Source organism: Vibrio sp. IB15, assembly GCF_016406055.1.
In the GTDB taxonomy this organism is placed as follows: Bacteria; Pseudomonadota; Gammaproteobacteria; order Enterobacterales; family Vibrionaceae; genus Vibrio; species Vibrio chagasii.
Window position 1 is genome coordinate 1 of sequence record NZ_JAEFCE010000007.1, and the last position, 57,671, is coordinate 57,671.

At 44.9% G+C, this 57,671-nt stretch carries 41 protein-coding genes, 1 tRNA gene and 1 riboswitch (1 of these 43 running past the window's edge); of the genes, 32 read left to right on the top strand and 10 right to left on the bottom strand.

Translation table 11 applies throughout. From position 1 onward, the window contains the following. The first annotated feature begins 109 nt into the window (after positions 1-109). Positions 110-186 (top strand) — tRNA-Trp (locus JC606_RS04000). A gap of 746 nt (positions 187-932) precedes the next feature. On the opposite strand, the gene JC606_RS04005 is transcribed toward JC606_RS04000, so the two are convergent. Continuing rightward, positions 933-2,213, bottom strand: a complete 1,281-nt coding sequence (locus JC606_RS04005) for a cation:proton antiporter (protein WP_004740869.1) — start codon at positions 2,211-2,213, stop codon at positions 933-935. 168 nt (positions 2,214-2,381) lie between these two features. On the opposite strand from JC606_RS04005, the gene metH reads away from it, so the two are divergent. Further along, on the top strand, positions 2,382-6,059 hold the full coding sequence (gene metH, locus JC606_RS04010) for a methionine synthase (RefSeq protein ID WP_102424822.1): 3,678 nt from the start codon (positions 2,382-2,384) through the stop codon (positions 6,057-6,059). A gap of 105 nt (positions 6,060-6,164) precedes the next feature. On the opposite strand, the gene lysC is transcribed toward metH, so the two are convergent. Further along, a complete protein-coding gene (gene lysC, locus JC606_RS04015; RefSeq protein ID WP_198778061.1) occupies positions 6,165-7,532 on the bottom strand; it encodes a lysine-sensitive aspartokinase 3 in 1,368 nt (455 codons plus the stop codon). Positions 7,533-7,640: 108 nt separating this feature from the next. Then, positions 7,641-7,818: riboswitch (Lysine riboswitch) on the bottom strand. Positions 7,819-7,994: 176 nt separating this feature from the next. Here lysC and JC606_RS04020 point away from each other — a divergent pair. Continuing rightward, on the top strand, positions 7,995-9,134 hold the full coding sequence (locus JC606_RS04020; protein ID WP_137407233.1) for a pyridoxal-phosphate-dependent aminotransferase family protein: 1,140 nt from the start codon (positions 7,995-7,997) through the stop codon (positions 9,132-9,134). Between the two features lie 91 nt (positions 9,135-9,225). Here the strand turns inward: JC606_RS04020 and JC606_RS04025 are convergent, their stop codons facing one another. From JC606_RS04025 to JC606_RS04040, 4 genes are all read right to left on the bottom strand, one after another. Continuing rightward, positions 9,226-10,989, bottom strand: coding sequence for a PglL family O-oligosaccharyltransferase (locus tag JC606_RS04025; protein ID WP_137407232.1), 1,764 nt, complete (start codon positions 10,987-10,989; stop codon positions 9,226-9,228). Positions 10,990-11,085: 96 nt separating this feature from the next. Continuing rightward, positions 11,086-13,917 (bottom strand): excinuclease ABC subunit UvrA, encoded by a 2,832-nt coding sequence (gene uvrA, locus JC606_RS04030; RefSeq protein ID WP_198778062.1) that lies wholly within the window; start codon positions 13,915-13,917, stop codon positions 11,086-11,088. Positions 13,918-14,066: 149 nt separating this feature from the next. Further along, positions 14,067-14,939, bottom strand: a complete 873-nt coding sequence (gene galU, locus JC606_RS04035; RefSeq protein ID WP_019826989.1) for a UTP--glucose-1-phosphate uridylyltransferase GalU — start codon at positions 14,937-14,939, stop codon at positions 14,067-14,069. 157 nt (positions 14,940-15,096) lie between these two features. Next, positions 15,097-15,744: a LuxR C-terminal-related transcriptional regulator gene (locus JC606_RS04040; RefSeq protein WP_198778063.1), complete on the bottom strand. Its 648-nt coding sequence runs from the start codon at positions 15,742-15,744 to the stop codon at positions 15,097-15,099. 279 nt (positions 15,745-16,023) lie between these two features. Between JC606_RS04040 and JC606_RS04045 the strand changes: the two genes are divergently transcribed. The 26 genes from JC606_RS04045 to tldD all read left to right on the top strand — a co-directional run bounded on the left by JC606_RS04045 (position 16,024) and on the right by tldD (position 46,438). Then, positions 16,024-16,578 (top strand): single-stranded DNA-binding protein, encoded by a 555-nt coding sequence (locus JC606_RS04045; protein ID WP_198778064.1) that lies wholly within the window; start codon positions 16,024-16,026, stop codon positions 16,576-16,578. A gap of 161 nt (positions 16,579-16,739) precedes the next feature. Beyond that, on the top strand, positions 16,740-18,755 hold the full coding sequence (gene csrD / locus JC606_RS04050; protein ID WP_198778065.1) for an RNase E specificity factor CsrD: 2,016 nt from the start codon (positions 16,740-16,742) through the stop codon (positions 18,753-18,755). A 2-nt stretch (positions 18,756-18,757) separates the two neighbouring features. Next, positions 18,758-20,200, top strand: a complete 1,443-nt coding sequence (locus tag JC606_RS04055) for a PilN domain-containing protein (protein ID WP_137407227.1) — start codon at positions 18,758-18,760, stop codon at positions 20,198-20,200. Further along, entirely contained in the window at positions 20,200-20,847 is a 648-nt protein-coding gene (pilO, locus tag JC606_RS04060) for a type 4a pilus biogenesis protein PilO (protein ID WP_004740858.1), read from the top strand. The genes JC606_RS04055 and pilO overlap by 1 nt, the downstream gene beginning before the upstream one ends. After that, positions 20,840-21,172 (top strand): MSHA biogenesis protein MshK, encoded by a 333-nt coding sequence (locus tag JC606_RS04065; RefSeq protein WP_137407226.1) that lies wholly within the window; start codon positions 20,840-20,842, stop codon positions 21,170-21,172. The genes pilO and JC606_RS04065 overlap by 8 nt, the downstream gene beginning before the upstream one ends. Before the next feature lie 15 nt (positions 21,173-21,187). After that, positions 21,188-22,855: a pilus (MSHA type) biogenesis protein MshL gene (gene mshL, locus JC606_RS04070; RefSeq protein WP_198778066.1), complete on the top strand. Its 1,668-nt coding sequence runs from the start codon at positions 21,188-21,190 to the stop codon at positions 22,853-22,855. Between the two features lie 47 nt (positions 22,856-22,902). Next, positions 22,903-23,742 (top strand): ExeA family protein, encoded by an 840-nt coding sequence (locus JC606_RS04075; protein WP_137407224.1) that lies wholly within the window; start codon positions 22,903-22,905, stop codon positions 23,740-23,742. Positions 23,743-23,744: 2 nt separating this feature from the next. Next, a complete protein-coding gene (locus JC606_RS04080; RefSeq protein ID WP_004740854.1) occupies positions 23,745-24,890 on the top strand; it encodes a tetratricopeptide repeat protein in 1,146 nt (381 codons plus the stop codon). Then, positions 24,880-26,604, top strand: a complete 1,725-nt coding sequence (locus JC606_RS04085) for a GspE/PulE family protein (protein WP_198778067.1) — start codon at positions 24,880-24,882, stop codon at positions 26,602-26,604. Before JC606_RS04080 ends, JC606_RS04085 begins: the two co-directional genes overlap by 11 nt. Before the next feature lie 12 nt (positions 26,605-26,616). Continuing rightward, positions 26,617-27,840 carry a type II secretion system F family protein gene (locus JC606_RS04090; protein WP_198778068.1) on the top strand — a complete coding sequence of 408 codons (1,224 nt, stop codon included), beginning with the start codon at positions 26,617-26,619 and terminating at the stop codon, positions 27,838-27,840. A 3-nt stretch (positions 27,841-27,843) separates the two neighbouring features. Continuing rightward, positions 27,844-28,299 carry an MSHA biogenesis protein MshF gene (locus JC606_RS04095; RefSeq protein ID WP_198778069.1) on the top strand — a complete coding sequence of 152 codons (456 nt, stop codon included), beginning with the start codon at positions 27,844-27,846 and terminating at the stop codon, positions 28,297-28,299. 77 nt (positions 28,300-28,376) lie between these two features. After that, positions 28,377-28,952, top strand: coding sequence for a prepilin-type N-terminal cleavage/methylation domain-containing protein (locus JC606_RS04100; RefSeq protein ID WP_198778070.1), 576 nt, complete (start codon positions 28,377-28,379; stop codon positions 28,950-28,952). A 35-nt stretch (positions 28,953-28,987) separates the two neighbouring features. After that, positions 28,988-29,464, top strand: a complete 477-nt coding sequence (locus JC606_RS04105; RefSeq protein ID WP_198778071.1) for a prepilin-type N-terminal cleavage/methylation domain-containing protein — start codon at positions 28,988-28,990, stop codon at positions 29,462-29,464. Positions 29,465-29,611: 147 nt separating this feature from the next. Then, complete coding sequence (locus tag JC606_RS04110) at positions 29,612-30,109, top strand: type II secretion system protein (RefSeq protein WP_198778072.1); 498 nt, start codon at positions 29,612-29,614, stop codon at positions 30,107-30,109. Further along, positions 30,106-30,468 (top strand): type IV pilus modification PilV family protein, encoded by a 363-nt coding sequence (locus JC606_RS04115; protein ID WP_198778073.1) that lies wholly within the window; start codon positions 30,106-30,108, stop codon positions 30,466-30,468. Before JC606_RS04110 ends, JC606_RS04115 begins: the two co-directional genes overlap by 4 nt. Further along, positions 30,468-31,190 (top strand): PilW family protein, encoded by a 723-nt coding sequence (locus JC606_RS04120; protein WP_198778074.1) that lies wholly within the window; start codon positions 30,468-30,470, stop codon positions 31,188-31,190. The genes JC606_RS04115 and JC606_RS04120 overlap by 1 nt, the downstream gene beginning before the upstream one ends. Then, positions 31,180-31,632, top strand: coding sequence for an MSHA biogenesis protein MshP (locus tag JC606_RS04125; RefSeq protein ID WP_198778075.1), 453 nt, complete (start codon positions 31,180-31,182; stop codon positions 31,630-31,632). Before JC606_RS04120 ends, JC606_RS04125 begins: the two co-directional genes overlap by 11 nt. Further along, complete coding sequence (locus JC606_RS04130) at positions 31,625-35,416, top strand: DUF6701 domain-containing protein (protein WP_137407216.1); 3,792 nt, start codon at positions 31,625-31,627, stop codon at positions 35,414-35,416. The genes JC606_RS04125 and JC606_RS04130 overlap by 8 nt, the downstream gene beginning before the upstream one ends. Positions 35,417-35,566: 150 nt before the next feature. Further along, on the top strand, positions 35,567-36,610 hold the full coding sequence (locus tag JC606_RS04135; protein ID WP_004740843.1) for a rod shape-determining protein: 1,044 nt from the start codon (positions 35,567-35,569) through the stop codon (positions 36,608-36,610). A gap of 94 nt (positions 36,611-36,704) precedes the next feature. Next, the gene (gene mreC / locus JC606_RS04140; RefSeq protein WP_004740842.1) at positions 36,705-37,592 is read left to right on the top strand and encodes a rod shape-determining protein MreC; all 888 of its coding nucleotides are present in this window, start codon (positions 36,705-36,707) and stop codon (positions 37,590-37,592) included. Beyond that, positions 37,582-38,070: a rod shape-determining protein MreD gene (mreD, locus tag JC606_RS04145; RefSeq protein ID WP_032498535.1), complete on the top strand. Its 489-nt coding sequence runs from the start codon at positions 37,582-37,584 to the stop codon at positions 38,068-38,070. Before mreC ends, mreD begins: the two co-directional genes overlap by 11 nt. Before the next feature lie 7 nt (positions 38,071-38,077). After that, the gene (locus JC606_RS04150) at positions 38,078-38,722 is read left to right on the top strand and encodes a Maf family protein (RefSeq protein WP_137407215.1); all 645 of its coding nucleotides are present in this window, start codon (positions 38,078-38,080) and stop codon (positions 38,720-38,722) included. Positions 38,723-38,742: 20 nt separating this feature from the next. Continuing rightward, a complete protein-coding gene (rng, locus tag JC606_RS04155; RefSeq protein WP_004740839.1) occupies positions 38,743-40,212 on the top strand; it encodes a ribonuclease G in 1,470 nt (489 codons plus the stop codon). A 10-nt stretch (positions 40,213-40,222) separates the two neighbouring features. Then, complete coding sequence (locus tag JC606_RS04160; protein WP_198778076.1) at positions 40,223-44,095, top strand: YhdP family protein; 3,873 nt, start codon at positions 40,223-40,225, stop codon at positions 44,093-44,095. 65 nt (positions 44,096-44,160) lie between these two features. Next, positions 44,161-44,973 (top strand): carbon-nitrogen hydrolase family protein, encoded by an 813-nt coding sequence (locus JC606_RS04165; RefSeq protein WP_137407236.1) that lies wholly within the window; start codon positions 44,161-44,163, stop codon positions 44,971-44,973. Between the two features lie 19 nt (positions 44,974-44,992). Next, on the top strand, positions 44,993-46,438 hold the full coding sequence (gene tldD, locus JC606_RS04170; protein ID WP_017630734.1) for a metalloprotease TldD: 1,446 nt from the start codon (positions 44,993-44,995) through the stop codon (positions 46,436-46,438). A gap of 106 nt (positions 46,439-46,544) precedes the next feature. On the opposite strand, the gene JC606_RS04175 is transcribed toward tldD, so the two are convergent. Further along, the gene (locus JC606_RS04175) at positions 46,545-47,924 is read right to left on the bottom strand and encodes a PhoH family protein (RefSeq protein WP_102424041.1); all 1,380 of its coding nucleotides are present in this window, start codon (positions 47,922-47,924) and stop codon (positions 46,545-46,547) included. Positions 47,925-48,388: 464 nt separating this feature from the next. Here JC606_RS04175 and rapA point away from each other — a divergent pair, with 464 nt between their 5' ends. Further along, positions 48,389-51,298, top strand: coding sequence for an RNA polymerase-associated protein RapA (rapA, locus tag JC606_RS04180; RefSeq protein WP_198778077.1), 2,910 nt, complete (start codon positions 48,389-48,391; stop codon positions 51,296-51,298). A gap of 88 nt (positions 51,299-51,386) precedes the next feature. Here rapA and JC606_RS04185 read toward each other — a convergent pair whose 3' ends face one another. Continuing rightward, a complete protein-coding gene (locus JC606_RS04185; protein ID WP_105059031.1) occupies positions 51,387-52,658 on the bottom strand; it encodes an NRAMP family divalent metal transporter in 1,272 nt (423 codons plus the stop codon). 158 nt (positions 52,659-52,816) lie between these two features. Between JC606_RS04185 and JC606_RS04190 the strand changes: the two genes are divergently transcribed. Both JC606_RS04190 and JC606_RS04195 read left to right on the top strand, forming a co-directional pair. Continuing rightward, positions 52,817-53,551: a pseudouridine synthase gene (locus tag JC606_RS04190; protein ID WP_198778078.1), complete on the top strand. Its 735-nt coding sequence runs from the start codon at positions 52,817-52,819 to the stop codon at positions 53,549-53,551. 36 nt (positions 53,552-53,587) lie between these two features. Continuing rightward, positions 53,588-54,550 (top strand): D-2-hydroxyacid dehydrogenase, encoded by a 963-nt coding sequence (locus tag JC606_RS04195; protein WP_137407211.1) that lies wholly within the window; start codon positions 53,588-53,590, stop codon positions 54,548-54,550. A gap of 83 nt (positions 54,551-54,633) precedes the next feature. Here the strand turns inward: JC606_RS04195 and JC606_RS04200 are convergent, their stop codons facing one another. Both JC606_RS04200 and JC606_RS04205 read right to left on the bottom strand, forming a co-directional pair. Continuing rightward, entirely contained in the window at positions 54,634-55,071 is a 438-nt protein-coding gene (locus JC606_RS04200; protein ID WP_004740830.1) for a universal stress protein, read from the bottom strand. Positions 55,072-55,175: 104 nt separating this feature from the next. Then, on the bottom strand, positions 55,176-57,671 hold the 3' portion of the coding sequence (locus JC606_RS04205; RefSeq protein WP_198778079.1) for a TRAP transporter permease. 84 nt of this gene lie beyond the right edge of the window; 2,496 of the gene's 2,580 nt are visible here — the last part of the coding sequence; its start codon lies beyond the right edge, outside the window — the gene reads right to left on this strand; its stop codon occupies positions 55,176-55,178.

Below are 57,671 nucleotides of genomic sequence, written 5' to 3' on the forward strand. Positions count from 1 at the left end.
CCGGCCTGTCACGCCGGGGGTCGCGGGTTCGAGTCCCGTCCACTCCGCCACTTATTCGATAACCTCGCCTAGTGCGAGGTTTTTTCGAATCTAAAGTACAAAAAGTTTTAGGGGTGTAGCTCCAATTGGCAGAGCAGCGGATTCCAAATCCGCGTGTTGGGAGTTCGAATCTCTCCACCCCTGCCACATTAAAAGGCTCTAGCAGAAATGCTAGAGCCTTTTTGCTTTCTGAATCTAATAATACTCTATTGGCAGAGCCGCGGATTCCCCTACTTACCAAAACTGTGCGTGTTGGGAGTTTATGCCTCAACCCTTGCCATATACTAAGCCTCAGCAGAAATGCTGAGGTTTTTTTTCGCGAAGCAAAGTTGGAATAACTACGCGTTCCCCTAGCTCGCCAGCTCAGTCTAATCTCTCCATTCCTGCCATATTTAAGTCTTTAGAGTGCGCGTCCCAGCAAAATGCTAGAGCCTTTATTATTCCTGTCATCTTTAGAAGTAACGCTAGAAGTACCAAGTGATCTCTATCTAGCCAATACTCATTTTGCTCTATAGTTCCGCTAGTTAATAACTAACGCTATTCTAGCGAGACATTGATTCCCGTTCTTTGTGTTTCCAGGTGAAAGGTGAAGTCTTTCGATTGAAGCTAATATAACTTGAGAGTGGGTTATTGGGGAGGCTAGTGAGTGTGCAAAACAATGAGGTATCTGTAGGACTTAACCTCCTGAAAGAGTTCCGGCCAAATTTAGTACTCCCCCCAAATTAAGGCTTTCGATTACTCCAATAATAGTGGTATCAAATATCTATATAAGCTTCTATGTTCTACACATACCTTTCAGCGATAGCTTCAGTGTGGGAATTGGTGAGTTTGACTTTCATTAGGTATAAAAAAGGCCACCTAAAGTAGGCGGCCTTGGTTAATCTATCTAGGTGTCAATCTAGCTCTTTCTCTGCTTGTTTTGCTTTCTCTATCATAGGAGTAATTGTCGAGCCTTGAACCAGAATCGAGAACACCACTACGGCATAGGTCATGACAAGGATTATCTCTTTAACATCTATCGCTTTGTCTTCAATTACCCAGATACCGGAAGGGATTGATAGAGCCATGGCTAGTGCTAAGCCTCCACGTAAGCCGCCCCAAGTTAGAATCTTAATCGACCATGGGTTGTAAGTTCTAAAGCGCTTAAATCCAATGTACGACAAGAAAACACTCAGGTAGCGTGCACTCAATACTAGAGGAACTGCGAATGCCATTAAGATCCAGTCTTCTTGGTGGAATTTGAACAGCAGCATCGACATACCAATCAATAAGAACAATACGCCATTTAAGAACTCATCTATTAGTTCCCAGAAGTGGTCAAGGTGGTCTTCACTCTCTTTAGAGAAGCCGATAAAGCGAGTCCAGTTACCAATCATGATACCTGATACCACCATAGCTAATGGACCTGATACGTGGAGAACTTCAGCAAAAGCATAACCTGCAGTAGGGACACCAATGGTGAGTAGCAATTCCATTGAGTGGTCATCAGTATTACTGATTAGGTAGTGGAATATAAGACCTAATGCAAAACCATAAACGATACCGCCAATAGCCTCTTGGACAAATAGCATGGTCACGCTGCCAACTGTCGGTGCTTCTGTGCCAAACGCAATGGTGAATAGAGTGACGAAGATTACCAAGCCAAAACCATCGTTAAATAGCGATTCACCTTCAATCTGAGTTGAGATTCGTTTCGGTGCATCGAGTTTCTTTACTATGGCTAAAACAGCGATTGGGTCGGTAGGGGAGATAAGAGAACCGAATAGTAAGCAGTAAATGAGATCGAATTGGATGCCGATGAACTGACAGAAACCATAAAGAACAAAACCAATAAAGAAGGTCGAGAAAAGAGTAGCGCCGAGTGCGAGCACTGTGATTTCCCACTTTTGGTCTTTTAGGTTTGGTAGTTTTATCCCTAAACCGCCTGCGAATAGTAAGAAGCCTAATATCCCTTTAAGTAGGAAGTCTTCAAAGTTGATACTGGCAACCGTTTCAGAAGCAATGTCGGCCAACTGAAACCAGTTGTTTTGGCCCGCAATGATAATTAAAAGAGACAGCATCATTGAGCCTGCTGTGATGGCGATGGTTGTTTGCATTTTACCAATTTTGCTATTAACAAAGGCAATGAGCATGGCTGCAGCAGACAAGAAGCATAAGGTGTAATAGACCGACATTGGGGTACCAACATGTAACAAAGTATGAATATGAATTTTCGTTGTCTCATGCTCAAATAGCAAACACTTTTTGTCAGGACTCGGTAATCAATTTCCTCTTTTAGACGTCTAGACTCCTTTTTAATGTGTGATAGGATGGAAGCATAATTAAAGGAATGAGGTTGTACCGTGGGAAGTAATGTAAGGCAAAAGATTGATGCTCTGTTGAAGCAACGAATTTTACTGATTGATGGTGGCATGGGTACCATGATTCAGGACTATAAATTGGAAGAGCAAGACTATCGTGGTGAACGCTTTGCGGATTGGCATAGTGACTTAAAGGGTAACAATGACCTTTTGGTACTTACACAACCTAAGCTTATCAAAGATATTCATTCGCAATATTTGGAAGCTGGGGCAGACATCCTTGAAACCAATACTTTTAACGCTACAACCATTGCTATGGCCGACTACGATATGGAAAGCCTTAGTGAAGAAATTAACTTTGCAGCAGCCAAGTTAGCACGAGAAGCCGCTGACGAATGGACTGCAAAGACTCCTGAAAAACCTCGTTTCGTTGCCGGCGTCTTAGGCCCAACAAACCGTACTTGTTCTATCTCTCCAGATGTTAATGATCCGGGTTATCGTAATGTGAGTTTTGATGAGTTAGTCGAGGCCTACTCTGAATCGACTCGCGCGCTGATCAAAGGTGGCTCAGACCTTATTCTTATCGAAACCATCTTCGATACACTCAATGCTAAAGCGTGTGCTTTTGCAGTGGAATCTGTTTTCGAAGAAGTAGGCATCACTTTACCGGTCATGATCTCTGGCACCATTACTGATGCATCAGGTCGTACGCTTTCAGGGCAGACGACGGAAGCTTTCTATAACGCCCTTCGTCATGTTAAGCCTATCTCGTTTGGTTTGAACTGTGCATTAGGCCCTGATGAGCTGCGTGAGTATGTTGGCGAGATGTCTCGTATCTCAGAGAGTTATGTTTCTGCTCACCCTAACGCAGGCTTACCTAACGCATTTGGCGAGTATGACCTTTCACCTGAAGACATGGCAGAGCACGTTAAAGAATGGGCTGAAAGTGGCTTCTTGAACTTGATTGGTGGCTGTTGTGGTACTACGCCAGAACATATTCGTCAAATGGCAGAAGCGGTTGAAGGTGTAACTCCTCGCCAATTGCCGGACCTACCTGTGTCGTGTCGTTTATCCGGTTTAGAACCTCTGACCATTGCAAAAGAGTCTCTGTTTGTAAACGTGGGTGAGCGAACGAACGTGACCGGTTCTGCGCGCTTCAAACGCTTGATCAAAGAAGAGCTTTACGATGAGGCATTGAGTGTTGCTCGTGAGCAAGTTGAAAATGGTGCCCAGATCATCGATATCAATATGGATGAAGGAATGCTAGACGCTGAAGCGTGTATGGTTAAATTCCTTAATCTATGTGCCTCTGAGCCAGAGATTTCAAAAGTCCCAGTAATGGTCGATTCATCAAAATGGGAGGTTATTGAAGCCGGCCTGAAATGTATTCAGGGTAAAGGTATCGTTAACTCAATTTCTCTTAAAGAAGGTAAAGAGAAGTTCGTCGAGCAAGCGAAGTTGGTTCGCCGCTATGGTGCAGCCGTAATCGTGATGGCGTTCGATGAAGTCGGTCAGGCAGATACACGTGAACGTAAAGTCGAGATCTGTACCAATGCTTACAACATTCTTGTTGATGAGGTTGGCTTCCCACCTGAAGACATTATTTTTGACCCAAACATCTTCGCGGTTGCGACTGGTATTGAAGAGCATAACAACTATGCGGTTGATTTCATTGAAGCGGTAGGCGATATCAAGCGCGACCTACCTCATGCGATGATCTCGGGTGGTGTATCGAACGTGTCATTCTCATTCCGAGGTAATAACTACGTTCGTGAGGCAATCCACGCTGTATTCTTATACCACTGTTTTAAAAATGGTATGGATATGGGCATCGTAAACGCTGGTCAGCTGGAAATTTACGATAACGTGCCAGAAGATCTGCGTGATGCTGTTGAAGATGTTGTACTAAACCGTCGTGAAGACTCTACGGAACGCTTGCTGGATATGGCAACCGAGTATCTAGAGCGAGCGGTTGGTAAAGTTGAAGATAAATCAGCACTCGAGTGGCGCACTTGGCCTGTAGAGAAGCGTTTAGAGCACTCTTTGGTCAAAGGTATTACTGACTTCATCGTTGAAGATACTGAAGAAGCACGTGTCAACTCAGCTCGACCAATTGAGGTAATTGAAGGTCCGTTAATGGACGGCATGAACGTGGTCGGCGACTTGTTTGGTGCAGGCAAGATGTTCCTCCCTCAAGTTGTTAAATCGGCCCGTGTAATGAAGCAAGCTGTAGCCCACTTGGAGCCGTTTATTAATGCATCCAAAGAAGTTGGTGCGAGTAACGGTAAGATCCTTCTCGCGACAGTTAAGGGCGATGTTCATGATATTGGTAAGAACATTGTTGGCGTCGTTCTTCAATGTAATAACTATGACATCATCGACCTAGGCGTGATGGTTTCATGTGAAAAAATTCTCAAAGTCGCGAAAGAAGAAAACGTCGATATTATTGGGCTTTCTGGCCTGATTACTCCATCCCTTGATGAAATGGTGCATGTTGCCAAAGAAATGGAACGACAAGGCTTTAAGTTACCACTATTGATTGGTGGTGCTACGACATCCAAGGCGCATACTGCTGTTAAAATTGAACAGAATTACTCAGAACCAGTGGTCTACGTTAATAACGCTTCTCGTGCAGTTGGTGTATGTACCTCACTACTTTCTGAAGAGCTAAAACCTGCCTTCGTTGAGAAGTTGGACTTAGATTACGAGCGCGTTCGCGATCAGCATAATCGTAAGAAGCCTCGCACTAAGCCAGTGACACTCGAGCAAGCTCGCGCAAATAAAGTGGCGATTGATTGGGACGCATATACTCCGCCAGCACCAGCTAAACCGGGTGTGCATGTATTCAATGATTTTGATGTGGCAACACTGCGCAACTACATCGACTGGACACCATTCTTCATGACATGGTCATTAGTCGGTAAGTACCCAGCTATTCTTGACCATGAAGAAGTGGGCGAAGAGGCAAAACGTTTATTCAAAGATGCGAACGAGTTACTGGATCGTGTAGAGAAAGAGAAGCTACTTGAAGCCCGTGGTATGTGTGCGATGTTCCCTGCTAACAGTGTTGGTGATGACATTGAGGTGTATACCGATGAGTCTCGTACCGAGGTTCTCAAAGTTCTACATAACCTTCGCCAACAGACTGAGAAGCCTAAAGGCTTTAACTACTGTTTGTCAGATTACATTGCTCCAAAAGAAAGCGGTAAAGCGGACTGGATTGGTGGTTTTGCTGTGACAGGCGGTATTGGTGAGCGTGAGCTAGCGGATGAATACAAGGCCAATGGTGATGACTACAATGCCATCATGATTCAGGCTGTGGCTGATCGACTGGCTGAAGCGTTTGCTGAATACCTACACCAAGAGGTACGAAAGGACATTTGGGGTTACGCTCCAGATGAAGACTTATCTAACGATGATCTGATTCGAGAGAAATACCAAGGTATTCGTCCTGCTCCTGGTTATCCTGCTTGCCCTGAGCATACAGAGAAGGGCACGTTGTGGGAGTTGATGGATGTTGAGAGGACCATCGATATGTCACTGACGTCCAGCTATGCGATGTGGCCTGGTGCTTCAGTTTCTGGGATGTACTTCTCTCACCCTGATTCTCGATACTTTGCGATTGCTCAGATTCAACAGGATCAAGTAGACAGCTATGCTGACCGTAAGGGTTGGGATATGTTGGAAGCTGAGAAGTGGCTAGGTCCAAATATTAACTAGCTATTAAATCCGCGAGTTACTTGTAAAAATAGAAAGGGTTGCTTAATTGCAACCCTTTTTGTATCTGTACTTTGAGCGTTGAACTCTTATTAATTCACTATCGCCTTATTCGAATAGCTCTTGATGCAGCTTTTGAATCGCCTGTTTAGAGACTGACTCATTGAGCAGGAAGCATAAGTTATGAGGGCTTGCCCCGTAACAAATCATGCGCAGGTTGAAATCTTCAAGGGTGCTGAATACTTGCTTAGCGTAGCCTTTACTTTCACTCATGTTATTACCAATCAATGCCACCAAACATAGGTCATGTTCTACATCGACTGAACACAGTTCTTCTAGCTCAAGACGTGCTGCTTCTGGTAATTCAGGAGCACCACCAGATGTATCAGTTTGATCTAGGGTGAGTGAAACACTGATCTCAGAGGTAGTGATAAGATCAACGGAGATCTTATGTTTAGCAAGGATCTCGAATACTTTCGCAAGGAAACCGTAAGCATGGAACATATTAGCGCTACGTAGTGTAACCATGGTTTGGTTGCAGCGAAGGGCCAGGGCTCTGAACAGTGGGGAGCTTTCCACCTCTTGACGGATCCAAGTTCCACCTAATTCTGGTGCTTTTGAAGAGCCGACAAACACCGGAATTTGGTGACGTAATGCTGGAACTAGCGTTGATGGGTGCAGGATCTTCGCTCCAAAGTTTGCCATCTCAGATGCTTCACTGAAGCTGATTTCTGGGATTGGAGAAGCTTTAGGTGCAATACGAGGGTCGGTGGTGTAGATGCCTGGAACATCCGTCCAAATTTCTAAGCCAATCGCTTGTACTGACTCTGCAATAAGCGCTGCCGAGTAATCACTACCACCACGACCTAAGGTTGTTGTGTTGCCGTCATTGTCTGCACCAATAAAGCCTTGTGTGACTACAACTTGTTGTTGGCACAATGGAATCAGTTTCTCTTTCGCTAGCACTGAAATTTCTTCAAGCTGAGGTTCTGCTTTTCCGAAGTCATCATTGGTGCGCATCACTTCTCTGATATCGAAGCGAACCGCAGGTGCACCTCGTTCTCGAAGGATTTGAGCAAGAAGGTGTGTCGACATCAACTCACCACACGCAACTAAGTGGTCGGTTAACTTAGTGCTTGTTTGAAATGATGCAGCCTCGGCAGCGCTCGCAATGTCGTCAAGAATGGAGTGAACTTCTTTTTCGACGCTAGTTGGGTCAGCAAGTTGGTCAAGAATTGCATTATGAATGTCCGTCAACTGGGTCATCACTTCCTGACGGCGAGTTTTGTCTTGCACACCGTTTGCCAGTTCGACAAGTAAATTGGTTACACCTGAACACGCAGAACTTACGACTAACTTGGTATTTGAGTTGTTTTCAATAATGGCAGCACAACGGCTCATTGCTTCAAAGTTGGCAACACTTGTACCACCAAACTTAGCGACATTAAAAGAACCAGCTACATTAGATGCACTCACGATATATCTCCCACGACTTCCTAAAATAAAATTACGGTTGGGTAATCCAACGTCCAATGTTTTTCGAAGAGAGTTTTAGAGCAAAAAGAGAGGAATTATGTGAATAGTAACCTCAGAAGCTCTTCACCATATAGAAATGGTGACAGTTGCCGGGATTCAGCCCGCTCAACCGATAATAAAGGTCCTGCATCCTTTTATTATCTCGGCACTGCTCCCCATAAATGCTTTGTATCGGAAATGCGGTTCCACAAAACATCTGCCTGGGCAGTGCTCCTCTTCTGCTAGATAGCCATTTCATTGAACGTGTTTGCGCTCACAATGTCAATTGGTAACTTGAGATAATTTAAAAATAAGTTTAACAATTATGTGACAGTGGTTTGACCTCAAGACCTAAGGCTAATTGCTGACATGTTCGATTTGCTTTAGGGTGGAATATCAACACCATTAACGTAAGGGATTTTCATGTCTAACTTAACAAATACTTCTACTATCGATAGTTTTTATCCACCACATCGAACGTTAATGGGGCCTGGGCCTTCTGATATCTCACCTCAAGTACTGCAAGCTTTGAGTCGTCCAACCATAGGTCATTTAGACCCGCTGTTTATTGCAATGATGGATGAGGTTAAACAGCTTCTTAAGTATGCATTTCAGACAGATAATGAGTTTACGATTGCTGTATCAGCGCCGGGCAGCGCCGGTATGGAAACTTGTTTTGTTAACTTGATTGAACCCGGTGAAAAGGTCATCGTCTGTCGAAATGGCGTGTTTGGTGAGCGTATGCGAGAAAACGTGGTGCGTTGCGGTGGCGAAGCAATTCTCGTTGACGACGAATGGGGTAAGCCGGTATCTGTCGAAAAGGTACAGCAAGCATTGACAGAAAACCCAGACGCAGTCGCGGTTGCGTTTGTACATGCTGAGACCTCTACTGGTGCATTATCGGATGCTCAAGCTATCTCTGCGGTGGCTGGCCAGTTCGATGCATTGACTATTGTTGATGCGGTAACCTCATTGGGTGGTGTACCACTGTTAGTGGACGAATGGCAGCTCGATGCGGTTTATTCTGGTAGTCAGAAGTGCTTGTCTTGTGTTCCTGGTTTATCACCTGTGACTTTCTCTCAGCGTGCTGTTGATAAAATGAAAGCACGTCAGGCTCCTGTACAAAGCTGGTTCTTGGATCAGAGCCTAGTATTAGGTTACTGGAGCGGTGAAGGTAAGCGTAGTTATCACCACACTGCACCAGTCAATAGCCTTTACGCGCTGCATGAGTCTCTCGTGCTACTGAAAAATGAAGGCTTAGATAATGCTTGGTCTCGTCATCACGCCATGCATCAAGAATTAAAAGAAGGTGTAGAAGCATTAGGGCTGAAGTTCGTTGTTGATGAAGAGAGCCGTTTACCACAGCTTAATGCGCTTTACTTCCCAGAAGGAATTGATGAAGCGAAAGTCAGATCGCAGCTTTTAGAAGAGTATAATCTTGAGATTGGTGCCGGGCTTGGTTCTTTGGCCGGTAAGGCATGGCGTATTGGCTTGATGGGCTACGGCGCTCGTAAAGAGAATGTGACGTTGTGCCTTAAAGCACTGCAAGACGTACTTAAATAACCGAATTAGACTAGTTTCAAAGAAAAGCGCACGAGGATCGTGCGCTTTTTTTGTTTGCTTTAAAGGTAATACTACGAGTTAAAATTGGCTACTACTCTGCCGATGAGACGTTGTTTTCAGCTTGAGATATTTTCTTGTATTGAACCTGTGAAAAGTCTCTGTCTGGAAATAGAAACTTTGCTTCACTACGGATTTGCTCCGCTTTGCTCTCTTCCCCTAAACCTTGGTAAGCAAGGATCAGGTTACTGTAGAACGCTGGTCTTGGTTTACTCTTTATGATCTCTAGTGACCAATCAACGTAAGGCTGAATAAGGCTAGGGTCACCCTTATAAAGACCAATGTTCAGGTAGGTGCTGTATATGTCCCAATCGTAGCGATCTTTCCAAACCACAGGGTTAGTGACTTGTTTGAGAATGTCTGGGTTTTTAGGTTTAGATCGCTCAAATTTGGTCAGTACATAGTTAGTATGCAGTGCACTCAACATGTAAACACTCACCAGAATTGGTAACACCAAGCTGGTCACTCTAAATAAGGTTTTACTGATGATGCTGAACGGCTGCTGATAATGACGTGAAGCGCGCTGGTCGACCCAATAAATCAATATGATACAGGTTATCCAGTGTATCGCTGAGTGATAGAACGGGTACTCTAATTGAGAGTGTAAAAGTATCGGTATGAATAGCGCCAGTAAAGCCAAGCGTGTTCCTTTGGCTGAGCTTGAGATCCGCGACAATACTAATACTGCGGCAATCAATATTCCTATGATAGGTACAATACCGCCCTCAACTCCCCAGAATAGAAACTCATTGTGGGGGTGATCCATTGCTGGAAGCCCCGGGTGATAGTTTGAATTGAGTTGATGCTGGCGAGCGGTATACAGGGTGTACTCTGATTCAAATTTTCCGTAGCCGTAACCAGTAAATGGTTTCTCTACCAACATGTCTAATGTTTGCGGGAAGGTGTAAGCACGAGGGCTCTCTAGGTTCGCTTTTTTACTCGCTATGCTATCTGTAGTGCTAAGGCTGATTACTGAAAATGCAACTACGACACCGACAACAACGGATGCACACCATCCATAGAAGCGTTTCTTGGTCGAGAATCTGTATAAGTAAGGCAGAATACACAAGAACCCAATGAGTGCTGCTAACCAACCTGTGCGTGATGCGATTATGATCAGCAGTGGTACCGTTAACGTTGGTGTTAGGTAGAGTAAAAATGATTCACTAATCTTGTGGTTGTACTTGGCTGGCTGCCTCGCTAATAGGTAAGCAGAAAGGACAAAACCCGTCGCTAAAAAACTAGCCATCACATTAGGCTGCTGGAAGATCCCATAAGGACGATTGGCTTCAGTGTTGTAACCAAATAGGTTACCAGGCTCCAGCAAAAAATATTGCACATAGCCAAACAGTGCCTGTATGACGACAGCAAGTACGATGAACCACAGCATGCGCTGTTTATGTTTATTACTGAATTTGAACTGCTGAAGTACTACAAATAAAGCAAAGCCAGCCCATAACCCAAGTAATCGACTGGATGCTCCTTGCGGTGAAGCATTGCTGTATAGAATAGGCAATGTGAGTATCACACAGCTGATCAGTAAGCCTACGGTTAACTTGGAATACTTAAGTTCTCGATTGGTTGCTAGCTGGTAAAATCCAATCGCTAGAGTGAAGCTTAGAGCCAGCCAAGTCGTCGGATTAAAGGATAGAGCAAGGCCCGAACCACCTGGGTTAGGCATGAAAAAATGCATGGCGAGTAAGAACACAACAGCTAATGAAGCAAGGAATGCTTTGTTGAGAGGTAGCTGAGTGATCTGATGCTCTAGCTGGGTTCCGCTAGTGTGTATTGTTGCCATAAATCCCTAACCTTATAAAAACGGAGCTTGTTCCTTTTGAAACAAGCTCCGTTACTTTAACATTTTTCTGTCCACCCACAGGACGCTATTTTACACCTAGTTCAAATTTAACATAGGCTTAAGGAAGCGTGCTGTATGTGAACCTTCGACTAGTGCCACATCTTCTGGTGTGCCTTCTGCAACGATTTCACCACCACCTTGACCACCCTCAGGGCCGAGATCGAGTATCCAGTCTGCGGTTTTAACGACATCCAAGTTGTGTTCAATCACCACAACGGTATTACCGTGATCACGTAGGCGATGTAATACGGTTAATAGCTGTTGGATATCGTGGAAGTGAAGGCCTGTTGTTGGCTCATCGAGAATGTATAACGTTTTCCCTGTATCTCGTTTAGACAGCTCACGCGCTAATTTAACACGTTGAGCCTCACCACCAGATAGGGTAGTTGCGGCTTGCCCCAAACGAATATAAGAAAGGCCGACATCCATGAGAGTTTGCAGTTTGCGAGCGATCACTGGAACCGGATTAAAGAACTCACGTGCGTCTTCTACGGTCATTTCCAGTACTTCGTCGATGGTTTTACCCTTGTAGCGAACTTCTAGTGTTTCACGATTGTAGCGTTTGCCCTTACACACATCACACGGCACATAAACGTCCGGTAAGAAGTGCATTTCGACCTTGATAACACCGTCGCCCTGGCAGGCTTCACAACGTCCGCCACGCACGTTAAAGCTGAAGCGTCCCGGTTTGTAACCGCGCGAACGAGACTCCTGTGTCCCCGCAAATAATTCACGAATAGGTGTAAAGATCCCTGTATAGGTTGCAGGATTTGATCTTGGCGTTCGACCGATAGGGCTTTGGTCAATATCGATGACCTTGTCGAAATGCTCTAAGCCTTTGATTTTTTTATGTGGTGCAGGTACTGCTGTCGTTGCACCGTTGAGTTGGGTGTGAGCAATTTTAAAGAAGGTGTCATTAATCAGTGTCGACTTACCTGACCCTGATACACCTGTAATACAACTGAATAGGCCAACAGGGATAGTTGCTGTGACATTTTTCAGGTTATTACCGGTAGCCCCAATGATCTCGACGACTTTCTTTTTGTCGATCGGCGTTCGTTGTTTTGGTACTTCAATCTCTTTTACGCCACTTAAGTACTGACCAGTCAATGAGTTTGGATTGTCGATGATATCTTGCATAGTGCCTTCAGCGACGACGTGACCACCGTGAACACCAGCGCCTGGGCCGATATCGATCACATGGTCCGCACAGCGAATAGCGTCTTCATCATGCTCAACGACAAGCACTGTGTTGCCTAAATCTCTCAGGTGAACCAAGGTTTGCAGCAGTCGTTCATTATCACGCTGGTGGAGGCCAATCGATGGTTCATCCAAGACATACATAACTCCCACTAAGCCTGCACCTATCTGACTTGCGAGACGAATTCGTTGCGCTTCACCACCAGATAGGGTTTCAGCACTGCGTGACAGGTTGAGGTAGTTCAAACCGACATTAACCAAGAAGTGCAGGCGATCATTGATCTCTTTCATCACCTTATCGGCGATTTGTCCGCGCTGACCGTCTAACTTCAATTCTTGGAAAAATTGCAGTGCATCAGCAATGCTCAGTTCAACGATTTCAGGCAGTGTTGTATCGCCAATGAAGACATTACGAGCTTCTAATCTCAAGCGTGTACCATCACAGCTAGAGCATGATTTCGTTGAGATGTATTTAGCAAGGTCTTCACGGACTGCGTTTGATTCTGTATCACGGTAACGGCGCTCTAGCGTATTCAAAATGCCTTCAAATGGGTGACGTTTGACTCGAATATCACCACGATCATTGATGTATTTGAATTCAACTTCAGTACGACCTGAACCTTTAAGAATAATCTCTTGAGTCTTCTTTGGGAGAGAATTAAAGGGTGCAAACAGATCGAAACCATAGTGCTCAGAGAGCGATGTTAGCATCTGGAAATAGTAGTAGTTCTTTTGATCCCAGCCCTTAATTGCTCCGTCTGCGATGCTTAAACTTTCATCCAAGATCACTCTGCTTGGGTCAAAGTACTGTTGAACTCCAAGGCCATCACACGTGCCACATGCACCTGCTGGGTTGTTGAATGAAAATAGGCGAGGTTCAAGCTCTTGCATGCTGTAACCACACTTAGGGCAAGCGAAGTTAGCAGAGAATACGATCTCTTCTTGGTCTGTTTCATCCATCCTACCGACAACAGCAATACCACCGGAGAGCTCTAATGTGGTCTCGAAAGATTCGGCTAAGCGTTGTTGAAGATCAGGGCGTACCTTAAATCGGTCAACCACTACTTCTATCGTGTGTTTCTTGTGCAGTTCTAGTGCTGGTGGATCGGATAGGTCGCATGTCTCACCATCAATACGCGCGCGGATAAAGCCCTGAGCCGCTAAGTTTTCCAGTGTTTTTACATGCTCACCTTTACGCTCTTTAACGATTGGTGCTAACAGCATCATCTTTGATCCAACAGGTAGTTCAAGTACCTTATCCACCATTTGGCTGATGGTTTGTGCGGCAAGTGGTGTGTTGTGTTCTGGACAGCGAGGTTCCCCGACTCGTGCGTAAAGAAGCCTCAGGTAATCATAAACTTCTGTAATAGTACCGACCGTTGAGCGAGGGTTGTGAGACGTCGATTTCTGTTCTATCGAGATAGCGGGAGATAAGCCTTCGATATGGTCGACATCTGGCTTTTCCATAAGGGATAGAAATTGGCGAGCGTAGGCAGACAGAGATTCAACATAACGGCGTTGTCCTTCTGCGTAGAGGGTATCAAACGCAAGCGATGACTTACCTGAACCAGAGAGACCTGTGATAACAATCAGCTTATCACGAGGGATGGTAAGGTTTACGTCTTTGAGGTTATGCGTACGAGCGCCTCTAATTTCTATTTTATCCATCTCAACAGACCATGTAATTTTTAGTGGCTAAAGTATTACATAGAGTGAGATTTGTGCAAAGTTTTACTGGATAAAAAAACAGTAATTAAAAAGGGCGACTCAAAGAGCCGCCCTTTACATTGTGTGAATTGTTACTTACCAGTCAGCAGTTATGCTTCTTTCTGTGTTGAGTGTTTGCCTAACTCAACTTGCTGCTGGTCTTTCTTGTATAGGTTTTCAAAGCAGTAGTTTGTTGCTTCGATGTAGCCTTCTACGCTACCGCAGTCAAAACGCTGGCCTTTAAATTTGTATGCCAATACACAACCTGCTTTTGCTTGTTTAAGCAGTGCATCGGTGATTTGGATCTCACCACCTTTACCAGGCTCTGTTTGCTCGATCAGTTCGAAGATATCTGGAGTCAGGATGTAACGGCCAATGATCGCTAGGTTGCTTGGTGCTGTGCCTTGCTCTGGCTTTTCCACCATGTCATCAACACGGAACAGGTCGTCTTTGATCATTTCACCTGAGATAACACCGTACTTATGTGTCTCTTCTTCAGGAACTTCTTGAACAGCTACGATAGAACAGCGGAACTGTTTGTATAGCGCAACCATTTGTGCCAACACGCCTTGTTGTTCATTTACACATAGGTCATCGGCAAGTACCACTGCGAATGGTTCGTCACCCACAAGCTCACGACCAGTCAGGATTGCGTGACCTAAGCCTTTCATTTCGCGTTGACGAATATAGGTAAAGTTTGCAGCTTCAATCGTTTCACGGATATTAACCAGCAGGTCTTCTTTATTTGTGCCACTGATTTGATGTTCAAGCTCGTAGTTCTTGTCGAAGTGATCCATGATTGAGTGCTTACCACGACCCGTTACGATACACATTCCGTCCATACCGGCTTCGATTGCTTCTTCAACGCCGTATTCAATCAGTGGTTTGTTTACTACTGGCATCATTTCTTTCGGCATTGATTTGGTTGCTGGTAAGAAGCGTGTACCGTAGCCTGCTGCCGGGAAAAGGCACTTTTTGATCATCGTAAGACCCTTTATCTATAATAATTATCGATTCAACCAGAGTGGTTGATATTTCTGAGGGCAACTCTAGCACAAATTATGTCGAAAATTCAGCAACAATCCGTATGACTAACCAGAGCTTCCCTCAAAATTATCGTCACTTTAAGAAGTAGATCAATTATGCAAGCAAGTTCTGGTTGGCCCATGCGATCGCTTGGACTCTATTTTTTACCGCCAGCTTGCGGAATATCTGATAGAGGTGAGACTTCACCGTGAACTCGCTGATAAAAAGATCATCGGCTATTTGTGTGTTCGATGAGCCTGATTGGAGGCAACGAATGACCTGAATCTCGCGAATAGTGAGATCAACATTGGTAGGCGTTGTGTTGGTATTGACCATATTACGGTAGTAAAACAGCAGTTGGTTGGTGACCTTTCTTGGCAGCCAGTTATCGCCATCGATTACCTCTTGTAAACCATGAGCAATCTTGTCTTTTTTATCGGTGTTATAAAACAGTCCTTTTAATACACCATAAGTCAAAAGCTCTGAGGTCGGCAGTTGCTGTGGGACATTAAACAAAATGATCTCATGATTTTTCCACATCACGGTCAAGTTAGGGCAGGTTGCTAATAGCTCTGGCACTTGCTTATAGTCGACAAGAAGAATGCGATTACTCTGCTTTCTGTCTACTAACATTAAGTCGCCTGGCGTCATCTTGTACAAGATAATAGACAGGTGTTTTTCTATTTCTTTTACGTGTAAGTAAGTATCACTTGGGTCGATGCACATAAAGTGTAAAGTGCGAGCGTATCGAGACTTTCTCATTGAAACTCCATGTCTAAATTTAATGAGGTTTCACGTTGTCATGCAGACTTTTGCTTCTCTAGCACCATCGTTGTTACTTGCGTTGAATATCAACTCTTAAAGTAAATGAGTGGTTTATCAGTGGAGAAAAAAGCAACATCGCTCTGAATATCATGATTTGTTACGTTTTTATTCTTTGTCGTGAAGTGAGAATAGGAATGCGATTTATCACAGCAGAAAAGCATGCTATTCTTGTGCGCTAAAAATTTTCTGAGACTATGAATTTAGACGGAGCAAATCATGGCTAGCCGTGGAGTTAACAAAGTTATATTAGTGGGTAACCTAGGTAATGACCCAGAAATTCGTTACATGCCAAATGGCGGCGCAGTAGCGAACATTACCATTGCAACGTCAGAGTCATGGCGTGATAAAGCAACTGGCGAACAGCGTGAAAAAACAGAATGGCACCGTGTTGCTCTGTTTGGCAAGCTAGCTGAAGTTGCTGGTGAGTACCTACGTAAAGGTTCTCAAGTTTACATTGAAGGTCAACTGCAAACTCGTAAATGGCAAGATCAAAGCGGTCAAGATCGCTACACAACTGAAGTTGTGGTTCAAGGCTTTAACGGCGTAATGCAAATGCTAGGAGGTCGTGCTCAAGGTGGCGCACCAGCTCAAGGCGGCATGGGTGGCCAGCAACAGCAAGGCGGTTGGGGTCAACCTCAGCAGCCGCAACAGCAGCAGCAATACAGTGCCCCAGCTCAACAGCAGCCGAAAGCACCTCAACAATCTCCTCAGCAGGCTCAACCTCAATATAATGAGCCTCCGATGGATTTTGATGATGACATCCCATTTTAAGCCCTGTTTTTAATATATTATAAAGACAGTATTAATTTGGAAAGAGCCGCGATTATCGCGGCTTTTTGCTACCTAGAATTCTTAACGCTTTATTAACAACCTCAATTTATAGTATAAGTAGTAATACGGTATAATGTGAGTTGAAAAGGATTTCTTTATTCATGAGATATACCCCCACACTAAAATTGAGCACCCGTTTGGTCGCATTTGTCACCGTGATAGTGATCAGTGCGATGTTCATTCTTTTTATTGGTGGCACCCTATCATTTAAGCGTATCGGACAAGAGTATTTAGACCACTATTTGGAGGGTATTGTCGACGTCGTAGATAAGGAAATGGAAGATCCTGACGCCGCATATTCAATGCAACGTTGGATGCCTAAGATGTTGCAAGCAAGCAACATTGTTGAGATGAAGCTGACAAATAAGACCGGCATTGTCTATCGTTTCAAAGACACCTCACCACAGATTGATCCTAGCCGCTTGTATCTAAAAAGTTATGTATTAGAGCGAAATACCGGTTACCAAATTGAATTTAAGGCTTTGCCTCCTTACATTGGATATAGCTACTCATTAGAGGCGATGTGGTCGATCACTTTAGCGGTCGCTTTGATCATTTTCTGTTTAGCTCGTGGCGTTCGATGGTTAAAGGAGCAATTGATGGGGTCTGAAATGCTGGAAGAGCGTGGAAGGATGATTCTTGCTGGTCAGGTTGAAGCTCATGCAAAAGGTGATGAGCGAGAGTGGCCTTTTACCGCGAGTGAAGCTCTCGATGTTCTTATTGAAGAGTTAAAAGACGCTCGGCAAGAGCGTAGTCGCTTTGATACCTTTATTCGTACCCATGCCTTCTTAGATAAACTCACAGGCACTGCCAACAGAGTATTGTTTGACAACAAGCTCGAATCGGCATTGCATGAAAGTGGCGCTCGTGGTGGTGTGTTATTGATACGTATCGATGAGTGGGAACAGGTACGTGATGATAATGATAAACAAGTTACAGATAATTTTATTATTGAGGTTGGTGAAATTTTATCGAATATCGTTCAGAGGTATCCAGATGTAATTTTTTCTCGCTATTACGAAGCCGATTTTGCTGTATTTATTCCGCATCAAGGTGCTAAAGATATTGCAACACTGGCAGCCCAGTGTTTAAGACAACTTGATAAGCTAACACCACCAGAGCCTTTAGAGTCAGATAATTGGTGCCATATCGGTGTGACCATGTACACCGAAGGTGAACGTCACAGCCAAATCATGAGTGAAACAGAAACGGCATTAAAAAGTGCGCAATTGGAGCGTATTAATAACTGGAGCCGCTTCCCGAAACAAAACAAAAATGATCTTGATAGAGGTAGCGTTCGCTGGAGGACGCTGCTTGATACAGCGTTGATTCCTGATAATTTAGTAATCTTTGCCCAGCGGTGTTATCTTATGTCAGAGGTGGGTCAAGTTAATGAATTGCATAGAGAAATATTTACTAGAATTCAGGACCCAGAGAGAGGCTTATTGAAATCCTCTCGATTCATGCCTGCGGTAGAGCAAGTGGGTTATCAAGCTCAAATGGATCAATCGGTTTTGAAGGTGGTGTTGAAATCATTAAAAGAATCAACTCAACCTAATTATTATTCAATTAACCTCAATGTCACGCCATTTGCGAGTAAGCAACATTTTAAATGGTTTAGGAGTGAATTGCTGCAGCTCTCTGCACAGCATCGTTCGCAACTCGCTTTTGAGTTCTCTGAGGGGGATCTCATTGCCCATCTTGATTATATGAGGCCAGTGGCGAAGATGCTGCGCGGACTGGGGTGCAAAATCATTGTTGGTCAAGCTGGGCGAACTATTGTCAGCACTCATTACATCAAGGACCTGAAGGTTGACTATATAAAGCTTCATCGAAGTTTGATTAAGAGAATCGATCAACGGCATGAGAATCAGCTGTTTGTCCGTAGTTTAGTCGGGGCATGTGGTGACGCCCCAACTCAAGTAATTGCGGTGGGAGTTGAGACAAAACAAGAAAAGAACACTTTGATAGAAATAGGTATAAACGGCTATCAGGGAAGGTATTTCGACAAAGAACAACAAATTATCCCTTTGCCTAATAAAGACTCAAAGTCAGTGAAAACTGAATCGTTAGTAAAAATTGGTCGAAGAAATCGATGGCGTAAGAGTAGTAGCTAAGTATGAATTTTAAAGCGATTGTAGACAAATTGAAGCCAAGCAAAAGCGATGGCAACACTCAAGTTGTCATGCTGGGCAACGATGCTGTCTATATTTCATCGACAGGGCAAGAATCCCAAGTAATCAGTATTCCTTTCGTTAATGGTGACTGGGAAAGTGCGCTGAAAAAGTCGTTAAATAGTGGGGAGTTTACCAGCAATACTCTTCAACTTATTGTTAGTACCAACTATTACCAAACCCATCAGCTTGATAAGCCGGACATCCCAGAAAACGAATGGTCGGTAGCCCTACCATTTCTACTCAAAGACCTTGTTGCGGAGAGAGTTACGGAGATCACCGCGAGTGCGGTTGCTCTACCAACTTCGAATAAGCTACAAGTGTATGTATTGCCGAAAAAGCTATTGGACAAGCTGGTTAATATTACGAGCTCGGCGCAAATTGAGCTCAAAGGTGTAGTGCCAGAAGATGAAATCTGGGGTTATAGTGCTAGTGAACTGTCGAATTTTATCCTTTTACAACGCAGTACTAATTCGCACTTCAAGCTGGGTGCGTTTGTTGAACATACCGTTTGTTTCCAAAGAACCATTCGTAGTGTTGTGCCCCCCTTAACTGGAGTGGCGTCCAGTGCTCTGCAATTAGATGGCCTTGCCTTGGAGCTTCAACGCTCTATTGATTATTTGTCTTCTCAAATTAAAGGCACGCAGCTTCATCAATTAAAGCTCTGTTGTGATGAAGAGGATGAAGCGGAATTACAAAGTGCGTTAAATAATACACTGAGTTCGACGGTCTCTTTGCTCGTTGAAGGAGAGCGTGGAAACTCTGAGAGTTTTTTGGTTCAACTTGCGGCTAAAAAAGAGACGTTTAACGTCAATCTTTACCCTGAGCATTTAAAGCCTAAAAAAGAGTATTTTACTTTAGCGAATGTCGCTGCGAGTTGGGGAGTGGTTGGTGCATTGTTGCTTGGCAGTTACTTTGTGATGAACTACCAAGCTTCCAACTTAGATGCTGAATTAACAGCTCTGCAACAAGAGTCGAGCCAGCTTAACAAGCAACTTAACCAATTGAATAGTAAGTTAACTCAACATAAACCTTCCCCTGATAAAGTAGCGGCAGTTGAGCGTCTCAAACGTGAGACTCAAGCAAAAAAAGAGGCGTTAAAGGCGGTTGGACAATACGACGAATCTCAGCAAGTCGGGTATTCTGGCGTCATGAATTCCTTAGCTCAATTAGGCAGAAATGACATCTCTCTTTCGCACATCTATATGACCCATGACACGCTAGATATGAGTGGCTTCGCTCGTAATGCGAATGTCGTCCCTAACTGGATTGGCCAATTTAAAAATGAGCTTAATCTTGTTGGTCGTTCTTTTGAAAAACTGAAAATAGGTCGTAATGATCAAGATGTGGTGACCTTTGAGTTAAGTACTCGTAGGGAGAGCAAGTAATGCAGCAGTGGAATCAGCTTAGCGATAAGTTTCTTGCATTAAGCCTAAGAGAGAAGTGGCTGCTTTTCGTGTGTGGTTTCGTTGGTCTCTCCATGTTGCTATTTACTTTACTGGTGGAGCCTGCATACCTCGAGTTGCAAGCTAAAAACGCCAAAATGACGAATTTGACTCAGTCGAATCAGAGGCAGCAAGGTGAGTTACTTGTTCTGCAAGCTAAATTGAACAAAGACCCTGATAAAGAGATCAACCTCGAATACAAAAAACTGATGAGAGAGAGTCAAGAACTGTCTCTCGAACTTGCCGAAATGATTGATGGGTTGATTTCGCCATCCCAAATGTCGCAATTGCTCGAAAGTGTACTTAATGCAGGTAATGGCTTGAAATTGGAGTCGTTGGAGTCACTTAAGCCAGAAGCGATTTCGAACAACAAAGAGACCAGTGAATATTCAGGTTATTTTCTTCACCCGGTGAGAATGGAATTGACCGGTAGTTACTTTGACATTGCAGCTTACCTTGAGGCTCTTGAGTCTCTTCCTGTGAGCTACTACTGGCGTACATTTGAATACACAGTAGAAGAATACCCGAAAGCTCGACTTGTATTTGAGGTTTACACATTAGGTACTAGACAGGAGTTTATCGGTGGTTAGAGCTCTATTGTTGTCTCTGCTGCTTACCAGTTCATTGGTTTCGGCAGAGCAAGATCCAACCGCTCCTCTGGGTTGGATGGCACCTCAGCAAAAAACAGCGCCGGCGAAGAAAGCGCCAACTCATTATCGTTTACCCTCTTTGGAAAGTATCGTGTGTAAAGCGGATACGCCTTGCTACGCCATTCTCAATGGTGAAATTGTTGCTCAAGGGGAGATGGTAAGAGGGTATCGAGTTAAGAAAATAGATTCAGAATACGTCACTCTGCAGAGAAGCTCTAAGCAGTGGAAATTAGAGATGTTCTCTTTAGATATTAAGAATAATTAAGGTTTGAGTGAAGACATGCGTAAACTTGTAGTAGCAATCCTAGTGTCATCTTTGGTCGGTTGTTCGATGGGGCATCGTGACCCTGTTGAGATAAAAGAGTCTTTAAACGAATCTATTAATGAAGCGAACAGCAAGGCGCTTCACGACCTGCCTTTGTCTGTACAAGATGACCTTATGCCTCAGCTTAATACTGATGCTATGTCTCCTGTGGTGGAAACCGTGAAGCGTTTCCGTATTCAAGCAAAAGGTGTCGAAGCGAGAACCTTCTTTGCCAGTTTAGTGAAAGGCACAGAATACAGTGCAGCGATTCATCCTAGCGTGTCTGGAAAGCTTACGCTGAACTTAACGGATGTGACGCTAGATGAGGTGCTGGCTGTAGCTCAGGACATGTATGGCTACGATATTGAAAAGCGCGGCAAAGTGATTCAAGTCTACCCTGCAGGCCTTCGCACTGTGACGATCCCTGTCGACTACTTACAGGTTAAACGTGCTGGTCGCTCGTTGACTACGATAACGACGGGGACGATCTCTAATTCAGACAACAGTTCGTCGAGATCTTCAAGTTCGGACTTGAATTCGTCGAATTCATCTAACTCTTCAAATAATTCAAACTCTACCTCGAACGGTGGTACTGAGATTCAAACCACTTCTGAAAGTGATTTTTGGCCACAACTTGAGGCTGCGGTTGCACACCTAATTGGTTCTGGAAATGGGCAAAGTGTTGTCGTAACACCTCAAGCGAGTGTGATTACGGTTCGTGCTTTCCCTGATGAAATTCGTGAGGTTCGCGAGTTCTTAGGTGTTTCCCAACAGCGCTTGCAACGCCAAGTTATCCTTGAAGCCAAAATCATGGAAGTGACGTTGAGTGATGGCTACCAGCAAGGTATTAACTGGACGAAAATGTTCTCGTCGAACGGAACTAATTACACGATTGGTATGGGCTCTATCGTCAAGGATGCGGCAGGTACTATTATCCCAAGTTCATTACCAGGGATGGATCCAATTGGTCTTGCTTTGGGGGGCCAATCTAATCTCGTTGTTTCTGGTGGTAGCTTTGAAGCCGTATTAAGTTTCATGGGTACACAGGGTGACTTGAACGTACTGTCTAGCCCTAGAGTGACGGCTGCGAATAACCAAAAAGCGGTGATCAAAGTAGGTACTGATGAATACTACGTGACTGAGTTATCAAGCGCAGTAGGGAGTGGTGATAATGCCAATGTGGTTCCTGAAGTGGAGTTGACACCATTCTTCTCAGGTATTTCTTTAGATGTGACTCCTCAGATTGATGATAAAGGCAATGTGTTTCTTCATGTTCACCCTGCGGTTATCGAGGTCAACGAAGAAATTAAAGAGCTTAACCTTGGTTTAACTACAGGGATCGTGCAGCTTCCGCTCGCGAAAAGTTCTATTCGTGAGTCTGACTCGGTGATTCGTGCACAAGATGGTGATGTAGTGGTTATTGGCGGTTTGATGAAATCCAGTACCAGTGATGTGACCTCTAAGATTCCATTTTTAGGTGATATTCCAGCTTTAGGGCACTTATTCCGCAACACCAACCAATTGACACAAAAGACTGAGCTTGTCATTTTGCTTAAACCGACGGTTGTGGGTGTGAATACTTGGCAAACTGAGCTGGAGCGTTCTCGTAATTTACTTCAGGAATGGTTCCCAGATGAAGAGTAACTGCGCCATTTGTAAGCTGGCAGCGCTTTAATAAGCTGGGCGAACCTATGTATCAAACTCATTTTGGTTTTGAACAGCTGCCATTTACTTTAACGCCGAATACCGATTTTTTTTACGGATTAGCCCCGCATTTTGAGGCTATTCAAACGGTCATTTCGGCGTTAGAGATGGGAGAGGGCGTCATCAAGGTGACTGGAGAAGTAGGCACCGGTAAGACAATGGTTTGCCGGATGTTGGTCAATCACCTAAAAGACTGTACCGCATTAATTTACTTGCCAAATCCTGTGTTGTCTGGAGCTGACTTACGTCATGCAGTCGCCAAAGAGCTTGATTTAACGGTTGAGAATGAAGCCTCTCTGGTGGATAACATTCAACATAAGTTGATTGAACTGCATAACTCAGGTTTAAGAGTGGTTGCGATTATTGACGAAGCGCAAGCTCTCTCTGACGAAGCACTAGAGACATTGAGATTGTTCGGCAATCTGGAAACTGAAGACAAGAAACTACTTCAGATAGTGTTGCTTGGGCAGCCAGAACTAGATACTCGCTTAGAGGCTTATCATCTAAGACAATTTCGTCAAAGAATCACTTTTAGTTCGACATTAAGGGCGCTAACTCTTGATGAGACGGTGGCTTATATTGATAACCGAATTGCTAAATCAGGCGGCAGCCCAGAACTGTTCAGTTTGAATCAAAAAAAAGCGATTTGTCGTTCTTCACAAGGTATCCCAAGGTTGATCAATCAGCTATGCCACAAGGCTTTACTGTTGTCGTTCAGTGAAAGCAAAAAAAATATCGATAACCAACATCTGTTCTCTGCGATGCATGAAACTTACGATGTGTGTAAGCCCAAATTTAAAACGCCAATACTGTGGGGTTGGAATTAATTATGAGTGTCATTAATAACGCCTTGTCTGAATTGGCAAAGAAAAAATCAGCGACAGCAATAGAAGCCGCGGTCGTGCCTAAGGTAAAAACGCGCTCACCATTGGTGTGGGTAGCTGCAGGTTTTACGCTGAGCTTGGCCATGGGCGGTTGGGCGATATCACAGGGCCCAACGGTTGAGAACTCAATTTCTACTCGAGATAGGCAGGTTCAGGTCTCTGTTGTAGATAGATCGGCAGAAGTGCCTGCCATTGTTACTCAAGCTCCGTCATCGCCAACTAAGAAGTTAGTGACGGTCGATGCTTCCTATCTAACTCAAGTAAGCCCAGAAACAAGCTCTCGAAATCAGGCACCAGTTGTGGATTCAGCGGTTAAAACGCAACATATAACAAAACCTCAGGTACAAGCGAAACCGACAGCAACAATAAAAGTAAATACGACACAAGTTCCTGAGCCGACCTTGATTGCGAGTGTTGCGAAGAGCAGCCCAGCTTCTATTTCTGATGAGCCAAAAGATTCAGAAAACAGTGCAATACTGATTGAACAAGTAGAACTGACACCAGAGCAGCTTTCTGTAAATGCTCAAGGGCGAGCTCAGAAAGCGCTCGATGCGAATGATCTTACTGGTGCATTGAAGGGATACAACGAAGCACTTCGTTATACGCCAAGAAATGAGGATGTTCGTCAAAAGCTCGCTATTCTCTATTTCGGCAAGGGTGACACTCGTAAAGCTTACGAACTTTTTCAGTCGGGCATTAAGCTCAACATCAATAGTGAAAAGCTACGTTTGGGTTTATCAAAACTGTTAGTTAAAGCGGACCAAGCAGAAGCAGCGTTAAGCCCTCTAATACATATGCCTCCGCATCCAACTCAAGAATACTTAGCAATGCGTGCTGCGCTGAGCCAAAAGTCACAGCAAGAAGATATAGCACTGGAGAGTTACCAAAAGCTGGTCGAGATTGATTCTGAGAACGCTCGCTGGTGGCTAGGTTTAGCGATACAGCAAGAGCGGCAGTTGGATTTCGCTGCAGCAAAACAATCATATCAAGGTGCGTTAACTCGAGTCGGTATCTCATCCCAATCACAAAGCTTTGTGCGTGACCGATTGAAAATAATCAGTGCTTTAGAGGAGAGCAGCCATGCAGATTAGATTAAGAAAAAGGCTTGGTGATTTGCTTGTTGAAGAAGGCATCATTACCGAGGCCCATGTTGATCAAGCACTTGCCTCTCAAAAGAGTAGTGGTCGTAAGCTCGGTGATACGTTGATCGAACTGGGTTTCTTATCTGAACAGCAAATGTTGAGCTTTCTATCGCAACAGCTTGCTATTCCTCTTATTGATTTAAGCCGAGCGAACGTTGATATTGAAGCGGTACAGCTCTTACCTGAAGTACATGCTCGCCGTCTTCGCGCTTTAGTCATTGGTCGTCAAGGTGACACGCTGCGTGTGGCGATGAGTGACCCTGCGGATCTGTTTGCCCAAGAATCGCTGCTTGGTCAATTAGGCGATTACGTACTTGAGTTTGTTATCGCGCCTGAAAGGCAACTTGTCGATGGGTTTGATCGTTACTATCGTAGGACCAAAGAGATCGCCTCATTTGCTGAGCAGCTTCATGCTGAGCATCAAGTTAGTGAAGCCTTTGATTTTGACATTGCAGAGGACGACAGTGATGAAGTGACAGTGGTGAAGCTGATAAACTCATTGTTTGAAGATGCGATTCAAGTTGATGCTTCCGATATCCATATAGAGCCGGAGGCCAATGTATTGCGTATTCGCCAACGTATTGATGGCGTGCTGCATGAAACTCTATTAAACGAAGTCAATATCGCACCAGCGTTGATATTGCGTTTAAAACTGATGGCAAACCTGGATATCTCAGAGAAACGTCTTCCTCAAGATGGTCGCTTTAATATTAGAGCCAAAGGTCAATCTGTTGATATTCGTATGTCGACCATGCCAGTACAGCATGGTGAGTCTGTGGTTATGCGTCTGCTCAATCAATCTGTCGGCTTACGTAAATTGGAAGCGTCGGGCATCCCAAGTGATCTGCTGGTTCGTCTTCGTAAACAATTGCGTCGCCCTCACGGAATGATACTAGTTACTGGCCCTACGGGCTCAGGTAAAACAACCACTCTTTATGGCGCGTTAAGTGAATTGAACGAGCCGGCTAAAAAGATCATTACCGCGGAAGATCCGGTGGAATATCGCCTTCCTCGTGTGAACCAAGTTCAGGTAAACCCTAAAATCAACCTCGATTTCTCTACTATCTTAAGAACCTTTTTACGTCAGGACCCCGATATTATTCTTATTGGTGAGATGCGTGACCATGAAACGGTTGAGATTGGTTTGAGAGCAGCACTGACCGGTCACTTAGTGCTAAGTACGCTTCACACCAACGATGCGGTAGACAGTGCGCTACGCATGATGGATATGGGGGCGCCCGGTTACTTAGTTGCGAGTGCGGTTCGTGCGGTAGTTGCACAGCGATTGGTTCGTAAAGTGTGTATCGACTGTAAAGTTGATGATGAGTTGGACGAAGCGCGCAAACAATGGCTGAGTGTTCGTTTCCCTAATCAGGTCGACGTGCCTTTCATGAAAGGTCGTGGTTGTCAGAATTGCAATTTAACCGGTTATCGTGGGCGTATCGGTGTATTCGAGATGTTGGAGCTTGAGCACAACATGATGGATGCTTTGAGAGCTAACGATGCGGTAGGTTTTGCTCAAACCGCAAGACAGTCTGAAAACTACAAACCACTATTAGCATCTGCGATGGAGTTGGCTTTGCAAGGTGTCGTGAGCCTCGACGAGATAATGAACCTCGGCGAAGGTGATGCGTCTGGTTCAACTGACCCAATTTATCTGTAGGGGTAGAGCGCTATGCCAACGTATCGTTATGTAGGTCGCAGCTCTGATGGCAGCCAAGTAAGTGGCCAATTAGACGCGAATAACGAAGATCTTGCCGCGGAAAGTTTGATGAGTAAGGGAGTTATCCCAACCTCGATTAAGCTTGGGAAAAGTGGTGGTTCCGTATTGAATATGGATGTATCGGCTCTATTCTCGCCGAGTGTGCCGCTTGAGGTCCTGGTGCTGTTCTGCCGTCAGTTATACAGCTTAACCAAAGCGGGGGTTCCGCTATTAAGGTCGATGAAAGGCCTGACCCAAAACTGTGAGAATAAACAGTTGAAAGCTGCGCTTGAAGAGGTGGTTGCAGAGTTAACCAATGGTCGTGGACTGGCGGCATCGATGCAGATGCATCCTAAAGTGTTTAGCCCACTGTTTGTTTCTATGATAGGGGTTGGTGAAAATACAGGTCGTCTTGATCTGGCCTTGCTGCAATTAGCGGGTTACTACGAACAAGAAGTCGAGACCCGAAAGAGAATCAAGACCGCGATGCGTTACCCAACCTTCGTGATTAGCTTTATCTTGATCGCGATGTTCATACTAAACATCAAGGTGATTCCACAATTCTCTAGCATGTTCGCACGGTTTGGTGTCGATTTGCCATTAGCGACACGTGTCTTAATTGGTATGTCTGACTTCTTTGTTAATTACTGGGAAATCATGCTCGGTGTGATCTTTGGTCTTATCTTTGCGTTTAAAGCTTGGGTAAAGACAGATAAAGGCCTAGAGAAGTGGGACAGGATTCGCTTAAAGATACCTGTCATCGGTGGGGTCGTGAACCGAGCATTGCTGTCACGCTTTTCGCGTACCTTTGCGTTGATGCTGAAAGCCGGTGTGCCGCTCAACCAATCTTTAGCGCTATCGGCAGAAGCATTGGACAACCGCTTTTTAGAGCTGCGGGTACAAGCCATGAAGTCGGCTATCGAAGCGGGTAGTACGGTTTCTTCGACGGCGATTAACAGTGAAATTTTCACACCTTTGGTCATTCAAATGATCTCGGTGGGTGAAGAGACTGGTCGTATCGATGAGTTATTGCTTGAAGTAGCCGACTATTATGATCGAGAAGTCGATTATGACCTGAAAACTTTAACCGCCAGAATTGAACCGATCTTGCTAACCATAGTGGCAGGCATGGTGTTGATTCTTGCTCTTGGTATTTTCTTACCGATGTGGGGAATGCTGGATGCAATCAAAGGTTAAGGAATGCTAAAGAATCTACAACGTTCACGTTTTGTTATTTGGACTGTGGTGATTCTTTTTCTAATTATAGGGCTGCTTTCTGCATGGGAGTCACTAGAAGAAGATGCGACCAATACGGCATTAATCGTGGCGAGTAAGCGTATCCTTGAGCAAGCAAATCGATTCAAACAACACTATTTGTTAAAAGGCGCAGAACAACAAAGCGACTCTGAATCTCCCAAAAGTTACAGCAGCACCGGGTGGGTAATGCCGATTCTGGGCTCGAAGGTAGACTGTCATTACTGGCTAGACCAATTATATCCACCGAAGAGCATTCTGGGGTTAGACTCGCCAAGGGTTGAAGACCAAAGTGATAACATGCAGTTTCATTGTGTTTATCATTATGGCGATAAATATCATATAGATATCCTGCTTAAGAACGAAAGATTCAATGTTACAGCCAATATTTTGGCTTTGTAGATAATTTGACGTATTTATCTGGTGTTAGAAATTGGTAGATGTATAATGCAAATTAATAATAAGTCGAGTCGGTAGAAATGCTTAAAAATCAAAGGGGTTTCTCACTTGTTGAGTTAGTGATCGTGATCGTTGTAGTGGGGCTATTGGCGGTTGCTGCGTTGCCTCGTTTTCTCGATGTCACGGATGAAGCCAAGAAATCCAGTATTGAAGGTGTCGCTGGTGGTTTTGCAACGGCAGTTTTGTCGGCGAGAGCACAGTGGGAAGCACAAGCGAGACCCTCAGAGACGATCGGTTCCGAAAGGTACAACACCGTTAATTACGATGGTGTTGATTTTTGGTTAACCCGTTCGAAGAACAGTAGCAATCTTGAGACTGGCTTCCGAGATGGCTACCCATGGACTCTGAATAATAAATCGGGCACTGCCCCACAAACTATTTCAGATAAAGCATGCTCTGAGTTGATGGAAAATTTGCTGCAAAACCCACCGAAAGTTGGTCCTATTGCAGATATCGCGAACAACTCAAACTACAAATATTCAGCGCAAGCAAATTCTGGTGATGCAACCTGTACCTACGTTCAATTAGAGGGTAGTACCGAGCATGAATTTGTTTACGAAATTACAACTGGTCGTGTGACCGTAACTTTGCAGTAAGTCTGCGTAAAATAAAACATAGAGAGAGCTTAACTATGAAAAGACAAGGCGGTTTCACCCTAATCGAACTAGTGGTTGTAATTGTTATTCTTGGTATTCTTGCTGTAACTGCGGCACCGCGTTTCCTAAACCTGCAAGATGATGCTCGAAATGCTTCACTCCAAGGTTTGAAGGGGGCTATTGATGGTGCGGCCGGTATTGTTTATGGTAAATCTGCAATTGAAGGTGAAGAGTCTGTTTCATCTGGCGCAGCTGTTGAAGGTATCGCTACAGCATTTGGTTACCCGACTGCGACGTCTGCAGGTATTGTTGCTGCGGTAACTGGGTTAGGGACTGATTGGACACAAGTTACAGGTACGGTTTCTGGCGCGTCTGCTGATAGCATTAGTTTTGGTTTTAACGGTACTGATGTAACGTGTGTTGTAACTTACAACCAAGCAACTGGTACAACCGCAGATACAGCAGCAACAACATTTGTTACTGTTGGTGATGGTTGTAACTCAAGTAACTAAAGCTTTTGTAGCGAATTGAGGCCAGCTTTGCTGGCCTTTTTTATTTTAGGAATAAACTAATAAACCTCTAATATTCACAATAGATATATTCATTGTTTTTATTCTATCTTGTAATGTAGAGCTGCTATTGAGCTACTTAGGATGTATATGGACATAAAGCCAAACAAAGGTTTCACTCTAGTGGAATTGATTGTGGTGATTCTTTTGCTTGCTATTCTTGGTGCAACAGCCATTAGCCGCTTTAGTGGACGCCAAAGCTATGAGTTATATGCGCTTCAAGAGCAGGTTTCTTCTGTTGTTCGACAGATTCAGCTCAATAGAATGCAATCGAATATGGATATGTTTGTGTCTGGGGCTGAAAGCTTACGTTTGGTGGCAGCTAATGGTTGCCTTGGCTCTCAATCGGGCTGTGACAATCTAGCCGAAACTAGAAGTGATGTTATTTCTAGTGTTGATTACACGTTTTCATCTAAACCGCTCTCTAATACTTCTTCCCCAATAGAATTCAACTTATTGGGTAACCCTGAGAGCGCCGCTTCAGCTGGCGTTCAAATTACCATTTCATCAAATAATAGTTCAGATAGGGCTTGGGTTTGTATCAATTCTCAAGGCTTTGTTTATCCAAGTAATCAGGTATGCCCATGAAGTATGTCAATAGTGGCTTTACGCTTATCGAGTCGATCATTGTTATTGTACTACTTGGTTTTGCTATGCTCGCATTTTCTACTTTTCTTGCACCACAATCCGCGCTTTCAGGACAAGTGAATTATTCCAACCGAGCTTCAGCATTAGGTCAAAGTATTATGACCGATCTTTTAGCTAGAGATTACGGTTCGGTGAGCTCTGGTACTCCAATTGAACTCGGCAGCACTTATACGAATTTTGATGTGGATTTGGTTGTTACCAACGATACGCCAACAGCTTCGATGCAGAAGTTTACGTTAACAATTACTGCCAGCAATAACTCTCCTATCACTTTAATTGCTTATAAAGGGGAGTACTAATGAAAGGGAAAGGGTTTACGCTTATAGAGATGATTTTAGCTATTGTCATCTCAAGTATTGTCTTGCTTGGTGTCGCGAATTTTACTGAACTTGGAATGAGAGGCTATTTTGGCTCTGTAGAGCGCTTTCGACTACAAACCGAAGCTAGGTTTGTACTGGAAAAGCTTTCGCGTGAAGTGAGGCATGCTGTACCTAATCTGTTTCCTGCTTCTGTAAGTAGCGGTTGCGTATCATTTTATCCAATTGTTGATTCAGGTTTTTACGCTACCTCGGGAGCAGATATTAACTTTTTAGTTAGTGATACAGGAGCGACAAGCAGCTCATTACAATCTATGTCACTGGTTATAAACCCGACTAGACCACATACTGATATCAGCAACCTAAATAATATATACCCCCTCAATAATGTAGTTCCTCCAAGTGCATCCGCTGCATACTTTTCTATTCCAAACGGAGCCAATACTCTTGTCAGTGAATCTGTGGGTAAAAGGCATTACATTTTTGACTCAAATAACCTTGTGGAATATTGCCTTGCGAGCGGTAATTTATTAACTCGTAATAGTGTCACAATAAGCGATCGAGTTATGAGTGAGAATAGTACTCTGAGTTATCAACCTGCGGATGTTCAGCGGAATGGTGTTGTTAAGTTGACCCTTGAGTTTTCAGAAAATAATGAATCCACAGTATTTGAGCAAGATATACAGGTGATTAATGTCCCGTAAAACAAGCCAAAGAGGTAGCGCGCTAATCATGGTCATTTTTGTTATCGTGGTGCTTGGTTTCTTAGCGACAAGTTTGAGTCGAACGAGTTGGTCTGATAATGATTCAAACACTCGAGTTGTACTTGGCACGCAAGCTTGGTTACTCAGCCATTCGGTTAATGAGTACGTTATGACTCAGTTTTATCCGGATCCTGATCCCCAGGCTTCTTCTGCTGTTGCCAGTGTTTGTAGTAGTAACGATCTTCAGCCTGGTGGTGGGATTTTTACGGTAGCAAGCTCTATGGTTGATACAGTTTCGGTAAACTGTTCTCTTGAGCGAGTACAGTGCTCCAATCAGGGAGAGCTTGATGGCTTTGTTTTCTATGTTTTAGAGTCTTCGGTAATTTGTGGTTCGGGTATTAACCAAGTGCAGCGCATTCAAGAGGTATGGCTTCGTGATTAGTATACTCATTCGCTTTCCCTCGGTGATTTTTTTCTTTTTGTGTGTTGTGGCATTCGGTGTGGCTACACCTTCGTACGCTTACGATGAAATCGGTATTGAGCACTTTCCAAATGTTGTGCAGGGACATGCGAATAGAGGTATACAGTGTAGTTTATCAAGAAATGCGAGTCAGCTTTTTGTCTACAATGATGCCACCATCAAAGGAACAAAAGGCCTCGATTTGCATTTCTGTCGTGGCTTTAACTATATGCCCTCTACCTCATGCGACGATCAATATGGCGGCCGTAGAGCTTGTTCGATAAGTTATACACAATACCCAGCATTGCAATTAAAGCCTTTTCAAAAGGCCAGTGGTCGTGACAGTGTTAGCTGTACTGCACCGCAAAACATTTATTCACCAGACTTGAAATTCTTTACCGGTTTTCAGGGGTGTCATGCTGCTTTCATGACTTCTGAGCATAAAATAAAAAGCTTAGTGCTTTATGAAGCTTCTGTGATTCATTTTTTTGATGGTGAGCATTGGATTGAAGATCTCGGTATGCATGACGGCTCGCGTATCATCATACACGGCCATGTCAAAATTCATGTGAAAAAAACAGCCCAGTTAAATGGCTCACAGATTGAGTATGCAGATTCTAAAGCTCAACTGATATTGGTTTCTCGAAATGGTGTCGAGTTAAATTACAGTTGGTCATCTCAGCAACAGTCAAAAATATCAGGGTATGTATACGCCAAGTCTTATGTAAGCCTCAATAATGGCTCTGTGATCAGTGGCAGGGTGAATACTCAAATGCTGACCGTCAGTGATCAGAGTGTGATTGAAGACCAAGAAATACAGCCTGCTCGTTGTGAATATTTGCCAAAAGAGACATTCAGCTCGAGTAATACCGACAATTGGTCGATCGTTGCTTATAAAAATAGCATCAAACCGCATGTGGAAAATGGTCGCTTTAGAATGAATTCATTGAGGTACGATCAAGCTACGGCCGCTGTTTATAACTATCTGTTTCCATCAGACGATAACTATTTGGAAGTGGAATTTGATCATTATGCTCACTCTGGTAGCGGTGCCGATGGCCTAGCGTTGGTACTTTCTGATGCGAGTGTTCCACCGCAAACGGGGGCTTTTGGCGGCCCTTTGGGTTACGGGCTCAAACCCGGGATTCAGGGCTTTGCTGGGGGGTGGCTTGGCTTGGGTATTGATGAGTATGGTAACTATGCTCGCTCGGGTGGAACCGATATAGGTCCTGGTTTTACCCCCAATAATGTCGCGCTACGAGGTTCTGGGCGACAGGATGCCGCTGGTAATTGGGTCGTTGGGTATCGTTATATAAAAGGTAATCATAGCCTGGGCAATTTAGATGGGCGTAAAGGGCAAGCACATCGCTATAAAATGATCATTGATTCCCGAGACTCTGGGAAAGTGTTTGTGACAGTAAAGCGCATGGTTGGAGATACTAACCTCTGGCAAACAGTGATCCCTCGATTCGATGTAATGCAGCGTTATGGTCAATCCGTCATACCGGAAAACTTTCGTGTATCTATTACGGCTTCAACTGGGTCGTTGACCAATGTCCATGATCTCGACAACTTTCAAGTCTGTGCCGACAAGCACCAAAAAATCACAGAAGGTATCCATCATTTTGAGTTTGACTACGCGGGGTCGGGCAGTACCTGCCAAAGCTCAGATATTACTTTGAGGGCTTGTTTAAATGAGAGTTGCTCTAAGTTGTATCCTCGAGATGCATATAACGATGGTTCTCTGCCTGCTCTTTCGGTTGACTTGTTGCCTGCGCAAGGGAGTGATGTCGCAAACTGGGAAGGAGGAACATCAGTTAGATTCGATAATGAAGTTCGTCTTAAATTGAAAGGAGAGCGAGCTGGTAAAGTCAAATTGGGTATTGCCAAAAGTTCAATCCCTCAATCTGGTTTTGATGAAGCACGATGCCGTATTAACGGAGGACCGTTATCTGTTGCCAATTGTGAAGTCACTTTCTCAAGTCATGTTCTAGCTGTAAAAGTTAAGGATATTGTGGCGAGCAAACAGAGTCCTGGTGATAATTATTTGTCATTTTGTAGTCAAAACACCAGTCAAGAAGGGCTCTCAAGAGACGTTAATATGTCGATCGAGTATGAAGTAGCACCTGTTGATCGTTCAAAACCTGTTTCGTTTATCTATCAGAAAAAACGCAAGAGTGGAGAGCTATTTTGGAGCCAACCTTTCGAGTTGAATACGAGTAATACAAAGCTAAAGGATGTGTATTTTGATAACAAAGGAAGCGCTGCGTTTAAAATAAGATACGCTGAAGTAGGGAAAATTAAACTTAAAGCACGTGTGGCTGATATTGATGATTCTTCAGGCTTTAAGAGTTTTGTAAGTTTTCCTGCTGGCCTCAGATTAAGTGCTTACAATCATGCGGGAACCAAGGGGGATTGCTCGGATACAACTGAGCAGTGTTCTAGAGGATTTGTCGCAGCAGGGGAGGTGTTTGAAACAACGGTAGTTGCTTATCAATACGATAATTCAGTTGCGAGAAATTACCAAGAAAGTGATCTGTTGATGGGTAACCATGTTTTATACCCTGTGCAAGGCGTTGATGGGCAGTTGTTAAATACGACACTTCCGGAAGGAGCTGTTTGGAAGGAGGGAGAGGTTAAAGTACCTCAGGCCGTATCAGAAGTGGGTGCTTTTGAGTTGACTGTCCAAGCTCCGATTGCACGCCAATTTGGTAGTGGGGACATTGGTAAGTCAGTGTATTTGGGCAGTCAGGCATTTAAGATTGAGGATGGCCGCTTAGCCATTGGCCGTTTCTATCCGAAATACTTCTTGCAAGAGAACCCTGAATGGCATGTCGCTAATCAAAACGACATTGCTTATTTAGGTCAGCCTTATGACTCAAGCGTTCATCAAGTGTTCCCAATGGCATCTGGTGAAAGCAGTGTCGGCAACGCGCTCAACAATTATCGCTTCTTCCATCCAGACTTACAGGCGACATTTGGGGTTCTAGATGACACAGCCGTCGATAATAGGTTCTTACTAGATACTGATGCTGGGGCTTGGTCTACAGATCGCAAGCATTGGTTGTTGAACGATGGTGCCGCTATTCTTGAGCGAGTTACGGGGACTGATGGGATTAGCCGCAAGGATAATCCTTTTAATACATCAGATGCTAACTCTACAGTCACACATTTTGGTTTGACGGTAGATGGCGTTGATCCCGTGTCATTTACTGATTCTGATACTTTGACAGACTCTGCAGAGTTTCTGGTTCAACCTCCTGCTCGATATGGTCGAATGGCCCTAGATGATATTGGCGGCAACTCAGGCATTACCTTAACTATTCCATTGCGAGCTGAGTTCTGGGATGGCAGCGAATTTGTCGTCAACGATGATGATAATCGCAGCGCCTTTGATGGTTCAAAAGCTTGTAAACAAGTGATTTGGCACAGTGACGGGGCGATAACCACGTTAGCTTCGCTTAACGGCAGTGGCAGCGTCGATAATGGTGAAGAAGAGGTCACCGCGGATCAAAATACGCCTGCTGGTAAAGATACACCGCGCGAGCAAGTTCGTTTATGGTCAAGAATGGGCAACTCGAAGCCAAGCAAGAAGACGGGCGAAAATGAGATATCATGTTCGACAGATTACGAAGATCAACCTTGGTTGCAATACAATTGGCGTCAGTTAGGCGATGAAGATCCCTCAACTGTCGTCACATTCGGCATCTACCGTGGTAACGATCGAGTGATCTACCGAGGTGAAACTGGCTTAACAGGTCAGTAATAATATAATTTTTGATGGTTAAGTTAGGAATCTGTAAGAAATTACGGATTTCAGTCCATGTTTATACTTCAATGCCTTGCCGTGACAGCAAGGCATTGGTACATTTAGTGCAATTTTTGTCTTCTAATTCTTGCAGGATGAGCGAAGAGTATGTTTAAAAAACTTCGTGGCATGTTTTCAAACGACCTATCGATTGATTTAGGTACTGCCAATACCCTTATATATGTCAAAGGCCAAGGCATTGTTCTTGATGAGCCTTCAGTTGTAGCTATTCGCCAAGATCGTGTGGGTTCTGCAAAAAGTGTCGCTGCTGTGGGCCACGCTGCTAAGCAAATGCTTGGTCGTACGCCTGGTAACATTTCAGCGATCCGTCCAATGAAAGACGGCGTAATTGCTGATTTCTACGTAACGGAAAAAATGCTTCAGCACTTCATTAAACAAGTGCATGACAACAGTGTGCTTAAACCAAGTCCTCGCGTTTTGGTTTGTGTACCTTGTGGTTCAACGCAAGTTGAGCGTCGTGCTATCCGTGAATCTGCACTGGGTGCTGGTGCTCGTGAAGTTTACCTAATCGATGAGCCAATGGCGGCAGCGATTGGTGCTGGCCTACGCGTATCTGAGCCAACGGGTTCAATGGTTGTAGATATCGGTGGTGGTACTACTGAAGTTGCGGTTATCTCTCTAAACGGTGTGGTTTACTCATCTTCTGTACGTATCGGTGGTGACCGTTTTGATGAAGCGATCATCAACTACGTTCGTCGTAACTACGGTAGCTTGATCGGTGAAGCGACGGCAGAGAAGATCAAACATGAAATCGGTTCAGCTTACCCTGGCGATGAAGTAGAAGAGATCGAAGTACGTGGTCGCAACCTTGCTGAAGGTGTGCCTCGTAGCTTTAGCCTGAACTCAAATGAGATCCTTGAAGCACTTCAAGAGCCTCTATCTGGCATCGTATCTGCAGTAATGGTTGCACTTGAACAGTGTCCACCAGAGCTTGCTTCTGATATCTCAGAAAACGGCATGGTACTAACAGGTGGTGGTGCACTGCTTAAAGACCTTGATCGTCTGCTAACAGAAGAGACAGGCATTCCTGTTGTTGTTGCAGAAGAGCCACTAACGTGTGTTGCTCTAGGTGGCGGTAAAGCCCTAGAGATGATCGACATGCACGGCGGCGATCTGTTTAGCGAAGAATAATATCTAGTGTTAGGCTCTTTTATTATCTAGTTTTATGTAAAGAGCCTAGGACCTTGTCTATAGGATCAAATGTAGCTCTAGGATCAAATATAGAATGAAGCCAATTTTTGGTAGAGGTCCCTCTCTACAATTGCGCCTGTTTTTTGCTGTAATTTTATCAGCCAGCCTTATGCTGGCTGATAGTCGTTTAGATGCTTTCTCAAATGTCCGCTATCTATTGAACAGCATGGTTGCCCCAATTCAATATGCAGCAAACCTACCTCGTACGATGTTTGACGGTGTATACGACCGTTTTAGCACTCGTAAAGGGCTGATCGAATCAAACCATAAGATGAAGCGAGAAGTCTTGCGACTGAAGAGCGAACTTATTCTGCTTGAGCAATATCAAGAAGAAAATAAGCGCCTTCGTAAGCTATTAGGCTCCCCGTTTATACGTGATGAAAAGAAAGTCGTTACTGAAGTTATGGCCGTGGATACCTCTCCATATCGTCATCAAGTTGTGATCGATAAAGGTCAGATTGATGGGGTGTATGAAGGACAGCCGGTGATCAACGAGAAAGGTATTGTTGGTCAAGTGACGTTTGTTGCGGCTCACAATAGCCGAGTCTTGCTGCTGACGGATGCAAACAATGCGATTCCCGTCCAAGTTATCCGTAACGATATCCGTGTGATTGCTTCTGGTAATGGCATGATTGATGAAATTCAGCTAGAGCACATTCCAACCAGTACTGACATTCAGGAAGAAGATCTCTTGGTAACGTCAGGCCTTGGTGGTGTTTATCCAGAAGGTTACCCAGTCGCTTATGTTTCTAAGGTTGATTACGATCCGAAACGTGAGTTTGCGGTAATCAAAGCGGAACCTGTGGTTGAGTTTGATAAGCTTAGATATCTGCTGCTTGTGTGGCCTGACGAAAACAAACAGAAACAGACCGATCAATCCAACATAGAGCAAGCAATGTTAGAGGATGAAAATGGCCAATAGCGTTTTAAGAAGCAAGACAGTAATTGGCTGTTCATTATTGATCGCGCTTATTCTGCAAACCATTCCATGGCCGGGTAGTTTAGACCTGTTCAGGCCGTCTTGGTTACTGCTGGTTACTTGTTACTGGGTTCTGGCTTTACCTCATCGTGTTAATGTAGGCAGCGCTTTGATTCTGGGCCTTTTGTGGGACCTTTTGATTGGTTCGACATTAGGTATTCGAGGCATGATGATGGCAATAGTGATGTACATTGTTGCGTTAAACTTCCTCGTCATTCGTAATATGGCGCTGTGGCAACAAGCCATGATCATTGCAGCGTTAACGGTATTGTTTGAAGTACTGATATTCTTCGGTGAATATTTGATTCAAGATGTTGTCTTCAATCCATTATCGTTATGGAGTGCATTGATAAACTGTATACTTTGGCCTTGGATGTTCTTGTTGATGAGACGCGTACGTCGCCATTGGCATGTGAGGTAGCGTGACGATGGAAAAGAAACATTTAGTTTTGGCATCCGGTTCGCCGCGCCGCAAAGAATTACTATCTCAACTCGGTTATGAGTTTTCTGTCTTAGTCACCGATGTTGAAGAGTGTAAACACACTCAAGAAACCGCCGAAGAGTACGTTAAGCGACTATCTTTAGATAAAGCTCTAGCTGCGCTGTCTTTATTAACAACGAATCCTTCTGAAAAGCAGCATGTAGCTCCTAGTTCTGATACTGTAGTTGTTAGTTCTGATGCTATTTCTCTTGATTCTGAAATAGTGGTGCTTGGCTCTGACACTGTAGTGGTAAGCCAAGGGCAAGTACTCGAGAAACCCGCTGATTTTTCTGACTCTAAGCGTATGCTGACTCAGCTAGCGAATGAACGACATCAAGTGATGACGGCTGTTTCAGTGGTTTCACAAGAAAAACAAAAAACAGAAATCGTTATTACCGACGTATGGTTTAAACCCCTCAGTGAAAAAGAAATAGAACAATACTGGCAAACAGGGGAGCCATGCGATAAAGCCGGTAGCTATGGGATCCAAGGTTTGGGTGGGCGCTTTGTCACCCGAATCGAAGGTAGTTATTACGCCGTTGTCGGCTTACCTTTATTTGAAACGGACCAGCTACTGCAAGAATTCTTATAATTACTAATCTGAGGTGCACCATGAGTGCTGAATTGTTGCTGAACGTGACCCCGAGTGAAACTCGCGTGGCCATGATTGAAGGGGGAACTCTTCAAGAGATCCATATCGAACGAGACGCTCGACGCGGAATCGTAGGAAATATCTATAAAGGTCGCGTTAGTCGTGTTCTTCCGGGAATGCAGGCTGCGTTTGTGGATATCGGTCTTGAGAAAGCAGCTTTTCTACACGCCTCTGATATTGTCCCCCACACTGAATGTGTCGCTGAAAATGAAAAGAAGCAATTTCAGGTTCGCGATATTTCAGAGCTTGTTCGTCAAGGGCAAGACATTGTGGTTCAAGTCGTAAAAGACCCGCTTGGTACCAAAGGTGCTCGCCTAACCACTGATATCACTCTGCCATCTCGTTACCTCGTGTTTATGCCGGGAGCGAGTCACGTTGGTGTTTCTCAACGTATCGATAGCGAATCCGAGCGTAATCGTCTTAAGAAGGTCGTCTCCCATTACTGTGATGAGCATGGTGGATTTATTATCCGTACTGCTGCAGAAGGCGCTGATTCAAACGAACTCGCACAAGATGCGGCATTCCTGAAGCGTTTATGGCTCAAGGTATTGGAACGCCGTGGCAAGCATAAAGCGCGTACTCGTTTGTACGGCGAATTGTGTTTAAGTCAGCGTATCTTGCGTGACTTCGTGGGAACGGAACTGAGCAAGATTCAGGTCGATTCTCGCCTTGAGTATGAAAACCTAAAAGAGTTTACCTCTGAATATGTGCCTGAGCTGACTGATAAGCTTGAACTGTATGAAGGTGATAAGCCTATCTTTGATATGTACGATACTGAGAACGAAATTCAGCGTTCTCTGGATCGTAAAGTCGAGCTCAAGTCTGGTGGCTATCTGATCATCGACCAAACGGAAGCAATGACTACGGTTGATATCAATACCGGCGCGTTTGTTGGTCGTCGTAACTTAGAAGAGACGATTTTCAATACCAATGTAGAGGCGACACAAGCGATTGCTCGTCAGCTACGTTTACGTAACTTAGGCGGTATCATCATAATCGACTTTATCGATATGCTGTCGGAAGACCACCGTAAGCGAGTACTAACTTCTTTAGAGAGTGCATTAGACAAAGATCGTGTAAAGACCAACATTAATGGCTTCACACAGCTTGGTTTAGTAGAGATGACGCGTAAGCGCACTCGTGAAAGTATTGAGCATATTCTGTGTTCGAGTTGTCCTGCTTGTGAAGGTCGTGGCAGCGTGAAGACAGTTGAAACCGTTTGTTATGAGATACTTCGAGAGATCACTCGTGTCAACCGTGCCTACGATGCTGACAAGTTTGTGGTTTATGCTGCAGCAGCGGTTGCTGAAGCGCTAGAAGGCGATGAGTCTCATGCGCTTGCTGAGCTTGAAGTGTTTATTGGTAAACAAGTTAAAATCCAGGCTGAGCCTCTGTACATACAAGAGCAGTTTGATGTTGTTATGATGTAATGGAAATTTTGTGAGCTCAAGCGTTACTCTGATTCTACGTGCATGCTTATGGTTAGTGGTTACTCTCTTAGTAACGCTAGCCATTGCTGTTACTACACTGCGTGTAGCCTTACCCAATTTAAACAAGTATCAATCTGAAATTGAGCTTTGGGTAAATCAACATTCTGGTTTTGAGTTTTCTATTCAAGACGTGGGTGGTTTTTGGCGTAACACTCACCCCTCCATCGCGTTGCAAGGTGTAAAAGCCAGCCTTCCTAATGCAGAAGATGTAACCTTCTCTGTTGAGCGTGTTGAAGTCGAGTTTGACTTGATTCAATCGCTCGTTCAGATGCGTCCGGTTGTAGCCGATCTGGTTATGAATCAGATGTATCTTGATATCCGTTCTATTGACCTGTTTGCTGGGCAAAATGAGACAGATAAACCCAAAGACTCTGGCTCTTCTAAGCGAGTGGTGAATGAGCTCGATAACCTGCTGCTGAAAACATTGGTCGACGTCACCGCGAAAGATTCCACCATTTTGTATCGTGCTGTTTCTGATGAAGAGCGTCAGCTTGATATCGAAACTTTAAAGTGGCAGAACTCAGGTAAACACCACCTTGCAGAAGGCGTGGTGAGTATCAAAGACGCTAACCTCAACTCTTTGTCAGTAAGCGCTAACTTTATTGATGGCGGCTCACTCACTGATGTGACTGGTGAGTTTTATGTCAGTGCAGATAACATCTCTATAAAACCTTGGTTAACCCGTTACATGCAGGCGGAGTCTGGCATTGAAACGGGGACCTTGAGTCTAAATAGCTGGCTCACGCTACGTAATAGCAAGCCAGTCAGCGCCTACGTCGAAGTGCTGCCTTCAGAATTGACCTGGAACGAAGACGGTAAGCATGACTTGATGCTTGAATCAGGCGTGTTTAAGTTGTCTCCAATCGATGATGGCTGGCAAGTGAATGTTCACTCTCTTAACTTGAGAACCGATGACACGCCTTGGCCTGAGCTTGATGTAGCATTTAAATGGCAACAAGGTCCTTGGCTGCTTAACGTCTCTGAGCTTGATATTTCGACCATCACACCACTGATTAAGCTGCTGCCAGACTCAGAAGAGTCAACCAAGATGATAAATGTGCTGTCTCCGGGCGGTACGGTCTCTGATATTCGTCTATCGATGGAATCTGGTATCGAGAGCCTACGTTACTCCGCCAGTTTTTCTGATCTTGCGATTGAGCAATGGGATTTAGTACCGGGCTTTAGCCAAGTTTCTGGTAGCGTGTTCGGCTCTATGACCGAAGCAAAAGCCAGCCTACATGTTATTGACGATGTATTCCCGTATGGCGATGTTTTCCAAGCGCCTTTAAACATCAAGCAAGGTCAAGTTGATATTGTATGGCAGCAAGACGAGAGCGGCTGGAAGCTTTGGTCTGATAAAGTCACGGCAGCCACGCCAGATTTACAAGTGTTAGGTGCGTTTCGATTAGATTTCCCTAAAGATGCGAGCCCTTACTTATCATTTTATGGTGAAGCAGACGCTTACAACGTTGGCGAAACATGGCGTTACCTACCGACCTTAGCGCTTGGGCAAGACCTGACTGATTACCTATCTACTGCGATTCAGGCGGGTAAGGCTGATACGGTGAAGTTGCTGTGGCACGGTCAATTGGATAACTATCCGTACACCAATCACGATGGTATTTTTCAAGTTTGGGCTCGATTAGAGGACGCTAAATTTAGCTTTGATACCGCATGGCCGCCGATTACAGACCTGCAACTTGATCTATTGTTTGAGAATGATGCGATGCATCTCGATTCTCGCTCTGCACAATTAATGGATGTGACTGCCGATCGAATCACAGGTCGTATTCCTTATTTGGGTGAAGGCGGCCATATCGAGATAGAAGCAAAGGCCACCGCGTCAGGTAATGCGGTACGTGATTACATGACGGCTTCGCCACTGGTTGACTCCGTGGGTGCTGCGTTAACCGCACTTCAAGTGAGCGGTGATGTCTCTTCCGAATTCCAGCTTAATATCCCATTCGACTCTGATAAAGAAGCCAGAGCGTGGGGTTACGCTGACCTAAGCGGCAACCATGTTGAAATTGAAGCGCCACCAATGGTGTTAGAAAACACCACGGGTCGTATCGAGTTTGATAATGATGTTGTGACAGCGAATGGTTTAGCGGCAGACTTGCTTAAACAAGGCATCTCTATTGATTTTAAAGGGCAGAATGATGGCCCTGGCTATGCAGTTGATATTGACGTTCTGGGCGATTGGGATGTGAAACCTTTAGAGCCTTATATTGGAGAGCAATGGTTGAGTCGTCTATCTGGTCATGCGCAATGGCAAAGCCAGATTGATATCCAATTGAATGACATCGGCTTTACTTACCAATTAGATTTACAGTCTGACCTAAAATATCTCGCGAGCGATTACCCATACCCACTGGCGAAAAAGTCATTAGAGAGTGGTTCTGCAAGGCTACAAGCATCGGGTAACCAAGAAGCGATTACTGCGCGTTTGCAGTTGCCGAATACCAAGTACCAAGCTGAAATTGATATCACAGGTGATGTGCCTGAGTTAACCGCGACCAACCTAGTGCTAGGTCGAGGCGGCTATAAAATTAGCCCTGTGGTTGGGCACCATGCATTGATTCGTACGGATAAGTTTAATGCTGATGATTGGCTTTCGGTGATCATGGAGCCGGTACAGCCATCAACTGCTGTTTTAAGCCAAATGAACACACCAACAATTCCTGCTCCAAGTCGTGTGACTTTTGAAAGTAAAGAGCTGATTCTTGGTGGTATTGCTTGGAATGATGTTGATTTTAGTGCACGCAAGAATAAACAAGCTTGGCAAATGGAAGTATCGAGCCAAGAGTTAGAAGGGGATATTAACTATCTGCCTCCTTATGATTTAACCGTGTCATTGGATCGCTTGCACCTGTTTGTTCCTGAATGGAGTGATAAATCAAAGCAAGAGCCATTGCTGCAACGTAAAGAGCAAGAAGCACCGTTGATCTCTGAGTTGGATCGAAAGATTCATGATGTGATGCCGAATCTCAAGCTAACCCTGAATGACTTTTGGCTACAAGGCTATAAAGTTGGCAAAGTGGATTTTGAGCTGGCGAGAGAAGACAATCGCCTTGCGTGGAAGAAAATTCAGGTACGCAGTGGCGGCAACAAAGCAGATGTCAGTGGCTGGTGGGAATTGAATGGTGACAAGAGTCATTCTTCGCTGAAAGTTGATGTGGAAGGTGAAAACAACAGTGAGTTGATGGAGCGCTTTGGCATCACCTCGGGGATTCAAAAAGCACCATTTGAGCTAGAAGCTCAACTTGACTGGGACGGTTCACCTTGGGGTATTAAGATGGATACTCTAGATGGCGACGTAAAAACCAAGTTCGGTAAAGGTATTATTTCAGATGTGAGCGGGGCAGCTCGCTTACTTGGTTTGTTTAGCTTAGATTCGATCATCCGTAAAATGCAGCTCGATTTCTCTGATGTGTTTGATAAAGGCATGGCATTTAACAGTATTACAGGCTCGGGCAAGATTCAAAACGGTATATTCTTGACCAATGACCTGAACATGGATGCCGTGGCGGGAGAGATGAAGATCAAAGGTATCGCTAACCTAAATACTCGTCAGGTAGATGCAGAAGTAAACTTTACGCCAGATATCACGTCGGGTATTCCTGTACTGACAGCGTTTGCGGTAACGCCTCAAACAGCGTTGTATGTGTTGGCGGTAACTACGGTGATTTCACCGGTTGTTGAGGTCTTTACTCAGGTTAATTACTCGGTGAAAGGTCCTCTGGATTCACCAACGGTAAGTGAGCTTTCTCGTAGCTCTGGTGAGTTCCAACTTCCAGAAAATCTAAGAAAGTTGGCAGAGTAAAAGTAAGCCCTAATATACAGATAAATAGTGATTTCTGAATCATAATGAATGGAGAAGCAGTACACATGGATTGTGTTGGTTTGATTCAAATGACTTCGGGCCCAGACCCTGACTGTAACCTTGATTATCTCGCCCAAGAGGTAGCTAGGTGCAAAGCGTTAGGGGCTAAATGGGTCGTGTGCCCAGAGAATGCATTGGTATTTGGTAGCAAAGCTGATTACCACCAGTATGCTGAGTCCCTAAATGATGGCCCACTGCAGAAGAAGCTGGCTGAGTTAGCCAAGCTTCATCGCATTTGGATCATTGTGGGCAGTATGCCGATAAGCACAGCGAGAGGTGTCACTACCACGACTTTGGTGATAGACGACTTTGGCAGTTTAGTGGCTCACTACGACAAGCTACACATGTTCGATGTTGATGTCGCCGATGCTCGCAAGTGCTATCGAGAGTCTGATATTTTCACTCCGGGTGACCGAGTTGTGACAACAGAAACGCCTTTTGGTCACTTAGGTTTAAGTATTTGTTATGATGTGCGCTTTCCTCACTTGTATTCAGAGTTACGCAAGCAAGGCGCGCAGATCATAGTGGTACCAGCGGCGTTTACTGCGGTAACCGGTCAGGCGCATTGGGAAGCACTGTTAAGATGCCGGGCAATCGAAACACAATCGTGGATTGTTGCGGTAGGGCAAGGTGGTAAGCACCCTTGCCAAAGAGAAACATGGGGACACTCTATGGTGGTTGATCCCTGGGGAAGAGTGGTCGCACAGTTAGACCAAGATCCTAAAAGTATGGTTGTCGAGATAGACACATCCAGTTGTGAATCCATTAGGCAAAATATGCCAATCACACAACACACTCGATTTACCAATCAATTTTAATTACAAACAAGAGCCATCTATGAGCATTAATCAAATTGAAGAAGCGCTACTGAACCCAACAGGGCTTACGGAGCAAAATATCGCAGATACATTGGCGAGTATTGCTACCCGCCAAATTGATTATGCTGATATCTACTTTCAGTCAAGCTGGCATGAATCTTTGGTGCTTGAAGATAGCATTATTAAAGACGGCTCTTTCAATATCGATTGCGGTGTTGGCGTTCGTGCAGTATCAGGAGAAAAGACCGGCTTTGCTTACTCTGACCAAATCCAACTGGATGGTCTAAAGCAAAGCGCGATTGCAGCTCGTGGTATCGCGAAGCAAGGTCAAAACGGAAAGGTGCAGGCCTTCAAGCGTAACTCCAACCAAACTTACTATGATGCAGTTAACCCGCTAGCAAGCTGGGAAAAACAGCAAAAAACAGAACTTCTTAAGTCATTGGACGCTTACATTCGCACTAAAGAACCTATGGTGACGGAAGTTTCAGTAAGCTTAAGTGGTGTGCATGAGCAGATGCTGGTTGCTGCGACGGATGGCACCTACGCAGGCGATATTCGTCCGCTTGTTCGTCTATCAATCAGTGTACTTGCACAGAAAGGCGATCGCCGTGAGCGTGGTAGTGCTGGTGGTGGTGGCCGTTTTGGTTACGACTTCTTCCTAAGCGATGACAAAGGTACTCAAGTTGCTTACCAATTTGCTGATGAAGCGATTCGCCAAGCGCTTGTTAACCTTGAAGCCGTTGCCGCGCCTGCTGGTGCAATGCCTGTGGTTCTTGGTTCTGGTTGGCCGGGCGTTCTACTGCACGAAGCGGTAGGTCACGGTTTAGAAGGTGACTTCAACCGTAAAGAGTCTTCAGTATTCTCTGGTAAAGTTGGTGAACAAGTTACTTCAAGCTTATGTACGATTGTCGATGACGGTACATTGACTGACCTTCGTGGTTCATTGAACGTCGATGATGAAGGTGTTAACGGTCAGTACAACACGTTGATCGAAAACGGTATCTTAAAAGGTTACATGCAAGACAAGCTGAACGCTCGTTTAATGGGTGTTGCACCAACCGGTAACGGTCGTCGTGAGTCTTACGCGCATCTTCCAATGCCGCGTATGACGAACACCTACATGCTACCGGGTGAGCACACACCAGAAGAGATTATTGCGACAGTCGATAAAGGTATCTACGCACCAAACTTCGGTGGTGGTCAGGTAGATATTACGTCTGGTAAGTTTGTATTCTCAGCTTCTGAAGCCTACATGATTGAGAACGGTAAGATCACTCATCCCGTTAAGGGCGCAACACTGATCGGCTCTGGTATCGAAGCGATGCAGCAGGTGTCTATGGTGGGTAACGATCTAAGTATCGACCGTGGTGTTGGTGTATGTGGCAAGGCTGGTCAAAGCGTGCCAGTGGGTGTTGGTCAACCAACATTGAAGCTAGATTCGTTAACGGTTGGTGGTACTGAGTAAATCAGGCTCGCTGAAGCAACGTTAGCACAAAAATAGAATTGAAAAGCGCCTCCATTGTGAGGCGCTTTTTGTTTTTAAAGGAGGGGGGAGTAATAGCAAAAAGTGATTACATGTTCTCTTCCGCAAACTCTGCCAGTCGGCTACGTACCACGCCATTGAGGTGGATATTGGCGCTGCCTTCGAAGTTTTTAAAACGCTCAACCATGTAGGTTAAACCTGAAGTTACAGGGGTTAGGTAAGACGAATCGATTTGCGCTAGGTTCCCTGAGCAGACAATCTTGGTGCCTTCACCACAACGGGTGATGATGGTTTTGATTTGTGAAGCAGTCAGGTTTTGACACTCATCGAGAAGCACAAACGCATTCTGGATGGAACGGCCGCGCATGAAGTTGATCGACTTGAACTGGATATTGGCTTTATCACAGATGTACTTCATTGACCCTTCGGTGCAGTGGTCGTTTTTGTGCAGCGCTTCCAATGTATCGGTGACGGCGGCCAACCAAGGCAGCATCTTCTCTTCCTCAGTACCAGGAAGGAAGCCAATAGACTCACCAATGTCAGGCGTGTTTCGGGTGACGATGATCTTATCGAACTGTTTACGCTCAATGGTTTGCTCAAGTGCTGCGGCCATCGCGAGCAGTGTTTTACCACTACCTGCCGCGCCAGTTAGGATCACCAGGTCAATATCTGGGTCGAGTAGCGCATCAATTGCCATTCCCTGATAAATATTCTTAGGTGTGATGTCCCAGGCTCTGCGATTCATTAGGCGTTCACGGCTTAAGTCTCTGAGTGTGACGGTTTCGGTATCAATCTCTTCAACTCTTGCTGCAAAGTCGCTCTCTTCATCAATCACATATTGGTTGAGGAAGGTAGGTTCGAAAGGCTCTCTTGCTAACGTATGGAAGGTTTTGCCAGCTAAGGTCTTACTTTCCACATTGTCGATACCATCCCAAAATGCGCCCTCAAGTTGTTGGAAACCTTTGGTGAGGTATTGGATATCATCGATGAGTTGGTCGGTTTGATAATCTTCAACGAAGCGTACGCCCGCGCCTTTTGCACGTAAACGCATGTTGATGTCTTTGGTGATGAGAACCACTTCACGTGGCGCACGTTTATTTTGAAGGTAGAGTACAGCGTTGAGGATTCGGTTATCGCCTGCCTTGTCGTCGGCAAAGGCTTTGATGCTTTCTTGAAGTTCGTAATCGGCGAGTATTGAGATACTGCCTGAGGCCTTAATGTCTTTAGTAAAAGGGATGCCTTCCGATATTTGGTCTGGTGTGGCTTCCCTGAATAAATCTTCGAGAGTTCGAATCGCAATTCTCGCATCTCGTGCAACGTCCCTCTTACTGTCTTTGATTCTGTCTAGTTCTTCTAGCACTGTCATGGGGATAACGACATCGTGCTCTTGGAAAGAAAATATAGCGAAGGGTTCGTGAAGTAGGATATTGGTGTCTAAAACAAATAGCTTCCGGTTGGTCTCGCCCATAGCATCTCCTTGCCGCGTGCGGCTTGCTTTGCATCGATTGAACGTAGATTAAGCTCACTTAAAGGTTAGTCTCTCATTCTGGTGATAGTCAACTGCTCACCTAAAGTTCAACGAGAGAAATATTGCCATATTGTGATCGGTGAACATGGCGTGTTCACTAACGGCAGCAATCTACTACCAATAGGTTAACCATGTTTTTTTGACAGTTTGATTGCATTGGCGAAAACAGAAAAAAAGCATGAAATCATCTCCTTTAGACGTGACCTAAATCACAGCATCGAGTAAGATTAGCGACCTTTTTCTGCACCATTTTCTCGAGATATTTATTATCTAGAGCGCACTTAAAAAGTGGCTGCAAACTAGGCATTTTTGGCTATATTTTTAGTTCAAGAGCAGTAAGATTCTTGTTTCAAATATCAGTTAAAAAGACCAAATTCCAACTATAAGATTGAGGTAGTCGATTCATGACATTTGCTTTGGGGCAACGCTGGATAAGCGATACGGAGAGCGATTTAGGTTTAGGTACCGTTGTAGCAATGGATGCTCGCACAGTGACACTAATGTTTGCAGCATCAGAAGAAAACCGTGTGTATGCACGTACGGATGCTCCCGTAACCCGAGTAACGTTTAATGTGGGCGATGTCATCGAATGCCAAGAAGGTTGGTCTTTGTCTGTCGAAGAAGTTATCGAAGATAAAGGGTTACTAACCTACCTAGGTACACGCGAAGATACCCAAGAATCAGAAGTGACTCTGCGTGAAATCTTTTTAAGCAACCAGATTCGTTTTAATAAGCCACAAGATAAACTGTACGCAGGTCAAATCGACCGTATGGATAACTTCGTGTTGCGTTACCGTGCACTAAGCAATCAATACCAACAGCACAAGAGCCCAATGCGTGGCTTGTGTGGTATGCGTGCTGGCCTAATTCCTCACCAGTTGTATATCGCTCATGAAGTTGGCCGCCGTCATGCGCCACGTGTTTTGCTAGCCGATGAAGTTGGCCTAGGTAAAACCATCGAAGCGGGTATGATCATCCATCAACAGGTGTTGTCTGGTCGTGCGGAACGTATCTTGATTGTGGTGCCTGAAACACTACAACACCAATGGCTAGTTGAGATGATGCGTCGTTTCAATCTGCACTTTTCTATCTTTGATGAAGAGCGTTGTATTGAAGCCTTTGCAGAATCAGATAACCCATTTGATACCCAGCAATACGTTCTGTGTTCGTTAGATTTCTTACGTAAGAGTCGCAAGCGCTATGAGCAAGCACTTGAAGGTGAGTGGGATCTATTGGTTGTCGATGAAGCGCACCACCTTGAGTGGAGCCAAGACAAGCCAAGCCGCGAATACCAAGTGGTAGAAGGCTTAGCAGAAAATACTCCTGGTGTGCTTTTGCTGACAGCGACTCCTGAGCAATTGGGCCGTGAGAGTCACTTTGCACGTCTGCGTCTATTGGATCCTGACCGCTTCTACGATTACGAAGCCTTCGTTGAAGAAGAAGATCAATACGCACCGGTTGCTGATGCTGTTACCGCACTATTCTCAGGCGTGAAACTTGAAGACAGCGCGAAGAATCAGATTACAGAGCTGCTTTCTGAGCAAGATGTTGAGCCTCTATTCCGCGTTATCGAAGGTGATAGCAGCGAAGAAGAGCAAGCATTAGCTCGTCAAGAACTGATTGATAACCTTATGGATCGCCATGGTACTGGTCGTGTTCTATTTAGAAATACACGTGCCGCTATCAAAGGCTTCCCTAAGCGTAACGTCAATCTACTGCCGATGGATATTCCAACGCAGTACACCACGTCGATGCGTGTATCAGGCATGATCGGTGGCAAGATGGCACCAGAAGCTCGTGCGATGAAGATGCTTTATCCAGAAGAGATCTTCCAAGAGTTTGAAGGTGAAGACTCAAGCTGGTGGCAGTTCGATTCACGTGTTAACTGGCTGATTGAAAAGATCCAAGACAAGCGAAGCGAAAAAATCTTAGTGATCGCATCACGTGCAAGTACTGCTCTTCAATTAGAGCAAGCACTACGTGAGCGTGAAGGTGTACGTGCAACCGTATTCCACGAAGGCATGTCGATTCTAGAGCGTGATAAAGCAGCGGCTTATTTTGCTCAAGAAGAGGGCGGTGCTCAGGTTCTTATCTGTAGTGAAATCGGCTCTGAAGGCCGTAACTTCCAGTTCGCTAACCAGTTAGTGATGTTTGATCTTCCGTTCAACCCAGACTTGCTTGAGCAACGTATTGGTCGTTTGGATCGTATTGGTCAACAGCGTGATATCGATATTCATGTTCCTTACTTGAAAGGCACATCACAAGCGATCCTAGCGCGTTGGTTTGACGAAGGTCTGAATGCATTTGCGGAAACTTGTCCAACAGGTCGCACAGTTTATGACAAGTATTCAGACGTGCTGATCGAGATGCTAGCTTCTGGTAACACAGAGCAGCTTGATGAAGTGATCGAAGAGTCAGCAAAGCTAAATCAAAGCCTAAAAGCGGATCTAGAAAAAGGCCGAGATCGCCTACTAGAGATGCACTCAAACGGCGGTGATAAAGCGCACGAGATTGCAGAGAAGATCGCATCAACTGATGGCGATACTAACCTAGTTACTTTTGCATTGAGCTTGTTCGATACCATTGGTTTGAACCAAGACGACAAAGGTGAAAATGCGCTAGTAGTAACGCCATCTGAGCACATGATGGTACCAAGCTACCCAGGCTTACCTTATGAAGGTGCAACTATCACGTTCGACCGTGATACAGCGCTTTCTCGTGAAGACATGAACTTCATTAGTTGGGAACACCCAATGATTCAGGGTGGTATTGATTTACTACTTAGCGAAGGGGTGGGTACTTCTGCGGTATCACTACTTAAGAACAAAGCGCTGCCGGTTGGTACTATCTTGCTTGAACTGGTTTACCTGGTGGATGCACAAGCACCAAGACGCAGTGGTATCAGCCAGTTCTTACCTAAGACTCCGATTCGCTTGATGATGGATGGCCGTGGTAACGACCTATCTTCTCAGGTTGAATTTGATAGTTTTAACCGCCAGTTGAGCCCGGTGAACCGTCATCTAGCAAGTAAGTTAGTTAACTCGGTACAAGGCGAAATTCACAAGCTAATCGAAGCGGGTGAGGCCCAAGTTCTTCCTAAAGTTGAAGAAGTGCGTCAGCAAGCGCAAAGAGATATGCAGACAAACCTCAACGGTGAACTAGAGCGTCTACAAGCTCTGAAAGCGGTGAACCCGAACATTCGTGATGAAGAGTTAGAAGTTATCGAAGCTCAGATTAACGAACTGACCGGCTACATCAGCAAAGCTCAGGTTCAACTAGACTCGCTACGCTTGATTGTAGTTTCTCACAATTAATATTAGCTAGTCCGTGAACAACAAATAAGGCCTTCACCATGAAGGCCTTATTTTTATCTCGAGTTTGTAGATGGTGGTGATTGGAGGGTTACATCAACCATTTCCACCAAACAAATACGGCTAAGAAACCGAACAAGTAAACTAGGCCTGCGACAGACAGCCATTTTAGTTTGCTGCCAATGGCTAACGCTTCTGGAAGCTTAGCTTTGTTCACCAAGATGAAATTAAGCAGCGCGAAGAATGGCGTCGTTGCGAAAGCAAGTACCATTGCGAAATCCAGCATTGGCATCAACGCAGCGCTGAAGAACATCACAATCGCGAGTGCGGCGATAGAGACAATGATAATCCAGCCTTGTAGCATGCGCGGGCTCGACTCTTTGTTGAATAACAGACGTTGTGATTCCGCGAGTACACGAGAGTAGCCGTCGATAACCGTAATCGTGCTACCAAAGATACAGAAGAAAGCGATAATGGCGATGAGTGGTCGTGACCATTCACCAATCGTCGATGCGTAAATACCAACTAACTGGTGAGTAAAGCCTACACCAGAGCGAGACAGTTCCACGCCTGAACCGTGAAGTACCAGCGCGCCTAAAGCGACAAATACTAAAGCAAGCAGTGCCGTACCAATGTAGCCGACGTTAAAGTCGAATAAAGCAGATTGAGCAGTGACTTCTTGTTTCTCTTTTTGGCTTTTTAGCCACATAGAGGTGATGCTTGAAATCTCGATAGGGGCAGGCATCCACCCCATGGTCACCACGATAAAGCCAATTGCTGCCAATGACCAAGGTGATGGTGGAACAAAAGCAGCATCCGGTTCGACAGGTGAGCCGATAGCAATGGCGACAGCGGCTAGAGTGGTGATCGTAAGGATCGCCATGATCGCTTTTGAAAGGGTGTCCAGAGCACGATAGTGTCCTGCAAATAAGATGATCAAGCAGGTCGCAAGTACGATCATACAAAGCGTGCTGGTGGCTAGCTCAAAAGGAATGAAGTAGCTAAGCAAACTCGCACTAAACAGCAGTAGTGCGGCTGTGTTTACGACGGCTGAAATAGCACTTAGTATCGAAAAGATCACTAGGTAAGGGCGGCCTAGGTTTGAGTAACCCTCAACCAAGCTTTGTCCTGTACCAAGCGTGTATTGGATGCCGGCACGAAAGAATGGGTACTTGAATAGGTTTACTAAGATGATCAATGCAGCGAGCTGCCAACCATAGATGGCTCCGGCTTTGGTTGAGGCAACTAAGTGTGAACCGCCGACTGCCGCTGCAGCCATCATAATACCCGGGCCAAGAGATTTAATTAAACTGGATAGGGGAGCTGAGGTTTTTGTTGTGGTTGTTTTAACCGTACTGTCCATCATTGTTCCTTTGATGTTGGCTTGTTATTTTCCGTTACCCTATCAATACCATGTTTTGTAAACTCGTCAACTTTTATGTACGAAAACATTAAAAATTGTATTTATTAATAAACGAATTAACTGTGAATTATTTGTTCACTAGTAAATAAGAGGCTTCAATGGCGCTAGAGCAGTACACACCACCACGCGAACCTTGGATTGATATTGTTTATCAAGATGATGACATTCTGGTGGTGAACAAGCCTGCGGGGTTACTTTCAGTACCGGGCAGGTTGCCAGAGCATTACGACAGCATGTGGAGTCGTTTGGTAGAGGAGTTCGTTGATATTCAAGTGGTGCACCGTTTGGATATGTCGACCTCAGGCTTGATGTTGCTGGCTAAGCACAAGCAGGCAGAACGTCACTTGAAGAAGCAGTTCCAATATCGCCTGACACACAAACTGTATTACGCACGCGTATGGGGAGCGGTTGAACAAAAATCAGGATTGATCGATCTGCCACTCATCTGTGATTGGCCAAATCGCCCTAAGCAGAAAGTCTGTTTTGAAGACGGCAAACCATCACAAACTCGTTATGTGGTAGAGCAGCAAGAACCCCAAACGACTTTACTTAAGTTACTGCCAATTACCGGGCGTTCTCACCAATTGAGAGTGCACTGCATGGAAATAGGTGCACCGATTGTGGGCGATGAGTTTTACGCAACTCCAGAAGCGTTTGAATACAGTGATAGGCTAGCTTTGCATGCGTGTGAGTTGAGCTTTTATCATCCAGCGAATAATCAGCTGTTCAAAGCCTTTGTTCCCTGTGACTTTTATCCTCAAGCATCCCCACAAATCGAACAGCACTTTGAAATTGCGTCTGAGCTTTCAGACTACAGTAAGCTAAAAGCTTAGAATGGACTGACTAATAGGTTTAACCAAGGAAGAAGAATGCCAACGTTGAAAGTCGTGTTTCTCGATAGAGCGACCATCCCGTCTCAAATTCATTTAAAACCTCTGAGCTTTGAGCATGAATGGGTGGAGTATGATTTCACGGCTCCTGAGCAAGTATCGGAGCGAGTTGAAGAAGCTGATGTGGTGATCACTAACAAGGTGGTGCTCAATGAGTCGAATCTAGCTAGTGCGAAAAAGCTCAAGTTGATCGCGGTTTCGGCGACCGGAGTCAACAATGTCGATGTGGAATACTGCAAATCTAAAAACATTGCAGTGGCAAACGTACAAGGCTACGCGACGCAATCGGTTCCTGAGCATGTCATCGCAATGCTATTCGCTCTTAAACGAAACCTTGTTGGTTATCACAAAGACATTGAGGCGGGTGAGTGGCAAAAGGACAAGCAGTTCTGCTTCTTTACTCATCCGATTCAAGATGTGGCTGGCAGTACATTGGGTTTAATGGGCAGTGGCAGCTTAGGTCAAGCCACCGCAATGTTAGCCAAAGCGATTGGTATGAAGGTGATGTTTGCCGAGCGAAAAGGAGCAGAGTCTTGTCGAGAAGGGTATCTGCCTTTTGATACGGTATTGCAGCAAGCGGATGCGATCAGTCTACACTGCCCATTGACTGATGCGACCCCAAATCTGATTTCAGAGCGAGAGCTTACAATGATGAAATCGAGCGCGGTATTAATTAATGCCGGGCGCGGTGGATTAGTAGATGAGCAAGCCCTAGTTGAGGCTTTGAAAAAACATGAGATTGCAGGCGCAGGTATGGATGTGTTTACACAAGAGCCAGCCGACAACTCAAATCCACTATTGGCTAATAGCCACTTACCGAACTTACTGCTGACACCTCATGTGGCGTGGGGCAGCGACAGCTCGATTCAAAAACTGTCTGATATCTTAATGGATAATATTGATGGCTTTATTGCGGGTAGCCTGCAAAACATAGTGAATTGACTCTAAAGCTATGTAGCATGAATTAAAACACAAAAGGTTGGCCTGTAGGCCAACCTTTTTAGATGGTGTGTCGATTAAATGACTTAACCTTGCGGTTTAACCACCAATACATTGATTGGTGAGTTCTGTACTACTTTGCTTGCAACTGAGCCAAGTACCACTTTGTCGATTTTTGAACGCTTATGGCTAGGCATCACGATAAGGTCGGCGCCAAGCTTTTCTGCGTAATCAAGAATCGTCGCGTAGGTTTTACCTTCAGCAACATGAACTTTGTAAACCACTTCATCGTCGATGTGTTTGTCGGCGAACTCTTTCAGCTGATTTTTAACATCCAGCTTCATTTGGTTCGCTGCATCTTTCGGGAAGTAAGACGCCACCATCGACATGTGAATGCCTGGTAGTACGTTCAGAATATGGATTTCAGCATTGCTGTGTTTTGCGTGCCATACCGCTAGTTCGACTGCTTTATCAGAAAAGCCTTTGTCATTAAGATCAACAGGAACAAGGATTTGTTTATACATGTATTCGTCTCTTTTTAATCAGTGCCAAGCTCTCACTTAGCACTGTAATTATCCTTTCCATGTAATAAAGCTAAATAGCGTTAAGCACTACTCAGCCTTATCCATTACGCGCTAATCTCACCCTTACGAGCACGTCTTCTTTGGTTCATCGCTAAACCAATCAAAATGATCAGAGCTGGTAAGAATACCCACTCTTTCATTGGTCGATCTGCATCTTGGATAACCGATTTGATTTCCCAATCGAAATCAATACCAGCCGCTTCTGCTGGGCTACCGAACTCGACCATATCAACAATCATCTTGCCTTCTGATTCAGTCAGCATTAGACCCATAGAGGCAATACGATCTTTACTTGAGGTCGCAGAATCTTCAAACGGTAGGCGAACTGTCTTTTCAGAATAGTCACCTTCTAAGTTTTCGCCACCCACTCTAAGTTCAAGTGATTGTCCCACATCCAGCTTTTCCGTGATTTGAGCAATATCAACTCCAGGTGAAAGAACTTTCTCTGGGTAAATCATGTCCCACCAGAAGCCAGGGCGGAAGAAAGTGAAGGTTAATGCAATAAGCAGCACCGTTTCCCACCACTTGTTCTTAGTGAACCACCAACCTTGTGTTGCAGCTGCGAAGATAAGTACCGCAGTTACAGATGAGAAGATAGTCAGTGCTAAGTGCCACCAAGAATCAATGCCCATCAGCAGTAGCTGAGTGTTGAAGATGAACATGAACGGCAAGATTGCGGTACGGATATCGTAGGTGAAGCCTTGGATACCAGTGCGAATCGGGTCTGATTTCGCAATTGCCGCTGCAGCAAAGGCCGCAAGACCTACAGGAGGTGTATCATCCGCAAGAATACCGAAGTAGAACACGAATAAGTGCACCGCAATCAGTGGAATGATAAGGCCGTGTGCAGCACCTAGAGTCACAATTACTGGTGCCATCAGTGTCGATACAACGATGTAGTTTGCTGTGGTTGGTAAGCCCATACCCAGGATCAAGCTGATTACCGCAGTAAATAGCAGCATAAGGATGATGCTACCGCCTGAGATAAACTCAACGAAGTCAGTCATTACAAGACCGATACCCGTTAGCGTCACCACGCCTACAACAGTACCAGCAGCCGCTGTCGCCACACCGATGCCGATCATGTTACGTGCACCTGACACCAGGCTTTCAGCCAGATCAACGAAACCAGCTTTGGTTTGTTCTGCAAGATCGTCTGATTTGTTCATCAGAGTCATCAAAGGACGCTGGGTGATCAAGATGAAGATCATGAACACTGTTGCCCAGAATGCAGATAGGCCAGGTGAGAAACGTTCAACCGTCAGACACCAAACTAGCACGACGATAGGCAGTAGGAAGTGTAAACCTGATTTAATTGTTGGGCCTGGATCTGGAACTTCTTTTAGATCCGCATCGATTTCCATGCCACCTTCAGCTGCGTATTTTGCAGATACGCGAACCAGAGCAACATAAGCGATTAATAGCGCCACAGTAACGATTGGTGTTGCTGCTTCGCCAAATACATCTTTCGTCCAACCGACACCGTAGTAAACCGCGGCACTGATAACACATAGACCTAAAATGGTCCCAGTGAAAGAGAGTAGGCTTTGTACAATAGTTGGTGTGTGACGACGAGGTAGGCCAGTCATGCCTGCTTTACATGCTTCTAGGTGAACAATGTAAATCAGAGCGACGTAAGAGATCAGAGCCGGCAGTAGCGCCGCCTTGATAACTTCCACATACGAAATACCCACATATTCCACCATCAGGAATGCGGCAGCACCCATGATAGGTGGTGTAAGCTGACCATTGGTTGAAGCCGCAACTTCTACCGCGCCTGCTTTTGTTCCAGGGAAACCAACACGCTTCATCAGTGGAATGGTGAAGGTACCAGTGGTTACTACGTTAGCAATCGAAGAGCCAGAAACCAGGCCAGATAAGCCAGAAGCCACAACGGCTGCTTTTGCAGGACCGCCTTTCATGTGACCAAGCAATGAGAATGCGACCTTGATGAAGTAAGCACCTGCGCCCGCGCGCTCGAGCATTGCACCAAACAGTACAAACAAGAATACGAATGACGTTGAAACGCCCAGTGCTACTCCGAATACACCCTCAGTTGTTAGCCACAAGTGAGACATTGCCTTGTTCAGGCTCGCACCTTTGTGGGCGATAACGTCTGGCATGTGTGGGCCACCAAAGGTGTAAAGTAGGAATACTGCTGCCACAACCATAAGAGGTGGACCTAAAGCGCGTCGTGTTGCTTCAAGCAGTAGAACCATACCAAACACAGCGGCAACAATATCGAATGTTGTTGGCGCACCTGAGCGGCCAGCAAGTTCTGTGTAGAAAATATAGATATAAGAAGCTGAAAAACTACCTGCAAGCGCTAATATCCAGTCGACTGCTGGGATGTAGTCCCGTGGCGAGTTTTTCATAGCTGGATAAGCGGTAAAAGCTAGGAAAATAGCAAAGGTAAGGTGAATTGCTCGAGCTTCGGTGTCGTTTAGAATTCCGAAGTTAAAAATGAACGGCAGCGGAGATGCATACCAAAGTTGGAACAGTGACCAACATAGAGGCACAAACCATAAAATACGGCCTTG

Coding starts and splice junctions, on each gene's coding strand:
- JC606_RS04150 (WP_137407215.1), top strand. CDS start 38,078: ATGGAAAAGAAACATTTAGTTTTGGCATCCGGTTCGCCGCGCCGCAAA.
- rapA (WP_198778077.1), top strand. CDS start 48,389: ATGACATTTGCTTTGGGGCAACGCTGGATAAGCGATACGGAGAGCGAT.
- JC606_RS04055 (WP_137407227.1), top strand. CDS start 18,758: ATGAATTTTAAAGCGATTGTAGACAAATTGAAGCCAAGCAAAAGCGAT.
- JC606_RS04100 (WP_198778070.1), top strand. CDS start 28,377: ATGCTTAAAAATCAAAGGGGTTTCTCACTTGTTGAGTTAGTGATCGTG.
- JC606_RS04080 (WP_004740854.1), top strand. CDS start 23,745: ATGAGTGTCATTAATAACGCCTTGTCTGAATTGGCAAAGAAAAAATCA.
- JC606_RS04195 (WP_137407211.1), top strand. CDS start 53,588: ATGCCAACGTTGAAAGTCGTGTTTCTCGATAGAGCGACCATCCCGTCT.
- JC606_RS04110 (WP_198778072.1), top strand. CDS start 29,612: ATGGACATAAAGCCAAACAAAGGTTTCACTCTAGTGGAATTGATTGTG.
- JC606_RS04115 (WP_198778073.1), top strand. CDS start 30,106: ATGAAGTATGTCAATAGTGGCTTTACGCTTATCGAGTCGATCATTGTT.
- JC606_RS04085 (WP_198778067.1), top strand. CDS start 24,880: ATGCAGATTAGATTAAGAAAAAGGCTTGGTGATTTGCTTGTTGAAGAA.
- JC606_RS04190 (WP_198778078.1), top strand. CDS start 52,817: ATGGCGCTAGAGCAGTACACACCACCACGCGAACCTTGGATTGATATT.
- pilO (WP_004740858.1), top strand. CDS start 20,200: ATGCAGCAGTGGAATCAGCTTAGCGATAAGTTTCTTGCATTAAGCCTA.
- JC606_RS04090 (WP_198778068.1), top strand. CDS start 26,617: ATGCCAACGTATCGTTATGTAGGTCGCAGCTCTGATGGCAGCCAAGTA.
- JC606_RS04025 (WP_137407232.1), bottom strand. CDS start 10,989: ATGGCAACAATACACACTAGCGGAACCCAGCTAGAGCATCAGATCACT.
- JC606_RS04175 (WP_102424041.1), bottom strand. CDS start 47,924: ATGGGCGAGACCAACCGGAAGCTATTTGTTTTAGACACCAATATCCTA.
- JC606_RS04005 (WP_004740869.1), bottom strand. CDS start 2,213: ATGTCGGTCTATTACACCTTATGCTTCTTGTCTGCTGCAGCCATGCTC.
- uvrA (WP_198778062.1), bottom strand. CDS start 13,917: ATGGATAAAATAGAAATTAGAGGCGCTCGTACGCATAACCTCAAAGAC.
- JC606_RS04095 (WP_198778069.1), top strand. CDS start 27,844: ATGCTAAAGAATCTACAACGTTCACGTTTTGTTATTTGGACTGTGGTG.
- JC606_RS04125 (WP_198778075.1), top strand. CDS start 31,180: ATGTCCCGTAAAACAAGCCAAAGAGGTAGCGCGCTAATCATGGTCATT.
- JC606_RS04020 (WP_137407233.1), top strand. CDS start 7,995: ATGTCTAACTTAACAAATACTTCTACTATCGATAGTTTTTATCCACCA.
- csrD (WP_198778065.1), top strand. CDS start 16,740: ATGAGATATACCCCCACACTAAAATTGAGCACCCGTTTGGTCGCATTT.
- rng (WP_004740839.1), top strand. CDS start 38,743: ATGAGTGCTGAATTGTTGCTGAACGTGACCCCGAGTGAAACTCGCGTG.
- mreD (WP_032498535.1), top strand. CDS start 37,582: ATGGCCAATAGCGTTTTAAGAAGCAAGACAGTAATTGGCTGTTCATTA.
- JC606_RS04135 (WP_004740843.1), top strand. CDS start 35,567: ATGTTTAAAAAACTTCGTGGCATGTTTTCAAACGACCTATCGATTGAT.
- mshL (WP_198778066.1), top strand. CDS start 21,188: ATGCGTAAACTTGTAGTAGCAATCCTAGTGTCATCTTTGGTCGGTTGT.
- JC606_RS04200 (WP_004740830.1), bottom strand. CDS start 55,071: ATGTATAAACAAATCCTTGTTCCTGTTGATCTTAATGACAAAGGCTTT.
- JC606_RS04185 (WP_105059031.1), bottom strand. CDS start 52,658: ATGGACAGTACGGTTAAAACAACCACAACAAAAACCTCAGCTCCCCTA.
- JC606_RS04075 (WP_137407224.1), top strand. CDS start 22,903: ATGTATCAAACTCATTTTGGTTTTGAACAGCTGCCATTTACTTTAACG.
- JC606_RS04120 (WP_198778074.1), top strand. CDS start 30,468: ATGAAAGGGAAAGGGTTTACGCTTATAGAGATGATTTTAGCTATTGTC.
- JC606_RS04040 (WP_198778063.1), bottom strand. CDS start 15,744: ATGAGAAAGTCTCGATACGCTCGCACTTTACACTTTATGTGCATCGAC.
- galU (WP_019826989.1), bottom strand. CDS start 14,939: ATGATCAAAAAGTGCCTTTTCCCGGCAGCAGGCTACGGTACACGCTTC.
- mreC (WP_004740842.1), top strand. CDS start 36,705: ATGAAGCCAATTTTTGGTAGAGGTCCCTCTCTACAATTGCGCCTGTTT.
- tldD (WP_017630734.1), top strand. CDS start 44,993: ATGAGCATTAATCAAATTGAAGAAGCGCTACTGAACCCAACAGGGCTT.
- JC606_RS04165 (WP_137407236.1), top strand. CDS start 44,161: ATGGATTGTGTTGGTTTGATTCAAATGACTTCGGGCCCAGACCCTGAC.
- JC606_RS04105 (WP_198778071.1), top strand. CDS start 28,988: ATGAAAAGACAAGGCGGTTTCACCCTAATCGAACTAGTGGTTGTAATT.
- JC606_RS04045 (WP_198778064.1), top strand. CDS start 16,024: ATGGCTAGCCGTGGAGTTAACAAAGTTATATTAGTGGGTAACCTAGGT.